General features: G+C 53.7%; 54 protein-coding genes and 1 pseudogene (2 of these 55 running past the window's edge). 24 read left to right on the top strand and 31 right to left on the bottom strand.

The annotated features are described in order from the left end of the window. The 3 genes in view from O1Q74_RS03510 to O1Q74_RS03500 are tightly spaced (at most 56 nt apart) and all read right to left on the bottom strand, a layout consistent with a single transcriptional unit that may run on beyond the window. Positions 1–758 carry the 5' portion of an AAA family ATPase gene (locus tag O1Q74_RS03510; protein ID WP_271876114.1) on the bottom strand. 136 nt of this gene lie to the left of the window's left edge, so the window shows 758 of its 894 coding nt (coding positions 1–758); it begins with the start codon at positions 756–758; its stop codon lies off the left edge, out of view. A gap of 16 nt (positions 759–774) precedes the next feature. Then, complete coding sequence (locus tag O1Q74_RS03505; protein WP_334311403.1) at positions 775–2,766, bottom strand: transposase; 1,992 nt, start codon at positions 2,764–2,766, stop codon at positions 775–777. 56 nt (positions 2,767–2,822) lie between these two features. After that, positions 2,823–3,086, bottom strand: coding sequence for a helix-turn-helix domain-containing protein (locus tag O1Q74_RS03500; protein WP_271876110.1), 264 nt, complete (start codon positions 3,084–3,086; stop codon positions 2,823–2,825). A gap of 195 nt (positions 3,087–3,281) precedes the next feature. Here O1Q74_RS03500 and O1Q74_RS03495 point away from each other — a divergent pair, with 195 nt between their 5' ends. After that, positions 3,282–3,995, top strand: a complete 714-nt coding sequence (locus tag O1Q74_RS03495) for an XRE family transcriptional regulator (RefSeq protein WP_271876109.1) — start codon at positions 3,282–3,284, stop codon at positions 3,993–3,995. A 171-nt stretch (positions 3,996–4,166) separates the two neighbouring features. On the opposite strand, the gene O1Q74_RS03490 is transcribed toward O1Q74_RS03495, so the two are convergent. Genes O1Q74_RS03490 through aas form a run of 3 tightly spaced genes read right to left on the bottom strand, consistent with a single transcriptional unit; the run spans position 4,167 to position 8,029 of the window. Beyond that, a complete protein-coding gene (locus tag O1Q74_RS03490) occupies positions 4,167–4,574 on the bottom strand; it encodes a GNAT family N-acetyltransferase (protein WP_271876108.1) in 408 nt (135 codons plus the stop codon). A gap of 57 nt (positions 4,575–4,631) precedes the next feature. Beyond that, positions 4,632–5,861, bottom strand: a complete 1,230-nt coding sequence (gene lplT, locus O1Q74_RS03485) for a lysophospholipid transporter LplT (RefSeq protein ID WP_271876106.1) — start codon at positions 5,859–5,861, stop codon at positions 4,632–4,634. Next, positions 5,858–8,029 (bottom strand): bifunctional acyl-ACP--phospholipid O-acyltransferase/long-chain-fatty-acid--ACP ligase, encoded by a 2,172-nt coding sequence (gene aas / locus O1Q74_RS03480; protein ID WP_271876104.1) that lies wholly within the window; start codon positions 8,027–8,029, stop codon positions 5,858–5,860. Before aas ends, lplT begins: the two co-directional genes overlap by 4 nt. A 634-nt stretch (positions 8,030–8,663) precedes the next feature. Between aas and O1Q74_RS03475 the strand changes: the two genes are divergently transcribed. Further along, the gene (locus O1Q74_RS03475) at positions 8,664–10,319 is read left to right on the top strand and encodes a methyl-accepting chemotaxis protein (RefSeq protein WP_271876103.1); all 1,656 of its coding nucleotides are present in this window, start codon (positions 8,664–8,666) and stop codon (positions 10,317–10,319) included. A 367-nt stretch (positions 10,320–10,686) separates the two neighbouring features. On the opposite strand, the gene O1Q74_RS03470 is transcribed toward O1Q74_RS03475, so the two are convergent. The 5 genes from O1Q74_RS03470 to O1Q74_RS03450 form a co-directional block, all read right to left on the bottom strand. Beyond that, positions 10,687–11,154, bottom strand: coding sequence for a GNAT family N-acetyltransferase (locus O1Q74_RS03470; protein WP_271876102.1), 468 nt, complete (start codon positions 11,152–11,154; stop codon positions 10,687–10,689). A gap of 2 nt (positions 11,155–11,156) precedes the next feature. Further along, complete coding sequence (locus O1Q74_RS03465) at positions 11,157–11,924, bottom strand: FCD domain-containing protein (protein WP_271876100.1); 768 nt, start codon at positions 11,922–11,924, stop codon at positions 11,157–11,159. 90 nt (positions 11,925–12,014) lie between these two features. Next, complete coding sequence (locus tag O1Q74_RS03460; RefSeq protein WP_271876098.1) at positions 12,015–12,332, bottom strand: PTS sugar transporter subunit IIB; 318 nt, start codon at positions 12,330–12,332, stop codon at positions 12,015–12,017. A 28-nt stretch (positions 12,333–12,360) separates the two neighbouring features. Further along, complete coding sequence (locus O1Q74_RS03455; protein ID WP_271876097.1) at positions 12,361–13,797, bottom strand: glycoside hydrolase family 1 protein; 1,437 nt, start codon at positions 13,795–13,797, stop codon at positions 12,361–12,363. A 24-nt stretch (positions 13,798–13,821) separates the two neighbouring features. After that, a complete protein-coding gene (locus O1Q74_RS03450; protein ID WP_271876095.1) occupies positions 13,822–15,159 on the bottom strand; it encodes a PTS sugar transporter subunit IIC in 1,338 nt (445 codons plus the stop codon). Between the two features lie 243 nt (positions 15,160–15,402). Between O1Q74_RS03450 and O1Q74_RS03445 the strand changes: the two genes are divergently transcribed. Together O1Q74_RS03445 and O1Q74_RS03440 are read left to right on the top strand one after the other, a co-directional pair. After that, positions 15,403–15,738, top strand: a complete 336-nt coding sequence (locus O1Q74_RS03445) for a PTS lactose/cellobiose transporter subunit IIA (protein ID WP_271876093.1) — start codon at positions 15,403–15,405, stop codon at positions 15,736–15,738. Positions 15,739–15,880: 142 nt separating this feature from the next. After that, entirely contained in the window at positions 15,881–16,924 is a 1,044-nt protein-coding gene (locus O1Q74_RS03440) for a LacI family DNA-binding transcriptional regulator (RefSeq protein ID WP_271876092.1), read from the top strand. An 87-nt stretch (positions 16,925–17,011) separates the two neighbouring features. On the opposite strand, the gene O1Q74_RS03435 is transcribed toward O1Q74_RS03440, so the two are convergent. The 13 genes from O1Q74_RS03435 to O1Q74_RS03375 all read right to left on the bottom strand — a co-directional run bounded on the left by O1Q74_RS03435 (position 17,012) and on the right by O1Q74_RS03375 (position 30,214). Next, a complete protein-coding gene (locus O1Q74_RS03435; RefSeq protein ID WP_271876091.1) occupies positions 17,012–18,187 on the bottom strand; it encodes an MFS transporter in 1,176 nt (391 codons plus the stop codon). A 24-nt stretch (positions 18,188–18,211) separates the two neighbouring features. After that, positions 18,212–18,817, bottom strand: coding sequence for an NUDIX domain-containing protein (locus O1Q74_RS03430; protein WP_271876090.1), 606 nt, complete (start codon positions 18,815–18,817; stop codon positions 18,212–18,214). Beyond that, positions 18,814–19,719 (bottom strand): substrate-binding domain-containing protein, encoded by a 906-nt coding sequence (locus tag O1Q74_RS03425; protein ID WP_271876089.1) that lies wholly within the window; start codon positions 19,717–19,719, stop codon positions 18,814–18,816. The genes O1Q74_RS03430 and O1Q74_RS03425 overlap by 4 nt, the downstream gene beginning before the upstream one ends. A gap of 15 nt (positions 19,720–19,734) precedes the next feature. Further along, complete coding sequence (locus O1Q74_RS03420; RefSeq protein ID WP_271876088.1) at positions 19,735–20,400, bottom strand: HAD family hydrolase; 666 nt, start codon at positions 20,398–20,400, stop codon at positions 19,735–19,737. A gap of 28 nt (positions 20,401–20,428) precedes the next feature. After that, positions 20,429–21,334 (bottom strand): S-methyl-5'-thioadenosine phosphorylase, encoded by a 906-nt coding sequence (gene mtnP, locus O1Q74_RS03415; RefSeq protein ID WP_271876086.1) that lies wholly within the window; start codon positions 21,332–21,334, stop codon positions 20,429–20,431. Beyond that, positions 21,327–22,460 (bottom strand): fatty acid desaturase family protein, encoded by a 1,134-nt coding sequence (locus O1Q74_RS03410; protein WP_271876085.1) that lies wholly within the window; start codon positions 22,458–22,460, stop codon positions 21,327–21,329. Before O1Q74_RS03410 ends, mtnP begins: the two co-directional genes overlap by 8 nt. Before the next feature lie 27 nt (positions 22,461–22,487). Next, a complete protein-coding gene (locus tag O1Q74_RS03405; protein WP_271876084.1) occupies positions 22,488–23,141 on the bottom strand; it encodes an HAD family hydrolase in 654 nt (217 codons plus the stop codon). Between the two features lie 11 nt (positions 23,142–23,152). Then, positions 23,153–24,493, bottom strand: a complete 1,341-nt coding sequence (locus O1Q74_RS03400) for an FAD-dependent oxidoreductase (RefSeq protein WP_271876083.1) — start codon at positions 24,491–24,493, stop codon at positions 23,153–23,155. Continuing rightward, entirely contained in the window at positions 24,490–26,430 is a 1,941-nt protein-coding gene (locus tag O1Q74_RS03395) for a DegT/DnrJ/EryC1/StrS family aminotransferase (protein ID WP_271876081.1), read from the bottom strand. The genes O1Q74_RS03400 and O1Q74_RS03395 overlap by 4 nt, the downstream gene beginning before the upstream one ends. 10 nt (positions 26,431–26,440) lie before the next feature. Next, positions 26,441–27,565, bottom strand: a complete 1,125-nt coding sequence (locus tag O1Q74_RS03390) for a DegT/DnrJ/EryC1/StrS family aminotransferase (protein WP_271876079.1) — start codon at positions 27,563–27,565, stop codon at positions 26,441–26,443. A 28-nt stretch (positions 27,566–27,593) separates the two neighbouring features. Beyond that, entirely contained in the window at positions 27,594–28,586 is a 993-nt protein-coding gene (locus O1Q74_RS03385) for a Gfo/Idh/MocA family oxidoreductase (protein ID WP_271876078.1), read from the bottom strand. Continuing rightward, a complete protein-coding gene (locus O1Q74_RS03380) occupies positions 28,583–29,143 on the bottom strand; it encodes an NUDIX hydrolase (RefSeq protein ID WP_271876076.1) in 561 nt (186 codons plus the stop codon). Before O1Q74_RS03380 ends, O1Q74_RS03385 begins: the two co-directional genes overlap by 4 nt. Before the next feature lie 477 nt (positions 29,144–29,620). After that, positions 29,621–30,214: a helix-turn-helix domain-containing protein gene (locus tag O1Q74_RS03375; RefSeq protein ID WP_442953116.1), complete on the bottom strand. Its 594-nt coding sequence runs from the start codon at positions 30,212–30,214 to the stop codon at positions 29,621–29,623. 121 nt (positions 30,215–30,335) lie between these two features. On the opposite strand from O1Q74_RS03375, the gene O1Q74_RS03370 reads away from it, so the two are divergent. After that, positions 30,336–31,292: a DMT family transporter gene (locus O1Q74_RS03370; RefSeq protein WP_271876074.1), complete on the top strand. Its 957-nt coding sequence runs from the start codon at positions 30,336–30,338 to the stop codon at positions 31,290–31,292. Here the strand turns inward: O1Q74_RS03370 and lysA are convergent. Further along, complete coding sequence (gene lysA / locus O1Q74_RS03365; RefSeq protein ID WP_271876073.1) at positions 31,289–32,551, bottom strand: diaminopimelate decarboxylase; 1,263 nt, start codon at positions 32,549–32,551, stop codon at positions 31,289–31,291. The genes O1Q74_RS03370 and lysA overlap by 4 nt on opposite strands. Before the next feature lie 146 nt (positions 32,552–32,697). On the opposite strand from lysA, the gene O1Q74_RS03360 reads away from it, so the two are divergent. Further along, positions 32,698–33,621: a LysR family transcriptional regulator gene (locus O1Q74_RS03360; protein ID WP_271876072.1), complete on the top strand. Its 924-nt coding sequence runs from the start codon at positions 32,698–32,700 to the stop codon at positions 33,619–33,621. A 40-nt stretch (positions 33,622–33,661) separates the two neighbouring features. On the opposite strand, the pseudogene O1Q74_RS03355 reads toward O1Q74_RS03360, so the two are convergent. After that, a pseudogene (locus O1Q74_RS03355) lies at positions 33,662–34,336 on the bottom strand (LysR substrate-binding domain-containing protein); the annotation flags it as partial. A 106-nt stretch (positions 34,337–34,442) separates the two neighbouring features. On the opposite strand from O1Q74_RS03355, the gene O1Q74_RS03350 reads away from it, so the two are divergent. The 5 genes from O1Q74_RS03350 (at position 34,443) to pspG (ending at position 38,124) form a co-directional block, all read left to right on the top strand. Continuing rightward, positions 34,443–35,324, top strand: coding sequence for an MBL fold metallo-hydrolase (locus tag O1Q74_RS03350; RefSeq protein WP_271876071.1), 882 nt, complete (start codon positions 34,443–34,445; stop codon positions 35,322–35,324). Next, a complete protein-coding gene (locus O1Q74_RS03345; protein WP_271876070.1) occupies positions 35,312–35,968 on the top strand; it encodes a DsbA family protein in 657 nt (218 codons plus the stop codon). Before O1Q74_RS03350 ends, O1Q74_RS03345 begins: the two co-directional genes overlap by 13 nt. 214 nt (positions 35,969–36,182) lie before the next feature. Next, positions 36,183–36,476, top strand: a complete 294-nt coding sequence (locus tag O1Q74_RS03340) for a DUF7677 family protein (RefSeq protein ID WP_039361404.1) — start codon at positions 36,183–36,185, stop codon at positions 36,474–36,476. 187 nt (positions 36,477–36,663) lie between these two features. After that, positions 36,664–37,686, top strand: a complete 1,023-nt coding sequence (gene dusA, locus O1Q74_RS03335; RefSeq protein ID WP_271876069.1) for a tRNA dihydrouridine(20/20a) synthase DusA — start codon at positions 36,664–36,666, stop codon at positions 37,684–37,686. A 165-nt stretch (positions 37,687–37,851) separates the two neighbouring features. Then, positions 37,852–38,124 carry an envelope stress response protein PspG gene (pspG, locus tag O1Q74_RS03330; protein ID WP_271876068.1) on the top strand — a complete coding sequence of 91 codons (273 nt, stop codon included), beginning with the start codon at positions 37,852–37,854 and terminating at the stop codon, positions 38,122–38,124. A gap of 368 nt (positions 38,125–38,492) precedes the next feature. Here the strand turns inward: pspG and O1Q74_RS03325 are convergent, their stop codons facing one another. Continuing rightward, positions 38,493–39,476 carry a quinone oxidoreductase gene (locus tag O1Q74_RS03325; RefSeq protein WP_271876067.1) on the bottom strand — a complete coding sequence of 328 codons (984 nt, stop codon included), beginning with the start codon at positions 39,474–39,476 and terminating at the stop codon, positions 38,493–38,495. A 118-nt stretch (positions 39,477–39,594) separates the two neighbouring features. Between O1Q74_RS03325 and dnaB the strand changes: the two genes are divergently transcribed. The 7 genes from dnaB (at position 39,595) to O1Q74_RS03290 (ending at position 46,073) form a co-directional block, all read left to right on the top strand. Continuing rightward, positions 39,595–41,001, top strand: a complete 1,407-nt coding sequence (gene dnaB, locus O1Q74_RS03320; RefSeq protein ID WP_271876066.1) for a replicative DNA helicase — start codon at positions 39,595–39,597, stop codon at positions 40,999–41,001. Positions 41,002–41,042: 41 nt separating this feature from the next. Then, the gene (gene alr, locus O1Q74_RS03315; RefSeq protein WP_271876065.1) at positions 41,043–42,125 is read left to right on the top strand and encodes an alanine racemase; all 1,083 of its coding nucleotides are present in this window, start codon (positions 41,043–41,045) and stop codon (positions 42,123–42,125) included. Continuing rightward, positions 42,118–42,756, top strand: coding sequence for a hypothetical protein (locus O1Q74_RS03310; protein WP_271876064.1), 639 nt, complete (start codon positions 42,118–42,120; stop codon positions 42,754–42,756). The genes alr and O1Q74_RS03310 overlap by 8 nt, the downstream gene beginning before the upstream one ends. Before the next feature lie 133 nt (positions 42,757–42,889). Then, positions 42,890–43,369 carry an Lrp/AsnC family transcriptional regulator gene (locus O1Q74_RS03305; RefSeq protein WP_180741597.1) on the top strand — a complete coding sequence of 160 codons (480 nt, stop codon included), beginning with the start codon at positions 42,890–42,892 and terminating at the stop codon, positions 43,367–43,369. A gap of 251 nt (positions 43,370–43,620) precedes the next feature. After that, on the top strand, positions 43,621–44,235 hold the full coding sequence (locus O1Q74_RS03300) for a YitT family protein (protein WP_271878720.1): 615 nt from the start codon (positions 43,621–43,623) through the stop codon (positions 44,233–44,235). A gap of 64 nt (positions 44,236–44,299) precedes the next feature. Next, positions 44,300–45,493, top strand: a complete 1,194-nt coding sequence (locus tag O1Q74_RS03295; protein ID WP_271876063.1) for an amino acid aminotransferase — start codon at positions 44,300–44,302, stop codon at positions 45,491–45,493. An 82-nt stretch (positions 45,494–45,575) separates the two neighbouring features. Then, entirely contained in the window at positions 45,576–46,073 is a 498-nt protein-coding gene (locus O1Q74_RS03290) for a M48 family metallopeptidase (RefSeq protein ID WP_271876062.1), read from the top strand. 264 nt (positions 46,074–46,337) lie between these two features. On the opposite strand, the gene O1Q74_RS03285 is transcribed toward O1Q74_RS03290, so the two are convergent. After that, positions 46,338–46,757, bottom strand: coding sequence for a secondary thiamine-phosphate synthase enzyme YjbQ (locus O1Q74_RS03285; RefSeq protein ID WP_271876061.1), 420 nt, complete (start codon positions 46,755–46,757; stop codon positions 46,338–46,340). Positions 46,758–46,773: 16 nt separating this feature from the next. Beyond that, positions 46,774–49,608: an excinuclease ABC subunit UvrA gene (gene uvrA, locus O1Q74_RS03280; RefSeq protein WP_271876060.1), complete on the bottom strand. Its 2,835-nt coding sequence runs from the start codon at positions 49,606–49,608 to the stop codon at positions 46,774–46,776. Positions 49,609–49,936: 328 nt separating this feature from the next. Between uvrA and ssb1 the strand changes: the two genes are divergently transcribed. The 6 genes from ssb1 to O1Q74_RS03250 all read left to right on the top strand — a co-directional run bounded on the left by ssb1 (position 49,937) and on the right by O1Q74_RS03250 (position 55,713). Further along, complete coding sequence (ssb1, locus tag O1Q74_RS03275; RefSeq protein WP_180778595.1) at positions 49,937–50,467, top strand: single-stranded DNA-binding protein SSB1; 531 nt, start codon at positions 49,937–49,939, stop codon at positions 50,465–50,467. A 234-nt stretch (positions 50,468–50,701) separates the two neighbouring features. Then, positions 50,702–52,528, top strand: coding sequence for an amidohydrolase (locus O1Q74_RS03270; protein WP_271876059.1), 1,827 nt, complete (start codon positions 50,702–50,704; stop codon positions 52,526–52,528). Positions 52,529–52,586: 58 nt separating this feature from the next. Continuing rightward, complete coding sequence (locus tag O1Q74_RS03265; protein WP_271876058.1) at positions 52,587–52,784, top strand: hypothetical protein; 198 nt, start codon at positions 52,587–52,589, stop codon at positions 52,782–52,784. Between the two features lie 448 nt (positions 52,785–53,232). Then, entirely contained in the window at positions 53,233–53,943 is a 711-nt protein-coding gene (locus O1Q74_RS03260; RefSeq protein WP_271878718.1) for a metal ABC transporter ATP-binding protein, read from the top strand. Beyond that, positions 53,940–54,794 (top strand): metal ABC transporter permease, encoded by an 855-nt coding sequence (locus O1Q74_RS03255; RefSeq protein WP_271876057.1) that lies wholly within the window; start codon positions 53,940–53,942, stop codon positions 54,792–54,794. Before O1Q74_RS03260 ends, O1Q74_RS03255 begins: the two co-directional genes overlap by 4 nt. A 40-nt stretch (positions 54,795–54,834) precedes the next feature. After that, positions 54,835–55,713 carry a metal ABC transporter substrate-binding protein gene (locus O1Q74_RS03250; RefSeq protein WP_271876056.1) on the top strand — a complete coding sequence of 293 codons (879 nt, stop codon included), beginning with the start codon at positions 54,835–54,837 and terminating at the stop codon, positions 55,711–55,713. A 68-nt stretch (positions 55,714–55,781) separates the two neighbouring features. Here O1Q74_RS03250 and O1Q74_RS03245 read toward each other — a convergent pair whose 3' ends face one another. Both O1Q74_RS03245 and O1Q74_RS03240 read right to left on the bottom strand, forming a co-directional pair. Continuing rightward, on the bottom strand, positions 55,782–56,597 hold the full coding sequence (locus tag O1Q74_RS03245; RefSeq protein ID WP_271876055.1) for a DeoR/GlpR family DNA-binding transcription regulator: 816 nt from the start codon (positions 56,595–56,597) through the stop codon (positions 55,782–55,784). 146 nt (positions 56,598–56,743) lie between these two features. Then, on the bottom strand, positions 56,744–57,671 hold the 3' portion of the coding sequence (locus O1Q74_RS03240; RefSeq protein ID WP_271876054.1) for a D-threonate 4-phosphate dehydrogenase. The gene runs 53 nt beyond the window's last position; only the last 928 of its 981 coding nucleotides appear in the window; its start codon lies off the right edge, out of view; it ends in the stop codon at positions 56,744–56,746.

Below are 57,671 nucleotides of genomic sequence, written 5' to 3'. Positions count from 1 at the left end.
GCCTCGGCTATGTCGCCGTTCTGCGCATCAGGCAGCATATGCGTAGCGATAATGTTGATATCGTCCTCGGGCAGTACATCACCGATGAACAGGGCAAACCCTACACGGCTGTATAACTGCCGGTATTCACCACGCTTTCCTTTCAGGTTGATAATCAGGCGCGGCATTCCGGCCAGCACCAGCCCGATCCCCGCTTTATCATGAATGCGACGCAGCGTTTCAAGGGCGCGATACGGCAGGTTTTCCGCCTCGTCGATCATCACAATACGACCTGATTCACGCAGTGCTGTGATGCACGCCTCGCTCAGTTCGTGCATATTGCCGCGCTTGCTGAGGCCGAGGCGGCTGCACAGCTCTTCCAGCACAACGCGGGCGGTATAGCCGGGGTCGGCTTCAATCAGGATCGCGTCACGATGACGTGCAGCGTATTCCCGCAACATCATTGTTTTACCCAGCCCGGCCTCGCCGTAAATCACATTGATATCACCGTCCAGATGCGCCATGCGAATCACTTCGATACCGCGTGCGGATGTCATCGTTTTGACGTACTCAGCAGTAATGCGCTGGCCTTTGTCCTTTTCACGCTCACGCGCAATGAATCCCTCGATCAGTTCATTAATGCCGTCTACATCACCGTTGTATTTGCCCTGCAAATACTGGTTAATGACCGCCGGACTTTTACCAATCGCACGCGCCGCTTGCGCCTGCGACCAGCCCTTACGGGCAATCAGTTCATTTAATTCAGCCTGTAAACTCATATCAGCCTCTCTGTATTTACCGCTGTGCGGCTTTCTTTCTTAAATATTCGTCACGGTCGGTTTGCAGGAAGAAATACGGCTCGTCTTCCGGTTCCGGTCGCTCTGCGGGGATGAAACTGCCAAAATCAAACCGTTCGCCAGGCAACGCCGGATTCAGCTCAGCATTGATTTCCTCGGCTTTCCGGTTATTCAGCGCCATGCGGCGAGAGTGTCTGTCCTTGCGAACCTTCTCGATGTAATCAACCGGGAATGCGGCGCGGGTGTTGCCGTTGACGATGGCCGTACAGACGAGTGAACCATCCAGCCGCCGCACCGTTACACTCGTCGCATCGTGAATATCGAACGCAACCAGCACTTCTTCGCCGTCAACCTGAATCAGTTCCTCGGCAAAATACTGATTGTTGAAAATAGATAGCCAGCCACGCTGCGCGGTGCGCTTAACCTGTGGCCGGAACATTTCGCGCAGCTCCGCCTCAGACAGGCGATCAATCTCAGCGTCGGCCAGCAGCGCGGCGCGGTACTCAGCTGGGGTGTAATGCCCACCCGCAGCACGCAGCGGTAACTCGCTATGCCGATATTGCGTGTTGTAGGCCGTGATTTCGTCTTCAATGGCATCAATCAACTGGTTCCAACTCGGCAATTTCGCAATCGCAGACTGTTGTACGGGGTTGAGCGCCTTATTCTGATTCAGGGCATTCACGGCAGAATCAATCGCACGACTGGTGATACGTGCGGTTTCTTTGTCCGCCGATTTACCGTTATAGGTGGCAAACTTACGGGCGATACGAGCCGGTATCTCACGGTTTAGACGTTCGATGATGCCGCGTGCTTGCGGGTTCCCCGGAATACCGGTCGGGTGTTCGATACCGAGGCGTGGCAGGATACCGGTGATATCCGCATCCAGCATTTTCCCGGTTTCACCTGCACCGTTATCGGAGTAGTACAGCAGCGGTACGCCGTGGCGTTCGATGCCGTGGCGCAGTGCATCCGCAACGGCCAGCGTGTTTTCTGACAGTGCGAGACTCCAGCCGACCACATAGCGGGTACGGCCATCGATAACCAGTGTTAACTCTGGCGTAAACGGGCGTCCGTGGTCTGGATGTGCAACCTTCATCTTCATGCTGTGACCGTCACCAATCCATACACCGTTAACCGGCATTACAGACCAGTCGCGTTTGACGTAAGTCTGCAAAGCAGTCATGGCAGAACCGGTAACACGGCCACGCTGACGCACAATGCGAGGCATTTTGTCTAACGCACGATAAACCGCATGGACAGAAGGAACCGCATCACGCATCGCAGGCTGATCGGCATAGCGTTGATGCCATTCGGCGCAGAACCCTTGATAAGCCTCGGCAACTGACGGGCCGTTAGGGTTACGATAGTGCGCCATAAACATCGGCACCCATGAAAGCTGCTCTGGTTTCTTCGCTTTTTTATGACCGGGCGCTAAAAGAGCAAGACGTTCAGCGCTGTTTTTCGCTTTCAGATAGTCAACAACCCACTGATTCAACGCTCGGACGCTGACACCGACACGCTGGCCTTTTCGCGCATTAGCGAGGTCAACATACTTTTGCAGATGCGCAGGCAGATCGCCGGAGCGTGACCGGTCACAGATAAAGTTAATCGCTTTGATACGCGATAAGCCGGTATCTTCCAGACGCAGCACTTCGACAACAAGAACCATGCGGGCGTCGGCAATATCGCGCTGCTTTTGCGTCAGCTCTGCTGTTTTCTGGTCGAGAACCGCAGGGCATTGACGCACGATTTCGAGCAACTGACTGGATGACGCCGTGGTTTTTGCTACAACCGGAGCCTTAACCGGCTGCTGTTGCAGTAGAGTGTTGTAGTAATTTTCACGGATCTTGTTTTGGATATCAGATGACATTGACTCCAATGAATACTCGTAACCACCACCTTGTCCGACTCGCGGACGGGATAGCCACCCTGATTTTTTTGCTCTAGCTGTGATACCAGGTCTGGTTCCAGGGATACCCGGTAAACGCATATCGGCAATTTCTTGAGCCGTATAGTGTGATTTCAGGTTAGTCCTACTCATATTTGCTAGTTCCATTGACCTGGAAATGATTTATGATACCGAGTCGGCCATATTTGATCTGGTGGGATTCCAATTGCATCAGCAATGATGCGCTCGGCTTTAGGCCAAGGGCGATCAAGGGCATTTTTTAAAGCGCCAGCGCTTTTATAGCCGTGATGTAGTGACAATTGACGTAGTGACCATCCTTGCTTATGCAACGCTGCGACGATGTCAGCTCGGTGCCAGTCAGAATTAGTCTGACTTTTTTTTGCGCCGTTTAATGTACTCATGGGATAACCTCTAAGACTGAACTCATAAGTACAATATGATCAAAATCGAGTCATGTAAACCTGAAAATGAGTCATTAAGTTTGTTTTCAGGTTTATAAATCATCTCAAAACCTGATTTTGAGTTATTTATTATTGTTTTCATTCACTTGTATAAAGGTGAAAAACTGGAAAACAGAAAGGCGGGATTTTCATGTTATGACAAATAAACCTGAAAATGAGTTATCTGAGGCGATTGGTACTCGAATCAAAGAGCGGCGGGGAGAACTAAAACTATCTCGCACAGCGTTAGCGGAAGATGTTGGGGTTGCACTATCAACAATGCAGGCATGGGAGAATGGAGAAAGGGAGCCAGCCGCAAGCAACATATTGCGCTTAGCTGAAAGCCTCTCAACAAGCGCCCACTGGTTGATCACTGGTGAAAATACGTTACGCATGGCTAGTAAATCTCACACAACTGCATCGGATGTGTTAGGTAACAGTGTTGATATCGACGAATTTGCATTTATACCGCGCTATGACGTGAGAGCTGCAGCGGGTCATGGCGCATTGAACGAAACAGAAACGCCAAAGTTTTCTATGGCATTTCGCAAGTATTGGATAAAGAACTTCCTCAATGCAGATCCACATCATCTATTCGTAATCACGGTGGACGGTTCGTCGCTTGAGGGAACGCTGAATGACGGTGATAACATCCTCGTGAATGGTGCTGACACAGACCCCAAAGAGGGGGTTTACGTGCTGCGTGTAGATGGCCATCTGCTGGTTAAATTGGTTCAGCGTGTTCCTGGTGGGCTGTTGAAGGTATCAAGCACAAATACAGCGTATGAGCCGTTTACAGTAGATATGAACAACCAGCCAGCAGATTTCGCAATCATTGGCCGCGTTGTGTGGTTTGGCAGGACAATTTAATAGTGGTTTAAATGCCGATTAAACATGATCAATCGGCGCTCGAAACTATGCAGTTTTAAATACAAAAAAGTCGACTTTTGCTCATTTTTCTCTGAGCTATGCAAAATCTCTGAAATCCCACGAAAGCCGCGTCATTAAAGGCGTCGCGCTATCCCAGACTCTCTCCCTTAGCTATGTAAAAATGAACACTCCCCCACACGCACCGTAGAACGCTTGCAGGTGAGCCTGCGCGGACAGGAAAAGATGCTTTTGCGGCCAGTGGCGTGCGCAGGCAATCAGCGAGTGCTCCATCAGTTGATGCCCCAGATGTTGCCCTCGGGCATGCGGCGCGACAATCACGCGCCCAATGGTCACCACATCGTTATTCGGATGGGGAGCGAGCAAGCGAGCATACGCAGCCAGCTTGCCGTCACGGTACGCCGCAATATGGCGATTGCCGTCCACCAGGTCTCGGCCATCAATATCTAAATAGGGGCAGGTTTGCTCAACCACAAATACCTGACTGCGCAGCGCCAATATGTCATGCAATGAATACACATTAAGGTCTGCCACATCCCAGTCATGCCATATCAGACTCATTCACCCTTCCCTCTTACACCATACGTTTATTACACAATACGTTTATTACACAGACGTTTATTCTTTACCTGCACCGAGGGAACGATCGCGGCGTTTAGCCAGAATCAACCATGCCCACAGTAGCGCAATCGCCAGCGCAAACAGGACGCCAAAGCCAATCCCGATAGCGATAACCGACACGCCCAGTTTCACCACCAGAGAATAGAGCCCAAGCATTAACAGCATAGCGCCGTTCTCACCCAAATTCTGTACGGCGATCGCATTCCCCGCGCCGACGCTGGCCTTCCCTCGTTCCTGCAACAGCGCATTCAGCGGAACAATGAAGAACCCACCCAGCGCCCCCAGCAGAATCAGCAGCGAGTAGGCGCTCATGAGGTTGTGCTGAAGCGTGAAAATCACCACCACCACGCCGATGAGGAAGCCCGCAGGCAGGCAGCGCCGTACGCTATCGAGCGTCACCAGCTTCGCAGCCGCGCCGGCTCCCACCACGATGCCCACCGCCACCATCGCGTTAAGCAGCGTCGGCGTCGCATTGTCAGTAATCCCAAGCGCATGGGGCACCCACAGTACCAGCAGAAAGCGCAGCGTCACGCCCGCGCCCCAGAACATGCTGGTGCCTATCAGCGAGAGCCGAGCGTCGCCATCGCGCCACAGTACTCGACAGGCGGAAAAGAAGCTGCTCGCCATCTGCACCGGATGCCACGGTTGCCCCGGCCGCGCCGCCTTAAGGCGAGGAATCAGCATATTCGCCCCCAGTGCCACGCCATACGCCACCGCGCAAATCGACAGCGCACCGTAAATGTTCCAGTCCGCCAGCACGCCACCCGCCACGGAGCCGGTCAGGATCGCCGCAATGGTTGAGGCTTCCATCAGCCCATTGGCCTTGACCAACTGGCCACCGCGTGTGATCTCGCCCAGAATGCCGTATTTCGCCGGTGAATACGCAGCCGCGCCAATCCCCACCAGCGTATACCCCAGAAACGGGTTCCCGCCCACGCAAATCAGCAGCGCACCCGCCAGCTTCAGGGTATTGGCGAACATCATCACCTGCCCTTTGGAGAAGCTATCCGCAATTTGTCCAACAAACGGTGCCAGAATGATGTACGCGGCGACAAACCCCATCTGCAAAAACGGCTGGCTCCAGTCGGGATACACCAGTTGTTTGATCAGCGCTAACGTGGCAAACAGCAGCGCGTTATCGCCAAACGCGGAGAAAAATTGCGCGATAATTACTGCGCTCATACTGCGCGACAGCAAAGGCGTCGCGGGTTCAGTCTGTTGGCTCATGCATTCTGCTCCGATGCGTTAGTGACAGGTTCTTCGGCCATCTGGCGCAGCGTGACAAAGTCAGGCTTGCCGCTGCCGAGTAGCGGTAAGGCTTTCACATAACGAATATCGCGCGGCACGCCCAGTTCCGGCACACCGCTACTGCGAGCCTGTGCAAGCAACACGTCACGCGTGATCTGGTTGTCCGTTGTAAACAGCACCAGCGCCTCGCCTTTACTGCTGTCGCTTTTCACACTGGCAGCATGTTGCGCTTCCGGCGACACCTTGGCCGCCAACTGTTCTACGCTTTCAAGCGAGACCATCTCCCCCGCCAGTTTGGCAAAGCGCTTCACGCGACCGATGATGGTGCAGAATCCTTTTTCATCCAGTTCGACGATATCCCCCGTGTCATACCAGCCCTGCTGCAACTCGCCCTGTGCGTTTTCTGCCGCTGGCGTTTCCAGTACGCCGGGGTTTTCCACCCGCAGATAGCCTTTCATGATATTCGGCCCGCGCAGTTGCAGACGGCCACCGCGCGTAATGCCCGGTACCGTGATCAAACGCGATTCAATTTCCGGCAACAACTTGCCGACGGAACGGATTTTCGTCGCCATCGGGACGTTGATCGCCACCACTGGCGCGCACTCGGTCACGCCGTACCCTTCCAGAATGCGAATACCAAATTTGTCCTGCCAGACCTGACGCGTGGTTTCAGACAGCTTTTCTGCCCCGGCAACCACGTAGCGCAGGCGAGCAAAATCATATGGATGGGCAAAGCGCGCATAGTTGCCTAAAAACGTAGACGTCCCGAACAGCACGGTGCAGTTCTGGTCGTAAACCAACTCCGGCACGATGCGATAATGCAGCGGGCTGGGATAAAGGAACACGCGAGCGCCCGTCATTAGCGGCGTTAACAGCCCCACCGTCAGGCCAAACGCATGGAACAGCGGCAGCGCGGACATAAAGCGGTCACGCGGCGTGAAGTCCGCCACGGTGCGAATCTGCTCAACGTTAGCCAGCAGGCTGTCATGAGAATGCACAACGCCTTTCGGATTTCCCTCGGAACCAGAGGTAAACAGCACGATGGCCGCATCATCGGGTTTCTGCGGCAGCATCGCGCGGGCAGGGAACAGCAGATGAAACAAGATCCACAGCTTATCCGCCAGCGTCACAGTGTCTTTCAAATCTTCCAGATAGACCCAGTTGGCCTCGCTGACCTGCTTCGGCAAATCTGTCAGCTTGCCCTTTTCAAGAAACTGGCGAGACGTGACGATGGTTTTGATCCCCGCCGCTTTCATCGCACTTTGTAGCCCTTTCGCGCCAGCGGTGTAGTTCAGCATGGCAGGAACGCGGTTACGCAGCGAGGCACCCAGAATGGATGCTGCGGTAATGGTCGCGTTGGGCAACAGCATACCGACATGTTCATCCGCACGGGTGAAACGCTGCAAAATGCGCGACACGCCCAACGATTTTTTCAATAAGCCCTGATAGCTATCTTCGTTGAACGAGATATCCGCAATACTGGGGGAGGAACGCCCGTAACGGGTTCTCGCCGCCAGAAAAGCCTGATACAGCGTGTGCTGCGGGCGCGTTTCCATCCGTGCCTTCATCATAATCTGGTGCAAGTGTTCACCGACGAGCGCACGGCGTTCTCTGGCACTGCTGGCTTCTGGCATCGGCAACGTGGTCGGGGGTAAGTACGTGATCGTGATCGGCGGAAAGCAGCGGCGTTTAAACACGCCCGCCAACCGGCCAAACGGTGTGAACTCAGCGCCATCAATACGCACGGGGATAATCGTCGCCCCGGATTTCGCCGCGACAAACGCCGCGCCGCTGTAAATCTTCATCAGCGATCCGGTGACGCTAATGCGCCCTTCTGGGAAAACCACGACGGGCTGACCACGCTCGATCACCTTGATCAGCCCTTTGATCGCCAGAGGCTTGGTGGGGTCTAACGGCACGAAATCGATATACGGCTTCAGCCAGCGCATAAACCAGCGATCGGAAATGGAAGAGTACACCGCAAAGACGGGTTTTATCGGTAAGAATAACGCCAGCAAAACACCATCAAGGAAAGAGACGTGGTTAGGGGTGATGAGCAATTTGGATTGCTGAAACTGGCTGCTGTCGCCCTCGATCCGGATGCGGTACAGACGCTGGAACACCCAACGTAACAGGGTATGAATCATGCCTTCTCCCAATAGACAGATAAACGGGCAGCTTGCCGAAGCGCAAAACCACCGGGCGATACGTCAAAATACTACATACATATCATACTTCAAGTGACGGGTACGCGGCTGCACGTGAAGATTGCCGTCGGCACAGCATTCACATAGCATGAAAATGGCTGGAGATAACAAAAACGGAAAATTCAGGCAAAAAAAAACCTACGCATCCGCGTAGGTTGGTGTAATCAAATGGTTTCAATGTACAGAGCACATCGATATATCACCAATCAATACCTCTGGGACTTGTTACTCTAAGGATCACCACTTATCTTCACCAGCGATGAATCGAAAGAGTTATTCTATAAGTGCAACCAACTGTAAAATTCTAGCGAATCATGTAAGGCAGCCCCCTTTTCACCCCACTTTCGCCGCATAAATACCGCTATTTTCCCCGAAAGGTTCCTTTTCCCTCGGATGACTGTTTTTCGCCCTTTTACCGTCCGATCACATTTCCTGACTTTTTATAGGGAAATAACTCCCCAAACACAGGGGCATTAGTCCACTTTTTCAGCAGAATCAATCAGAAAGTGAGGAGTAGGATCGCGGAGTCTGCATGGGGCAGACGCTGAATTTAACCAGGTGTGTGTAACGAATAATGAAGAACTACAAAATAGGTACCCGGCTGGCCGGCGGCTTTGGCCTGCTTATTGCCCTTTCTCTGGCCATGCTGACCAGCGGCATTTATCAACTCAACCAGGTGTCCCACAGTACGCAACAGATGATGCAAGAACCGCTGCGTAAGGAGCGGCTGGCATCCGACTGGCATGCCACGCTTGTCGCTGGCGTCCAACGCAGTATGGCGGTTGCCCGCAGCAATGACGATTCGCTGGTTGAGCTGTTTGCGGCGGAAAATACCCGCGCCAGTAAAGAAAGCGGTAAACGGCAGGAGCAATTTGCCAGCCTGATTTCCACCCCCGAAGAAAAAGCCTTATTCGACAAAGTCGGCGAATACCGTCAGGCCTACATCAAAAAGCGCGATGCGATTATCGCGGAAAAAGGCGCGGGTAACTTCGATCGCGCCAGATCGCTCTTCGACAACGAGTTCGTTCCGGCTGCCAACGGTTATCTGGCCAGCGTGGAAGCGCTGCGTGACCATCAGCGCGCCAGCATCGACCAAATGGGGCAAGACATTAACGCGGGTGCCAGCCGTGGCGACCTCATTCTCGCCGTCACGGGCGCGCTAAGCGCCATCATCGGTGTCCTGATCGCCTGGGTGCTCACCCGCAGTATCGTGCAACCGCTGGCGCGGGCGGTACGGGCAACACAAGCCGTTGCAGCGGGTGACCTGACGCATAACGTGCAGCCGGAAGGACGCGATGAAGCCGCCCAATTGCTGCACGCCCTGCAAGACATGACGGTGCGTCTGCGTTCTATCGTTGGTGAAGTTCGTCAGGGTTCGGAATCCATCGCCGGCGCGTCTTCACAGCTTGCCGCAGGCAACATTGACCTATCCAGCCGCACGGAAGAGCAGGCTAGCGCGCTACAGGAAACCGCCGCGTCCATTGAGCAATTGAGTTCTACGGTCAGGCAGAATGCCGATAACGCACGTCAGGCCAACCAGTTGGCGCAGTCGACCACGCAGCAAGCACAGTCGGGCGGACAGCTGGTCACAGAAGTGGTGGAAACCATGGGCGCAATTGACTCTTCGTCGAAGAAGATCGTCGATATCATCGGCGTGATCGACAGCATTGCGTTCCAAACCAACATTCTGGCGTTGAATGCCGCCGTAGAAGCGGCGCGGGCGGGTGAACAGGGCCGTGGTTTCGCCGTCGTCGCCAGTGAAGTACGTAGTCTGGCACAGCGCAGCGCCTCTGCCGCTAAAGAGATCAAAGAACTGATCGACCGTTCCGTTCAAACCGTGGAAGCGGGCAACCGACTAGTGGTGCAGGCGGGCGCGTCGATACAGGATATCGTCAACGGCGTGCGTAAGGTCAGCGATTTGGTCGGCGAAATTAGCTCTGCCAGCAATGAGCAGACGATGGGGATTGAGCAGGTGAACGTTGCGGTTAACCAGATGGAAGTGACGACCCAGCAGAATGCGTCGCTGGTGAATGAAGCGTCAGCCGCCACGCAGTCGCTCCAGCAGCAGGCCGCACAGCTGGCCGAGACGGTCAGCCAGTTCCGTCTGGGTAACGATCACCAGGTCGCCCGTGTGCCAGCGGTGACACCCACGTTAAGCCTTAAACCTGCGCTGGCAGCACCGGGTAAGAGCGCAGCCACAGCCAGTGAAGGTGACTGGACCTCGTTCTGATGCCATATTCTCTTCAGATCCCCTCTGCACAGTGCTGGAAGCGTTACGACTTATAATGGGTTTTGCAGTTATCTGGCGTAAAAATTATGCATCGGTGGGCTTGGCCGCCGAGTGAGCGGCATGGACGCCGCGAAAGCCAGTGCCGCGTCGGGAACGCGTCACTGGCGGCTCGGTTAGCGGTCAAGAACACCGATGGAACCGCGTAGCGGCATAATTTCCGCCAAAAGCCTTGGGGTCACGGGGCGAGCGGCGCTTGAGCCGCCCCGTGTCGGGCGCGTGCTACGAGGTAGCATGACAATAACGGTATTATCGCGCACGAAACTGTCTCTTAGACTGCATAGAAACATGACGAAGACTAAGAGGCAGCCTACAGCGGCTGGTGATACAGGCGTACGGCTTTGTCCGGGTAGTCCAGACCCTCACCGATGTAACGCCAGCCGTGTTTTTCGTAATAGCCGCTAAACGTGGCGTACAGATAGAGATCGTCAAAGCCCTGACGGCGGCAGAAGTCCAGTACGTGCTGTTGCAGCGCGAGGCCCAGCCCTTTGTCACGCTGGCTTTCTTCCACATACAGCGAGGCCAGCCAGGGCGTCAGATCCTGTCGGCTGATTAAATCACAGCGCCAGAGTCCTACCGTTCCAACTAAGCGCTCGCCCTCCAGCGCGATAAACGTCAGCGGCAACGCTGCTGGGTTAAGGCTATTGCGCACCACGCTGGCAAAGAAGTCACGGCTGTTCTGGCTGCCGAACGCCTGCCATATCCAGTCAATCACCTGCTCCTGATGTTGAGGGTGCTCCGCCAGATAACCAATGCTTACCCCAGAAATGTCCGCCATGATTACACCAGTTTTCCCTGAAAAATCGGTACAGAATCAAATAAATAGCCGTCAAACTCCGGCGCATCGGCGTCAGAAATTTCCATCAGCGTATTTTTGACATTTTCGAGGTGCTGCCACATCGCCTGATAAGAACCGGATACATCGCGACGCCGCAGCGCCGCCAGAATAGCCTGATGATCCGCCAGCCATTTCAGGCGATAGCCCTGCGTCCCGACGTGGGTATAAAGCTGCTGCCAGAGCGCGTTATCATCACGGCACGCCCAGATATTGCTGACCGTTTCCAGCAGCATCTGATTTTGTGTCGCCCCTGCAATTTGCAGGTGGAACAGGCGATCGAAATCGCCGCGGTAATCTTTTCCGGCAATCGCCGCCTGCTCTTGCTCCAGCGTCTTGCGTAGGTTTTCGATATCCGCTCGCGTTGCCATACGTGCCGCAAACGCGGCGATATTGCTTTCCAGCAGTTGACGAGCCTGTAGCATTTCAAACGCGCCGATATGGTTTTTAGCGCCGTCTGCCGCTTCGTTTTCATCGGGAATGCGCAGGACATAAACCCCGGATCCCTGACGAATATCGACCGTGCCTTCCAGTTCCAGCATCAGTAGCGCTTCGCGCACTATCGTCCGGCTAACGCCATAGGTTTCCGCAATATTCCGTTCAGGAGGAAGGCGCGATCCAACGGGGTAATCCCCTGACTGAATCTTCTGACGCAAATCACAACCGATTTCCTGATATTGCTTCTTCTCTTGCAGAACCACATCCTTCGCCACGCTTTCACCCTACATACACTGTCGCCCTGAGTGCGGGCGTCAGGCCCGCTCTGAATGTACCCAGCCACATACTGACGTCGCGGCGGTGCGCTAGTCTACCAAACTCAGCGCCTGATCCAGTACTTTTGCGCCATTTAATGTGCCGTAGGCGACAGGGTCGATCACCGCGATAGGAATCTGGTAGCTATCCGTCAGCTTTTTATTTTCATTGAGCTTGAAGCGCACCTGCGGCCCCAGCAAAACGGCAATAATCTCACTGCTGAACTCTTGCAATTCATCCCGCAGATTTTGTTCCGGGATGGCGTAGATCTTCAGCGCCATTCCCCGGTTTTCCGCTTCTTTCTCCATCTTGGTGACCACCAGTGAGGTCGACATGCCTGCTGAGCAGGCCAGTACGATTCTTTTCATATTCCGTTCCTCATTTTGGTTACTGCACCTACTTCTCTTCATCATCCAGCGTCAATTCAAGCCGACGCGTGTCGTGTAGCTGGCGAAACCAGGCGGCGGATTTTTTCGGCCGCCGCTGCCGATCCTGCTCCAGATCGATTTCGATCAATCCGTAGCGGTTTTTAAACGCATTCATCGGCGAAACATTGTCGGTAAACGCCCATAGCATGTAGCCCCGGCAGTTTGCGCCCTCTTCCTTCGCCTTCAGCGTCCAGTACAGGTGCTCGGCGATAAATGCAATACGGTAATCGTCCTGAATCACGCCAGTGCCATCTTTAAAGCGCGCTTCGTTCTCAATACCGATGCCGTTTTCCGCCACAAACCACGGCGCATTGCCGTAGTCACGCTCCATCCGTTTCGCCATGTCGTAAATGATTTTGGGATTGATCTCCCAGCCGCGCGAGGTGTTCATACGACGCCCCGGCAGCTCAAAATGCTCGTAGTAATAGGCCGGATGGAACGGCGTTTCTTTGTTCCACTCACGACTCGGCGCTTTGACCCGGTGCGGGTAATACAGGTTGATTCCCACCTCATCGACAGTGTTATCCCGAATGATCGCCAACTCGTCTTCCGTGTAATCCCACTTCACCTGATGCTGCGCCAGCAGCGCAACCAGCTCTGCCGGATACTCACCTTTCAGCGCCGGATCGAGAAACACCCGGTTATAAAACAGATCGTAAAGGTGCGCCGCTTTCACATCGTGCGCCGCGCGGGATCGTGGATACGTCACTTCAGGGTTGAGGATCACGCCGATCGAGCCGCCGTCCTGGTGATAGCCCTGCTGCCGAAACCGCTGCACCACTTTCGCCGTCGCCAGATTCTTATGATGATTCCACTGCATCCAGGTGTGCGTGTTCTGTTCATAAGGGTAGCGTAGCGCGTCCAGATAAACGCGCGTCTGCACCACAATTGGCTCATTGAAGGTAAACCAGCGCTTCACTTTTCCGGCATAGCGGGTGAAGACAGCATCGGCATACAGCACAAACCATTCCACCACCTGCTTGGATGACCAACCCTGATACTTCTCCAACAGGCAGGCGGGCAATTCGTAATGTTCAAGGCAGATCATCGGTTCTATCCCCTGCCGGTGCATTTCATCCAGCAGGTTATCGATATAGGCCGCATACTCTTCATCGACGATGCCTTTCTCATAGTCCAACATAAAGCGTGACCAGTTGATCGACGTACGATAATGCGTCAGCCCCGCCTGTTTCATCAGCGCCACATCTTCCCGATAGCGATTAAAGAAGTCCGTCGCTTTTGCCGGGCCATAGCCGTTGTGCCAGACCTGACGATCCTGCTTGTACCAGAGATCCAGATAAGAATCCTGCCCTCCCTTCTTGCCGCTCCATCCTTCCGTTTGCCATGCCGATGCCGCCGCGCCCAGAATAAAATCCGGTGGAATAGTCAGTGCAACCTTGCTCATGCCTTACTCCTCTTCTCGCCCGTTTCAGGCTTTTTCCGCTGCGGCCTGCTTTTCCGCTTCCAGTTGCGCCAGCTCGGCACGACGGGACGCGACTTTGACAAACGGTAGATAGATCAATGTTGCCACCATAATGCACACAATCTGCGTCGCGACCGCCCCCATTGAGCCTGCCGTCGACAGCCAAGCGTTAATGATCGGTGGCGTCGTCCACGGCACCATCACCACCGCTTTGCCCGCAAACCCCATGCTGGTCGCGAAATAGCCGATCGTCCCCGTCACTAACGGTGTGATAATGAAGGGAATCGCCAGAATCGGGTTGAGCATAATCGGCATACCAAAAATCACCGGCTCATTAATATTGAACACGCACGGACCGAAGGAGATTTTGGCGATCTCTTTCATCTCTTTACGCTTAGAGGCAATCATCACCGCCAGCAGCAGGCCAATCGTCAGGCCGGAACCGCCGATGCTCATGTACACATCCCAGAACGGCATGGTGATAATGTTCGGTATTTCCTGCCCTTGTTCGAACGCGGTCATGTTGACAGCAATCGCCCCCAGCAGCAGCGGTTCACGAATTGGCTTAATCATCTGGTTGCCGTGGATGCCGATCACCCAGAACAACTGGGCGACAAACATCAGCACCAGTAAACCGGGCAGGCTTTGCACCACAGATTCCAGCGGCTGTTGTACGACTTTATAAACGGCGTCATACAGATACATGCCCGTCACGCGGTGAAACAAAAATCCGAAGGTGGCGATAGTGACCACCGTGATGATGGAAGGAAACAGCGCAGAAAAAGAGGCCGCGACGTTGGGCGGTACGCTGTCCGGCATTTTAATCCGCAGCCGATCGACGCTTTCCAGCTTGGTATACATTTCAACTGACAGGATGGCGATGAACATCCCCAGAAACAGGCTCTTCGTATCGGAGAACTGCTTCGCCAGCATGTCTTTCACCACCATCATCTGCCCGTTGACGGCCATTTCGATCGTGGTTGGCGTTACGGCAATAAAGCAAATCACCGCCAGCAGGCCGGGAAACAGCCCGCGTGAACCGTTAATCTTCCCGAGTTCGATACCAATCAGGAAAACGGCACCGATAGTCAGAAAGCTGAGCGTGGCATAGTTAATGCCGCTCATAATCGGTTTGAGCTCCGCCAGAAACGCGAATAAGGAAAAACTGGCCAGACCGTTTTTCGGATCCAGCACCATGTTGGAAATCAGAACGGAAAACGCCCCCACGATAATGACCGGCATCAGCGTAATAAAGGATGCCTTAATCGCCATAATGTAACGCAGGCTATTAAATTTATTGGCAAAGGAGCCCAATGAATCAATCAGTTGGTCCTTAAATGACATAACACCACCTCTTTCATCATCATATTGTTATAACGCGGGATGCCCATTACGCGCAGGGTAAATGCAGGTACCGCGCTTTCGCATTTGGCATACCAAAAATCAACCATAATGAATTATTTTTCTGTGACAGAATTCTCACAAGGTAACATTGGAATTCCAATATGATGAAAATGTAACTTTTGGCATACCATAAGTATTCGGCGTACCTAAAAACCCCCACTGACTGCAATAAGGAAACCGACGATGAAAGACACAGAGAACGCCCCGGCATTCGATATGGAACAAACCGGGATAGCGCTATTGATCAACGCGGGTGAAGCATGCTCAAACGCGATGATGGCGATTCAGGCCGCGCGTCAACGGGAGTGGCAACAGGCCGACGATCTGCTTGCCGCATCACAAGAAGCGGCGCGTGCGGCCCACCGCGTTCAAACACGGCTGATCGGTCTGGACGAAGGGGAAGGCAAGGTGCCCGTCAATCTGATCATGGTGCATGCGCAGGATCATTTGATGATCGCCATGCTGTGCCGGGATTTAGCAGAAGAGATGGTTCTATTACGGCGAGAAATAGCAACATAACAAAACTAACAAAAATTTAATTGAGAAGCGGGCATCGGACGTTAAATCCAACAATATGCCTGTGGTAACATGTCACGTGATATTCGTAGCAGGGATGGATAAATGTTTTCAGCCCGTCATCATACTCAATTAAGGTGCAGCCATGAAGACTATGCTGGAAGTGGCGAAACGTGCAGGGGTGTCTAAAGCGACCGTCTCCCGAGTGCTAAACGGCACCGGTCAGGTCAAACAGGCAACACGCGATGCGGTATTTCGGGCAATGGACGAGCTAGGTTACCGTCCTAATTTTCTGGCCCGTTCGCTGGCTCGCCGCAGTTCAAACAGTATCGGTCTTGTTATCTCCAATTTCGACGGCCCTTACTTTGGCCGCCTGCTGCGCCGTGCTACGGATATCGCGGAAAACCACGGTAAACACCTCATCGTGACCGATGGGCACGATACGCCGGAAGAAGAGCAGCGAGCGGTGCAGCTTCTGTCTGACAGACAATGCGACGCCATCATTCTCTATACCCGCTATATGTCCGAGACAGACCTCATGTCGCTGCTCGACACGCTGACCATTCCGATGATCGTGATGAATCGCGATCTGCCGCAGGCACGGGAGCGCTGCATTTTCTTCCGCCAGCAGCAGGCCGCGTTTGACGTGGTGAATTACCTGATCGAACAGGGTCACCGCGAGATCGCCTGCATCACCGCGCCGATGCAAACGCCGACAGCGCGGGCACGGCTCGCGGGCTATCAGCAGGCATTAATCACCCACCAGATCGAGGTTGAGCCGCGTCGGGTGGCACACGGAAATAGCCTGATCTCCAGCGGCTATTATGCCGCACGTCGGTTGCTGGATAGCAACGTCAGCTTTAGCGCACTATTTGCCAGCAACGATGACATGGCAATCGGCGCAATGAAAGCGCTGTACGAGGCGGGGAAAACATTACCGCAGGATGTCTCCGTGTTTGGTTTTGACGATGACCCCTGCGCAGCCTACCTGCACCCTTCACTCTCCACTGTTTACATGCCGATTGAAGAGATGACCGCCACCGCGATTACCCAAGTGCTGGATCTGATTGCAGGCAAAGAGGTTAAACCGCTGCAACCTTTTACCGGTGAACTGAAACTGCGCGAATCAGTACAGAAAGGGCCGTACTATTATTCCCGTAGCGCCAGTCATCCTCGCCATTCCTGTTGATATCGGCCTGCTCCCCGAGCAGGCTCGGCAGCCTTGAAGCAAGCGACGCCACAGGAATACATCCAGCGTCGTGCGCCATTCGCCTCATTAAGACAGCTTACGTGATAGCAGGTAGGCCACCAGCATCACGGGCGGAATCACGGTCAATAGCCCGATAGCGCCAACCAACCCGATACTTTCACCGACATTGCCCAGTAACAGGGGCGCCAGTAAGAGCGCCAGCCCTACCGACTGGGTGGCTCCCGCCGCAATTTTTGACAGAAACTGCGGCGGTTGCTGCGTCGCAACCGATAATATTAACGGGAAAAAATTCCCCAGACAGGCTCCTAAAATCGCCAGACTCACCAGTGCGACGGTGACATGGGGAACCAACCACAGAATAACCAAGCCGATTCCACCAACGATGATTGCCCCGATCAGCAGCGTGTTGATTTCATAGCGCAGCAGCAGGCGGCTCACCGCAATCCGCCCGACAATCGTGCCGCCGAAGTAGGCAGACATCATCCCGACGCTGGTCGCAACCGTTACGGATAACTGCTCTTCCAGAAACTGTGCGCCCCAAAAACCGATGCCCCACTCGGCTGAAATACCGAGGAAAATCATGCCGAACATCAGGAACGCCACCAGCGGCAGACGAGGGGAACGCTCCGCAGGATTGCTGGTTGAAGTGGCGATATTGACAGGCACCCGCGATAGATTTTCGGGCGCAATAAAGAGAAGAGGCAGCAGCGCGATGATGGGCACAAACATTGCCATCCGCCATCCCCAACCTGATTCCACCGCGAGGCTGACAAAGACCGGTCCGGCAAAGACCCCGATGGCGGCAAAAATGCATCCTTCCGTGATGGCAACCCCGCTATTTTCACCGTGATGACGTGCCAGCGATTCCTGAATGGCTATTTGCATCGCGCCACCCGCCAGCCCCAACACCAGCGACATGCTTAGCGTTGCCGATGAGGGCATTGGCAGGGAAAAAATGGCAACCGCAATCGTCACCGCGAACGAGCTGGTGAGCAGGATACGTTTTGGCGATACCCTTTTCGAGCAGTAGGTAACGATAAAGCCTGTCGCAAACATACCAATGGCGTAGAGACTAAAGTGCCAGCCAATCACGATTCTGGACAGTTGTAATTCATCACGCAGGAAAGGGGTAATAGAGCCAGGTACGGCCTGATGAAAGCCGCACACCACCGACAACATATATAAATAGAACGTGTAATAGTCGCGCTTGAATTGGGGTTTAACCAGGCTCTGTTCCGTCATCTATTCATTTCCTTTAGGGGAGAATTAGGGCTTACAAATATTTTTAATCACCAGGTGCTGAAGCAAAATAATGGTTTTGGCATCAATAATCTGGCCGTCATCAATCATTTGCAGCGCATCTTTAATCGGGATTTCCATGACCTTGATATCTTCGCCTTCTTCAGCGATACCGCCGCCTTCATTGATGCGCATCTCGTGCGTAAACGGCGCAATAAAGAAGTGTAGACGCTCGGTAACAGAACCGGGACTCATGAATATTTCACCAATTTTGGTGACCTCATTGAGCTTATATCCGGTTTCCTCCTCTGCCTCTTTTCTGATGGCCTCTATCGGGTCGCGTTCATCCAACAGGCCAGCACACGCTTCGATCAGCTCATAATGGTGACCCAGCAGAAAAGCCGGTAGCCGAAACTGACTGGTGAGAATGACCGTACGTGCATCCGGGTTGTAGAGCACGATGGTCGCACCGTGACCACGGTCATAAGCTTCGCGGATCAGCCGCTGTTCCGTTCCGTTTGAGCGTGTGTAAGTGATGTCGTATTTAGTGAGCTTTCCCCAGTCATTGGCTAATACCCAACTGTCATTGACGACCGCCGTCGTGGCAGAGGGTGCATAAGTCGTGTTTTTCATAGGTGATTACCGTTTGCAATGGATTCAAGCTGGGACAACCAGCGGGTTCGATTTTTTACCGCGTTTTCGGCATCAATAACAAATAGCCGGCTATCCGGTTTTCCGAGAATAACTTTGTTATAACTTGCATAGAGGGCCGCGGCCTCTTCTGACCTGAGCCATTGAAGTGCCTGAGTGACCAGTGGACGGTGGCGGGTCGTGCTAAAGCCTGCAAAGACTTCAGATTCAATGCCGATCGCATCTTGCGGTTCAACGAGTTGCAGCGTAGGGCATTCCCGTTGCCGATTTGAGGCCGCTATTTTTACCGTCACGCCAGCCGCGATCTGCCCTTCTCCGGTCAACCGGGCGGGCTCCCACGCGGAAGGTGGCCTGATGCACGCATTGCGATAAATATCAGAGAGGATCGCCCAGCCTTCGGGCTCACCGTAGAATTGCAGAATCGTCGCCAGCGCCAGAAAACCCGCGCCCGATACGGTTGGGTCAGGAAACGCAACCTTCCCCAGAAGCGCCGGTTGGGCAAGATCGACCCAGGATACGATATCCACACCCGTTTCAGAGAGGACGGCGGTATCGACAACGATCGCGGTTGAAAATCCGGTGATGCGCATATATCCATCGGCGTCAGCGCCCGGCGCAAATAGCCCCTCGCGTAAATCGAGGGTTCGCGAGGCGGTATCTGCCCACCCCAGAATCATATCCACCTGAGGAGCATGCAGCTCCTGAGCCAGCCTTGCCGTCAGGGCTGCCGTAGGCATTCTTTCAATATGGATCGCCACATCAGGCATGTGATGCGCGAGCGCGCGCAGATAATCCGCAAGCTCATAAGGTTCAAAAGAGCTATAGGCTTTGAGTGTGGCCTTTGAGCCGTCGCCCGTTGGGGCATGAATGAGAGTGGAAGTCATGTTGGTTCCTTTACCTCACGCGCTAAGCTTGCTGAGCATGGCCGTCAGCTTGTCGTCGTTGAAATCTGGGATCGCCGCTGATGCGCCATACTTCAGCAACGCCGCTTCATCCAGTGCGCCCGTCATACCGAAGGTAAATACCCCCGCCGCCGCCGCAGACTGAATACCGGGGCCAGAATCCTCAAACGCTAAGGCGTTTTCAGGCCCAACGCCCAGCAGTCGCATCGCTTCCGCGTAGGGATAAGGATCGGGCTTGCTGCGCGGCAGCTCCGCGCCGATAAGCAGATGATCGACGGACTCCAATAAATGTAGCCCCTTCAACATCATGATGGCGCTTTCACGCGGCGCGTTGGTCACCACAGCGATTCCAATGTTTCTGTCCTGCGCCCACTCGAAGAGTCCAGTCACGCCAGGGCGGCCTTCCAGCGGCCCCGTAAGCTGCTTCCTGAACAGCGCTTCTTTACGCTCTCCCAGTTCATAACGGTGCTCGGGCGATAGATTGGGGAAAAGATCGCGCGTGATGTGGTCCATCGGCGCGCCCATGATTTTTTCGTTGTAATAGTCAATCGTAACGGACTGACCAAAGTCGGCCAGGAGTTCATTAAACGCGGCCAGATGCAGCCGGTCTGTGTCGAGCAATGTTCCATCCAGGTCAAACAACAATCCTGCGGTAGTTTTCATTCCAATCTCTCCCAGCTAAGCAACGATTTCAGGACGACATATCGTCCTGGATAACACGGTCAAGTAACGGTGAAAAACGGCTAATGACTTCGGACGTGATCAGGCTGAAATCCGTCATGATGGCACCATCTAATGCGTATTGGCAGCGATCACGGCATAGCGCCTCACGCTGTGCAAGTTTTGGCACGATGACGGATAACAGAGACTCGGCTTTCTTAATATTATCAGCCATCTGCTCACTGACCATGGCGGCATTCACCGCCTCATGGGAGGTATGCCAGCAATCGTAATCGGTCACCATCGCGACCATGTTGTAGCAAAGCTCCGCTTCACGGCAGAGCTTCGGCTCTGGCATGGCGGTCATGCCAATAACCGTGCCACCCATTTGGCGATGGAATGCGGATTCCGCTTTGGTTGAAAAGTGCGGCCCTTCCATCACGACATACAGCCCCTTTGCCAGATGTGGAATGGCGAGTTCGTCCAGTGCATCAACCAGCAGCGAGTGGTTATCCGTGCAAACCGGCTTCCCAAAAGGAACATGCGCCACCACCCCTGAACCGAAGAAGGTATTTACGCGGCGGTACGTCCGATCGATATATTGATCGATCGCGACAAACGTACCGGGAGGGGCTTCTTCGACCAGGCTGCCAACGGCGCTGAACGAGATCACCTGCGAAACCCCCAGCGCCTTGAGCGCGGCAATGTTGGCTCTGACGTTAATTTCCGAGGGCAGCAGCCGGTGGCCGATGCCATGACGATTCACGATCGCTACCGGAATCCCGGCTATCTCGCCAAGCGTGATGATGCCGGAAGGGTCGCCAAAGGAAGTCGTGACATTGATGCGCTCAGGCGTTTCGATGATCGACAGAGAATCCATCCCGCTGCCACAGATGATCCCAATACGGGGTGGCGTCGTCGTTCGTTGATCAGTCATTAATCGTTCCTCTTTCCCTGTTTAGTGGCGATTGAACAGCCGTATTGACGAGCCGGTGGTATAGCTCAGAGAGCGCAGCAGGTTGCCCTCCTGAACCGAAGATCATTCCCTTTGCGATGTACTGCGTGTATCGTGGTTCATTGACTTTCAGCGCCCAGTCCACGGCGGGCATATATTGATAGCGAACGGTGGGATAAATGTGGTGTGCCAGATGATAGGCGTCGGACATCGGAAATATCAGATACCGCTGAATCGCACCGAACACGCCGGAAAAATCCGTGGCACGGCCATGTTCATAGTCATGGGCAAGCCGGTAGCGGGTTGGGCTATAAGGCGTGTGCCAGCGGTGTTTAGAGAGCAGCGACCACCACGAAAACAGCGGATAAATGGAGAAAACAGGAATCACCCACCCGACAATCAGCGCCGCAATGCCGCCCACCCACAAATAAAGCGCCACCACACTTATCGTCACGACGGCGCGCAGCAGCGCGGTCTGCTTCGAGGTGTTTTCTCGGAATACATCGCGGAAGTTGCCCTTGATGTTATTAACCAGACCTTTAAGGCTGACCGGATAGAACAAGGCTTTGATAAACTGACCACGGCTGATGCCGGGCACCATGCCTGCGGCAATCACCCGCCGCAGATTCGGATCTTTACCCGGAACGTCCGCATTAGGGTGATGTTCAATGACATGCGTAATAAAGCGCGAATCCATATCCCTTTTCAGCGTCGGGAACTGGAAAAACGTGTTGGACAGGAACCACTGTAGCTTCTTCGAGGGGCACAGCGCCACGTGCAGCGCATTGTGACCCAGCTCTTGTAGCGCTCTCATCCGCCCCGAGGTCACCACCGCCAGCAGCGCACCGGACAGCACGTTATAGTCCGTCCAGCGGAAGAACAGCACGGCGGCAAAAATCTCCAGCCAACAGTAGATAAACGGCAGCGGCGCGAAGAGCGTATCGAATCGCTTGTAGTAACTGATCTCATCTCTGTTGCCGGGGCTAAGTTTGAATTTCGGCAGGATCCGCTCACCGTCGCGATAATAAAGCGTGATCGCCAGCCGGAGAAAAAGACTTAACGCGATCAGTACCACCATCACATCGAACACACGATCTTGGCTTAGCATGTGAAACCCTCCATGGCATTGGCGAAATTAGCGGAAATAGGCGCGGTATACCGATGACAGATCCCCGAAAACAAACGGGTGAATCGCGCTCAGCCGTTCGTGCGTCTGATGGCCGTGTGAGACAGAAGCCATCTGCCAGCCACAGGCGTGTGCGACGTCGATGTCATGATCGGTATCACCGATCATCAGAGCCGTCGTTCCCGGATTTCCCAGTACTGAGTCTAGCGTTTCAGCAATACCCTGCTTGCCTTTAGCCTGGGTATTCGTGAGGCCAAACACATGGTCGACAAGATGGTCAATGCCAGCGCTGGCTAGATTGTTCTGTAACGTCTCGTGCTGGCTGGCAGACAGCACGGAGATGCTCACGCCGGTACGTCGCAACATACTGATGATATCGATGGCCCCCTGATGGAGAGGACACTGGTTGATTTCGCTATTGAAAATACGCAGATACGCGTGGATCAAATCGTCGAATCGCCCGCTCTCGCAGTCGATCCCGACCGCCTGATAGAACGACTGGATCGGGAACCCGAAATGCTCGCGATATCTCTTTGCATCGAGAGGAGGCAGCGTTTGTAACTCCCTCACCGCGTTCACCCCCTTCACCGCCAGCGCCAGGTCATCGACCAGCGTGCCATTCCAGTCGAAAATAACGTGTTTAATCGCAGTGCTATCTTTCATCGTGATATTCCTTATCGTATGGCTCGGGCAATGACGCTGGATAATGAGGCTCTGACTATGGGGAAACGATAGAGCGTGCGCTGCGCTTCTAGCAGGTTAGCGATCTTGAGGGTGGCAATCGCCACGTCCCGATTGTGGAACGACGCGGCGTGAACCAGGCTGATATACGTCTCTTTCAGCTTATTTTTCAGAGCGGCTTTGGCGGCCTGCTGGCTCAGGCTTTCATCGCTTTTTTTGGCCTGCTGCCAGGAGATTTCCGTCGCCATCACTTGCACATTCAGCACCTGCTGGGCCGAGATCGTGCACCGGAGATACTCAGGCAGAGCGACGTCCAGCGCTTCGGCTTGCAGGGCCGAAACACTCATCCCCTGACTGTAAATAGGGTTGATGCTGCATAGCGCATCTCCCACGACCAGAAAACCATCCGGCCATGACGGCATCAGGTCATAACGGCGTCTCAGGCTGCATGGCATCTTGAACTGGTGAAACTCACTCAGCGGCTCCAGCTTGCTGACCTCATCATGGATGTCAGGCACCGGCAGCTCGGCAAGGAATCGCATAAAGTCATGTTCATTGGGCTTGGGCGATTCGCCGAACCAGCCTCCGGCGGTGACGATATACTTGTCTCCCTCAATGGGACTGATGACACCCATACTGCGTTTTGTCGGCAGATTGGGCGTCACGAGCAGCACTTTCCAGCCGGTCTGACGCGTTGTGTCTTTCTTATAGACGCGCGACACATAGCCGAGCTGATTCTCGACCTCTTCACGCTGAACCTCGCCGTAGCCTAGCTGCTTCAGCCATGCCGCAGCCTTTGAGTTTCTGCCAGAGGCATCCACCACCAGATCGGCTTCCAGCGTTTCCTCCACTTGCCCGACGCTCGCGACAAGCCCTCGCACGGTTCCGTCATCATGAAGAAGGTGTTTAACCCGATAGCCCTCTTTAATCTCGATATTCGGTACGCGTCTGGCCGATTGTCTCAGAACATGCTCAAGCAGCGTTCTTGAACAATAGTGCGCGGTAATACCGGTCGGCCAGCGCTGTTTCCAGCCCACGCCAGCATAGCATTTCACGCCATGAGACAGATCGATCTCTTCAGCCCCGAAGTGCAGCAGCTCGTTCTTAAAACCGGGATAGAAATTCTCGATAATCTGGACACCGCGATTTAATAGCAGATGCACATGATGTTCCTGCGGCACCGTCCGACGCGTGCAAGGTTCATCACTAAACGTATCCAAATCGAGCAGCACAACGTCCTTGAAGTGCCTGGCAAGCGAACGGGCGACCAGACAGCCAGCAATGCTGGCGCCAATGACGATAGCCTTGCCTGTAGCATTATTTAATGTCGTCATGACAGAACCTCCTCCGTATGTTCAGGCTGAAAGCGATTGAGTACCGCTGCGATCACCGCGATGTCAGCCTGTCGGATATCCGGATGAACAGGTAAGGTGGTGATGGTCGCCAGCATCCGCTCGGCATTCGGGCACGGCGTGGCTTTGTCACGCAAAACGGGATACTGGTACAGCGCCTTGCAGTTATACAGGGCGATATCCGAGGGGATGCCAGCATGAGACTGATGTTCAAGTAAAGCGGCATTGCTGCCCGTCAGCGAACGCACGAGCAGTTTGGTGCCAGCGGGTTCACCACCGGAAATGATCGGCAACGGTTCGAGATAGGGGTTGGTCAGTAGCGTGCTCACCGCCTGCATGGTAGACAAACGCTGTTGCACATCCTGTTCCAGCCGATGAAGCCGTGCCAGCCCCAGCGCAGCCTGTAAACCACTGAGAGAGAAATTCAACACCGGATTACGGGACGCGGTGAAATCACAGTGCGTAAACTGCTTCGCCTTCAGCGCCAGTTCATCGTTATCCGTCAGAACCGCCCCGCCCTCGCCGGTAACCAGCGTTTTGCTGTGGTGCGTGGAAAACGTCGCCATATCGGCGTATTTCCAGAGGAATTCGCCATCTAATCTGGCCTTGTGCGCCAGCGCGATATCAAGCAGGTAGTACAAACCGTGCGCACGCGCAAACGCGGCAACTCGCTTCGCATCAACCGGATATCCCCACATCGGGATATCGATAATCGCTTTGGTTTTGTCGTCGATCAGGCGCTCAGCCATAGCCAGATCGATGGTGAAATCATCCGGGCTGATATCGCAAAATACCGGTTCAAGTCGCATAAACATGAGGGCGTATACCGTGCACAGCGGACATGTCGGCGTTAACAGCACCTTGTCCCCCGGTTTGAGGCCAAAGGCAGACAGCGCGACAACGAGCGAACCATACCCCGATGACGTGGCAATAGCCTGCCCGGCATTAAAATGCGTTTTTAGCTGCTGTTCGTATTGGCGAACGGTCTCGGATCGTCCTCCGATACCGCTGTTCAACGCAGCCAGCACAAACGCTTCTTCGCGGGTGCCGACAGGATAAAAGCTGTCTTTGATGGCGTGGGCGCCAGCCCCTGCGACCACAGAGGGAGATAGCGGCGGATTGGCAGCGTGTTGGCTATCAGCACCCATTCGGTAGCCCGCCGCACGATGCGCCGCATTTCTTGCCATCAGCGCCTGTAAACGAAGCCGCCCGACAGCACATTGGATACCACTTATCTTGTGGTTAACACCGACATGTATCCCATCCAAATCGGAGAATTGAGAGTAGCTTTTCGCTCGGCGTCCCCATTCGCGATGGCGAAAAAACACGGCCCCCCCTTCGCCAGTGGAAATCGCGGAATCCCCTTCTCGCAAGGACAACAGCCCAATGTCGAATCCCTCAGCGATCTGCCGGTGGTCGAGCATCGTGTCGATGGACGCGGTTAACTCAACAATCGTGACAAGTTGCCTCGCGCGGCTCATCTCAATAACGTGGGCGATGTCCTGACGATACAGAAAAGAGGAGGAAACCAGCACCGCTCTGGTTCTCTCACTAAAATGCTGCTCGAACGCAGCCAGCTGTACACGCAGCGTGCCAGGCTCATAGTCTGCGGCCACGGGTATCAACCCCGCATGCACCAAAGGCGACGTGACCCATGCCGGGACATCCGGCCCCACGATAACCTCATCGCCGGGCCGGAAATCGAGAGCACCGAGCATCACGCTGACGCCCCCGGTATCAGACGACGTCCCGACACATGCCGCAAACCCAGCCCAGTCTGCCAACTCGGATTCGAAGCGCGCGACCGTGGCAAGGGAGGTCTCCATATCCCCCGCCGCCACGGCAATAACGGCATCCAGCTCACGCTTTCGGGCCTGTACAGGATCGTGGAGATCGTTTGCAAAGATCGCGTCGTCCATGACCTCTTCCTTAGGCATTAAAATTGTCGTTCACGACACTGACGATGTAATCGATATCGCTATCGTTGAGCCCTTCATGGCAGGGAACGGTGAAGATGGTTTCAATGATGTGTTCCGCATTGGGACAAGGTTCTGCGTATGGCGTAAAAGCCGGTTCACGATAAAGCGGTTTGTATTTGTATCGAGTGGTGTCGGACATCACCCCCTGAGAAAACATGCGGTTACCTTGATCAACGCTCGCGCCGTTGAGGTGGTGGTAGACCATGGAATAGCCATTGATCTCCGCGCCCTGATAGCGGGGGAATTCCTGTATTGTCGGGATAGCCGACAGCGCCTGTCGGACTTTCTGCACGCGCTCGCGGCGATCCGCAATTTTGCGATCGAGTTTCTTTAACTGATTGATACCCAGCGCAGCGCACAGCGGTGGCAATTTGAAGTTGGTGCCGATGTCTTCGCCCAAGATATAGCCGTTGTTCCTGCTGGATGCTTTGAGCCCGTGGTGCTGCCACCTGAGCATCCGCTCATAGACATCATCATCATTGGTCAGACAGAAGCCGCCCTCGCCCGTACTCATCAGCTTGCGCTCATGGGTAGAGAAACAGGAAACATCACCAAACGTCCCCAGATATTGCCCGTCAGAGGTGGTACCAAACGCGTGAGCACAGTCCTCAATCAGCCGAATGCCTTGCGTCTTGCAAAAATCCACCACGGCACGCATTTCGATCGGGTAACCCCACATAGGGACAACAATCAATGCCTTGATCGGCTGTTCCTGCACGAGTTTGCGCAAGTGATCGAGATCCGGTGAAAAAGACAGGGGGGCGACATCGCAGAAAACCGGGACACAGCCTGTGGTGATAATCGGCAGGATCGTCATAATCGGCGCGGTAGGCGGCAGCGCAATACGATCGCCCGGCTGCAAACCCAGACCCCGAATCGCCAATTCAATCGCCACGGTGCCATTGCAGCACGGTAACGCCTTGGTCGTGCCAAAATATCTGGCAAGCGCGTGTTCGTATTCCGTCAATATGGGGGATTTACCCGAAAAACTCGTGGTATTAAACGCGGAAAGTACCGCGTCATAATCGCTTTGGTCGAAATTGATATGAAGATTCTGATACGTTTTTTCGGTCATAAGATAATCCCTTAACGTTAACCTGAACTTAATAATTAACCGCTAACACGCGTTTGCACTGTTCTTCGATAGCATCCATGCAGCGATAGGTTTCAATCAGCGTTGACAGCGCCGTCTTAGAATCCCGGTCGCCTGACTGAATAGCATTGATAAAATCGAGAATCTCACCCGTATATCCCGCTCTCGAATATCCCGAGGACAGCGGGCTGACGGCCCAGGTGTCACACCAGCGTTTGCGTTCACCTTTCAGATATGTTTTGTCCATATCCGCAACGCTAATCGTACTCAGTGATGTGCTCTTAATATGAAGCCGGTCATCGGCTAATACGTCTAAATCAAAAGTGAAGTGTGGCGAGGTATTACTGGTAATGAGCGTGCCGTGAGCACCATTAACGAACTCCAGTAATACGCTAAATATAATATTTCCGTCGCTGCTATTATCCGCCACCGATAATTTCTTGACCGAGCCACAGAGATGTATCAGGAGATCGAGGCCGTGAATAGTCTGTGCATGCAAAAAGGATTTTAACACGCTGTTATAATCCCAGAGTACAGAGACCGGCTTATTCGCCATTTGCCGTAAACTGATCATCTGTATTTTATCGTTATAGATTTGTTTAATACGTTCAGTTACATCTGCAAAACGAAAGTTCATACCGGAGCCGGTAATCACGCCTTTTCGCTTCGCCATTTCAGCAAGGCGAATAACATCTTCAGAACTCGCCGCTACAGGTTTTTCTAATAAGACAGGGATACCACGTTCTATCGCATCATAGGCTATCCGATAATGTGCAGAAGGATAACACGCCACGATGACCGCATCGAGTTTGCATTTATCCATCATTTCACAATGATTACTGAATATCTTTTCTTCATCAAATTTAAACAGAGTCGCCGCTTCCAGACACTTTGCTGGGTCAGTATCGCAAATCGCCGCAATTTCCACGCCAAATAATGCATTACACGCGGGTATAAGATTTTCACGAGCTTGTGCACCAAATCCAACGAATCCGATTTTCATAATACCTCCATTTTTTCTCTCAGTATTAAAAGCGATGGGAGCTGCGTGTAATCTTCAAGCCTGTCAATGCTTATCCACTGTAAATTTGTCGCCTCTTGTTCATTGATGACCAGCGGTACATGCCTGTCAGCCTGTAGCAAAAAACGAATATCATAGTGGTAATGTTCAGGCTCTTTGGGGTTGGCGGGAATGAGGTGAATATCGATATCCAATATCTCGTTAGAGACAACATTAACGTCTGCGATGCCTGTCTCTTCCTGTGTTTCTCGTAATACGGTATCGATAATATCGGCATTACCGTCACAGTGACCACCGGGTGGTAACCACATATTCAGTTTTTTATGTCTTAAAAGAAGGGTGTGTTGTCTTTCTTTATCCACTATAAAAGCGGTTCCCGTAACATGGCCTTCTAATGTGGATCGTTCAAAGGGGTGGGACGTCGCATCAATAAAATATTGCAGACGTTTAGCATTCACATCATCTCTATCTGTTGTGATAGGAAACTTATAGCTGATGTCAGCATTAAGTTTCAGAATTACACTTCTGCCATCTTGCACGTTTATTCCCTCAAGCGTCTTATGACATAAAACATATTATTCACACAGCATAAGCCCCGCATCAGTCTTTCCATATCACTGACAACGTCGTTATTACATAAAAACCGCAAGGCACATCAGATAGATTTATTATAGTTAAAAAAATAATTAGACCGCTAATTTAAAACGTACCATGTTCTATAAAACCAATGACATCACAAAGGCTAAAACTTATCGTCTTAATTAAATAAATAGGATACATATTAAATATATAGACCTGTTATATGACAAATATAAGACAAGCTATACGCTCACTGTTACTCGCTTATTAATACGTGAGTAAAATATCAGAAAACAATCTATACACAATGGCTTTGCAACTTATTTTCACCATAATAAAACATAAAAAATACTAATTTAATGATTTTCATTAACATTTTTGCAAAAAAAATTTGTAACCGCTTACCCCGTACGAGCAGTACGCACGGGGTTACCGCTTTAGCCATGCTCAATCAACATCACCGCACTCGTATCCGCCTCCAGCGCGTCAAACAGATGCGGGACGTCGGCGGAGTAGCTGATGTAATCCCCCGCGCTCAGTTCAACGGGCTGTGCAACAGGCCCAATTCTGGCGCGACCGCGGCTCAGAATCACGTGTTCAATCGTCCCCGGTCTATGCGGTTGAGAGACTCTGGCTTCCCCCGGCTGTACATTAAGCCGATAAATATCACGCTGCGCGCCTACCGGACACACAGCCAGCAGCGTCGCGGCATAGTTTGCCTGCTCCGAATAGGTTGCTGCGCCTTCGTTAGCCCGAATCACCTGCACGTGTTGGCGAGATTGGCCAATCAGCTGGCTGACCTGTACATCAAGCGCCATCGCCAGCGCCCAGAGCGTTTCCAGACTCGGGTTGCCAATCCCAGTTTCCAACTGTGAAAGCGTTGATTTTGCCAGCCCCGCCCGCTTTGCCAGCTCGGTCACTGACAGATTTAGCCGCTCACGTTCCCGCCGAATAGCAACGGCCAGCCGCGCGATGGGCGTAATCGCCTGCGCACCATTTTCCTGATTATCGATTGTCATATTGTTCACCATAATGACTATTTGTTCGACTTGACGAACAAAGGCATTGTGTTCATTATTTTGTCCTGTTGTTCATTATAAAAAATTTTGTTCACTATAACAGCACACACTTTGCACAAATAGGCAGGAAAAAATGACATCTCAGACTCGCGGCACGATAGAAATGGCTATCGCGATGATCATTTCTGGTACGGTTGGCTGGTTCGTTTTGACGTCAGGACAGCCAGCCATGACGGTAGTCTTCTGGCGCTGCGCGTTCGGCGCATTGACGATGCTGATCGTCTGTGGGCTATTGGGCTTGTTGCGACGGGGCGTCATTAACCGGAAGCAGGCTGGTATTGCCCTACTCGGCGGCCTGGCGCTGGTGTTCAACTGGACGCTGCTATTTGGCGCTTATGCGCATGCGTCTATCGCCGTCGCCACCGTGGTGTATCACACGCAGCCCTTTATGTTGGTGGGGCTAGGCGCGATCTTTTTCAGGGAAACGCTGACCCTCAACAAACTCTGTTGGCTACTGCGCGCCTTTGGCGGCATCGTGCTGATCGTCAGCGCGCAAACGGGAATCGATAGCGCTGACAAAGGCTATCTGTCTGGCGTGCTGATGGCATTGGGTGCCGCGTTTTTCTACGCCGTGGCGGCCGCGATAACGAAAAAGCTGTCAGGGATCCCGCCGCACGTACTCGTACTCATACAGCTGCTCGTTGGCGTCGTAGTTCTTGCCCCCTTTGCGGCAATGCCTGTTGCACCAATGGCTTCACAGTGGGAAATTCTGGTGGCGATTGGCGTAATCCATACCGGGCTGATGTCGACGCTGTTGTACAGCGCGATCCAGAAAATCCCGACCGCGCTGGTTGGGGCACTGTCGTTCATCTATCCCGTTATCGCAGCGCTGGTTGACTGGGCCGCGTTTGGGCATCGGTTGGATGCCATGCAGCTTGCAGGGGCGGTGGCGATTCTGCTGTCCGCCACCGGAATGACGTTCGGCTGGCGCATCACATTCAGCAGGCAAGGGATTCGCCTGCGTCAGGCAGTACGTTCGGGGGAAAAACAGAATGTCTTTCCCCCGATACAACCGAATCATCCCGATTAAAGCGCTTCCAGCGCCAGGAGTTCTTCCAGCGTCTGGCGACGGCGAATCAGGCGCGGCTCGCCGTTTTCAAACAGCACTTCCGGCAGCAGCGGACGGCTGTTGTAGTTCGAAGACATGGATGCGCCGTACGCGCCGGTGTCGTGGAAGACCAGATAGTCGCCCACCTGCGCATCCGGGAGCGCGAACGTTTCCACACCGCCGCCAGCCTGTTGGGTAAACACATCACCGGATTCACACAGCGGCCCGGCAATCACGCTATCGCGCAGCGTGGACTGGCTGGTATCGCGGCCATCACCCGGCAGCAGAGAAACATGGTGATAGCTGCCGTACATCGCCGGACGCATCAGGTCGTTAAACCCGGCATCAACCAGCACAAAGTGACGGCTTCCCATGGATTTGACCGCCCGCACTTCCGCCACCAACACGCCAGATTCCGCGACCAGAAAACGTCCTGGCTCGATTTCCAGCGTCACCGGATGGCCGAGGTGCGCGGCAATTTTTTCACGTGCCGCGTTCCACAATCCGTAATAGTGTTCGGTATCAATCGCTTCTTCGCCGTGGCGATACGGAATCGACAGCCCGCCGCCCGCTGAAATCGCCTTGATGTCCTGCCCCAGCTCAACAACCTGACGCACCATCGCCTCGCACACCTGTTCCAGATGGCCGTAATCCACACCGGAACCAATGTGCATGTGGATGCCTACCAGCTTAAGTTGGTAGCGCTGAATATGCGCCAGCGCCAGCGGCAAATCACCGTACCAGATACCGTGCTTGCTGTTTTCACCGCCGGTGTTAGTTTTCTGACTGTGACCATGACCAAAGCCCGGATTCACGCGCAGCCATACCGGATGCCCCGGCGACTGCTGACCCAGTTGTTCCAGCATATCAACCGAACCGGCGTTCACTGGAATGTTCAGTTCAGCAACACGTTGCAGCGTCGGGCGATCCAGCAGATCGGCAGTAAACACAATCTCATGCGCATCGGTGCCCGGTACAAACCCAGCAAGCAGCGCACGCTCGATCTCACCCAACGATACCGAATCCACTTTCACACCCTGCTCACGCATCAGGCGCAAAATATGCGTGTTGGAACACGCCTTCTGCGCGAAGCGGATGGTGTCGAACTGGCGCAGTTGGGCAATGCGGTTAACGATGGTTTGCGAATCATAAGCCCAAACAGGGCAACCAAAGCGGGCAGGCAGTTCACGCAGGCTTTGCGCGTTCAGCGCATGGGTTACGTCATTCAGATCGTGAGGCATAAAAGTTACCGATTTACAGGGTTAAACGTGGTTGAGAAACACTATAAAAATCCCCTAACGGGTAAACAAATATCGTTTTAAGCAGACTCTATTCATTTCTGATATGGTTTATCACAACGGTAGTGATAAGAATGAAAGGGAGCGGCATGGCGGCAATATCTTTGCGGCACATCGAGATTTTCCATGCGGTCATGACGACCGGGAATCTGACAGAAGCGGCAGTACTACTGAATACCTCGCAGCCGACCGTCAGCCGCGAGCTGGCACGTTTTGAGAAACTGATTCAGATGACGCTGTTTGAGCGGCTGCGCGGCAGGCTTTACCCCACCGCGCAGGGGCTACAGCTGTTTGAAGAAGTGCAGCGCTCCTATTATGGTTTGGATCGCATTATCAACGCCGCCAGCGATATTCGCCGTTTTCAGCAGGCGCAGCTTTCCGTTGCCTGTCTGCCTGTGTTCTCACAGTCGCTGCTGCCGGATGTCTGTAAGCCACTGCTGGCACGCTATCCGCGGCTTAATTTGCACATCATTCCGCAGGAATCGCCGCTGCTGGAGGAGTGGCTATCCGCCCAGCGCCACGATTTAGGCTTAACGGAAAACAGCCTCACGCCAGCCGGTACAGAGCGGCAAACGCTGATGTTACTCAATGAAGTCTGCGTGCTGCCTGCCGGGCATCCGCTGGCGCAAAAAGCAGTGCTCACGCCGCAGGATTTTGCCGATGAACCCTTTATCAGCCTGTCGAGCGCCGACAGCTATCGTCAACTGCTGGACAAGCTGTTTCAGGAACAGGGCGTGTCGCGCCGGATGGTGTTGGAAACCCACAGCGCAGCGTCGGTGTGTGCGATGGTACGGGCAGGCGTCGGGCTGTCCATCGTCAACCCGCTCACCGCATTGGATTATGCCGCCTCTGGCGTGGTCGTGCGGCCTTTCAGCATCGACGTGCCCTTTACGGTCAGCCTGATTCGTCCGTTGCACCGCCCTGCGTCGGCACTGGTCGATACCGTCATTGAGCAACTCAGACGGTACGCTGCCGACGTGCCTTCACGTCTGGAGCAGGTCTTGCGGCGCTAACGTACCATTTGAGTCGTTAGCCCCATCACTGCGCTGATGGCAGCACCAGTGATTCATTGCCGCTCAGGTTGCCGCTGACCGGTATCGTAAACTTTTCATCGCCACGGGAAAAATGCCACAGGCTTTTGCCGAAATAGGTGTAGGTCAGGCAGTTGTGAATCGAGAGATCGGTCAGCTGTCGCGGAATACCGTGCTCATTCAAATAAGAAGGCGATGCACACAGCACCGACTCACAGCGTGCCAGCGGTCGGGCAATCAGATTGGGATCCAGTTCGTTGGTGATGCGCAGCGCCAGATCGATGCGCTCCTCGACCAGATGCACCGCGCGGTTATTCATTTGCAGATCGATAGCGACACGGGGATGGTGCCGCAGGAAAGCCGTGATCGCCATACCGAGCGCTCCCTGCGCCAGCGACTGCGAACAGCTAAGACGCAGCAAACCGCTTAACGTGGCATTGTCGGTCTCGGCCTCGACGCGCATATCCGCCGTCAGCGCCAGCATCTCCCGACAGCGCACCAGCGTTTTTTCCCCCGCATCCGTCAGGCTCAGCTTGCGCGTCGTTCGGTGCAGTAGCCTCGCCCCTGCCCACGTTTCCATCTCCGCCAGATAGCGCGTCACCATCGCCCGGGACATGTCCAGCGTCTCTGCCGCGGCGATCATGCTGCCGCGATCTATAATAGTCACGAACACTTCGGCTGCCGTAATACGATCCATTAATTAGTCCGTTTTATGCAACAAATAATTGCCTTATTTGCGGTTTTTCGTACGATTAATGCAACATAACATGACCCCACTTTCTGTCATACCTGTGAGTATCACCATGTCTAAATCTATCGCTTTTACCGTATCTTTACTCGCTGCCTCGCTGGGTCTGGCTTCTGCTGCTCACGCCGCAGAGTTAAAAATCGATGTGTTTAACCCTGGTGAAGCCAGCGTATTCCCAGTTTCCTCCGAAATTATCAGCGGTGATAAAGAAGTTGCTCTGATCGATGCGCAGTTCCAGCGTAATGATGCACAAACGCTGGTTGATCGCATCAAAGCCACTGGCAAAAAACTGACCACCGTTTATATCAGTCATTCCGATCCTGACTACTATTTCGGTCTGGACGTGATTAAAGCCGCCTTCCCAGACGCGAAAATTATTGCCACTCAAGCCACCATCGACGCAATCAACGCCAGCAAAGACGGCAAAGTGGCGCATTGGGGCCCCGTTCTGAAAGAAAACGCGCCGAAAGAGATCGTGGTTCCTCAACCGCTGGAAGGCGATAGCTTTACCGTTGACGGCAAAAAACTGGAAGTAAAAGGGCTGAAAGGGCCAACGCCAGATCGCACGTTCGTCTGGATCCCTTCGCTGAAAGCCGTTGTCGGTGGTATTCCGGTATCTGCCAACATCCACGTCTGGCTTGCCGATACCCAAACGCCGGCATCTCGCGTTCACTGGCGTGAAACGCTGAAATCCATCGAAGCGCTGAAACCGACCACCGTCGTACCGGGTCACTTTATCGCACCAACGGATTACACCTTGAAAAACGTGACCTTCACGCTGCAATATCTGGAGACGGTGGAAAAAGAGCTGGCAAAAACCAAAGATTCTGCCGAGCTGAACGCCGCAATGAAAAAACACTACCCAACACTGAAAGAAGAATCAGGTCTTGAACTGAGCGCGCAAGTTCTGAAAGGTGAGATGAAATGGCCACAGTAAGACTGCATTACATTTATGATCCCTTGTGCGGCTGGTGCTACGGTGCCGCTCCACTCGCTCTGGCCGCGCAGGAGATTGACGGGCTGGATCTGATCCTCCACGGCGGCGGTATGATGACGGGCAGCAATAGCCGCACCATCACCCCCGAGTGGCACGATTATGTGCTCCCTCACGATCGCCGCATTGCGCAAATGACCGGGCAAACCTTCGGAGAAAATTATTACGAAGGACTGCTACGCGACACCAGCGTCGTGCTGGATTCCGCGCCGCCGACAACTGCCGTACTCGCCGCGGAAGCGATGGCAGACAAAGGCATGGCGATGCTGTACCAGATCGAACAGGCACACTACGTTTCTGGGCTCAAGATCGCCGATGCTGCCGTGCTGCGTCAGTGTGCAGAAGAAATCGGCCTGGATGGCGACGCCTTCAGCACCGAGTTCGCCTTTATTCGGGTAAAAGCGCTGTCAAAACACATCAGCGCCAGCCGGGAATTACTGGCGAAAGTTCGTGGGCAAGGCTTCCCCACGTTTGCGCTGGAAGATGCTAACGGGACTTTCCAGCAAATTCCGTTGGCAAGCTACCTCGGTCAGGTAGACACGTGGCGCAAGGTGCTGACACAGATGGTCAGCCGCTCAGCAGCATAATCGTCCTCACCAACCTTCATGGGAGCAAGCCAATGCGGCATGCTCCCTTTTTCGTTCGCGATGCAGTTTGTATCTCATCCCCTTAAACCGCTACAGTATCGCCTTCGTGATCAATCAGCATGCTACCGCGCTTATTCATCATCCCGTTGAGAGGAAAGCAGCGTGAACGAACGAGTTACAGAGTCAACGCTAACAATAATGTGGGAGATTGGCGATGAAGTTAAGCCATAGCTTTAGCAGTGCATTAAGAACCTTCGCCTATTTCATGGCCAGCGGCACCCAAAATACGCTTAAAGGCATTGATTACCTTTCACTATATGGTGAAGAGCCCAGCGCGTTTGAACAGGTTTTTGCTATCTACGCCAATGTGTTAGAACTGGATGAAGACGGCAACGTATTGAACGCCAAATATGCCGAAAAACGCGCTACAGACTATTTACGACACTACTGCGACCCCAGCTTCACTGTCGAACCACCTTATGAAGACTGGGAAGTTGAGCTGCATTAATGATCTACAACGTGAATTAACGAACACCGAACAGTAGTGCAGTCGGTCAGCGTGCGGGCGCTTCTCTATGTTATAGTGAGCTATATCTCCCTGCGAAGAACCCGAGACAATAAGGGTGACAGGGATGCTGACAACGCTCAAACCAGGCCACACCACCAGACACACACGAAACGATAACTGACAAATCATGACCGACGTAAAATCAGGTACACACAATACGGTATCAGCCGACTCCCGCGCCTCTCGCCTTAACCGCTTCTCCATCGCGCCGATGCTCGACTGGACCGATCGTCATTGCCGTTACTTTCTTCGCCAGTTGACTAGCCAGACATTGATGTATACCGAGATGGTGACGACGGGCGCGATTCTTCATGGTAAAGGCGACTATCTGGCCTACAGCGTGGAAGAACATCCAATAGCGCTACAGCTCGGCGGGAGCGATCCGCAAGCGCTGGCGCACTGTGCCAAACTGGCTGAGCAACGCGGCTATGATGAAGTTAACCTGAACGTCGGCTGTCCGTCCGATCGCGTACAGAATGGCCGCTTCGGAGCCTGCCTGATGGGCGAAGCCGCACTGGTAGCGGACTGCATCAAAGCGATGAAAGACAGTACCTCAATCCCGATTTCGGTGAAAACCCGCATCGGCATTGACGATCAAGACAGCTATGAGTTCCTGTGTGAATTTATTCAAACCGTCGCCGAACGCGGCGAGTGCGATACCTTTATCGTACACGCGCGCAAAGCCTGGCTTTCGGGCCTGAGTCCGAAAGAGAATCGGGAAATTCCGCCGCTGGATTATCCGCGCGTTTATCAGCTCAAGCGCGATTTCCCCGCGCTCACCCTCGCTATCAACGGCGGCGTCAAAACGCTGGAAGAAGCCAAAATACACTTACAGCATCTGGATGGCGTGATGATGGGGCGCGAAGCCTACCAGAATCCCGGTATTCTGGCGCAGGTTGACCGCGAACTGTTTGGCATTGATGCCGCCACGCCGGATCTGGCTGGCGTGGTACGTGCCATGTACCCCTATATCGAACGCGAACTCTCGGGCGGCGCAGCATTAGGCCACATCACGCGTCACATGCTCGGCATGTTTCAGGGCATCCCCGGCGCGCGCCAGTGGCGGCGCTACCTGAGTGAAAACGCCCACAAACCCGGTGCCGACGCAACGATAGTCGAGCGTGCGCTGGCGCTGGTTAATTTGGTTTAAAAAACACTAACAGTTAGTATTTTTTATCAACCTTCTTTCATTTCTCTTCCCGACGTCGCTGATAAATCAACCACTTACCAGCGGCACATCTTGGCACGGTTCTTGTAATGGCTTGTGTAGCACGCAGAACTTTTCTCTGCGGTTTAACCGCTACAGGAGCGCAACATGTTGGAAATTTTCTTCGTTATTGGCTTTTTTATCATGCTGATGTTGACAGGCGTGTCACTGCTGGGCGTGATTGCGGCACTGTTTGTGGCGTCCCTTTTTATGCTGATTGGCGGGCTGTTTAGCATGGCGATAAAAGTGCTGCCGTGGCTGATTTTAGCCGTTGTGGCGGTGTGGCTGTGGCGCAAATTTAGCGGGCGTCCCGTCTACAATTCGCACCGCAATACCTATCGAAAATACACTTATCGCCAACGCAACGGGAATGAGTGGTAATGCCAGAAAGGGGAAAAATCTGAATTACGCGCAAAAATGACGGGCAAGGCCGTATTTAATACCAACTTGTTTTCATATGGCCTGTTTTAGTACAAAAGTGTGCGCCAGCAGATATTTTTTCCCTGAGGTGGCTGCTAGGATGACGCCACAGTTTGACACCTGATTGTCGTTTAAAAGGTGAAATTAAGCTGGGTAAATAAAATAGGGTGGCAAAAAGCCACACGATTTCATCGTCGTCAGGGAAATAATAGCCGCACAGCGGCACCTTCGTGACGATCGCTACGCTGTACCCTACATACAGTCTGATGAAATTAGCGTAATGGCCGAGGCCTCCCAATGGGAGGCCTTCTGCTTTTCAGAAACAGACATTAGGGAATCAGCAGGCATGAACCCTGCGTACTGCGGCTTTCCAGCGCCCGATGAGCCGCTTGCACATCCGACAGCGCAAATTTCTGGCTCTGCGGCACGTCCACCGTAATCGCTCCGCTGGCGATCAGTGAAAAGAGTTCATTGCTGGCCTGTTCCAGTTCGGCACGGTTGGTGACGTAACCAAACAGCGACGGGCGCGTGACGTACAGCGACCCCTTCTGGTTCAGAATCCCCAGATTGACGCCAGTGACCGGCCCAGATGCATTGCCGAAGCTGACCATCAATCCACGGCGACGCAGGCTATCGAGCGAGGCTTCCCAGGTGTCTTTCCCGACCGAGTCATACACGACGTCCACCTTCTGCCCCTCGGTCAACTCCGCAACGCGCTGTGCGATATTCTCGGTGCGGTAATTGATGGTCGCCCAGGCGCCAGCCTGCTTTGCCCGCTCCGCTTTCTCATCGGAGCCCACCGTTCCAATCAGCTTCGCCCCCAACGCCTTCGCCCACTGGCAGGCAATCAGCCCAACGCCACCTGCCGCCGCATGGAACAGGAAGACGTCATTGGGCTTGATCTCGTACGTCTGACGCAGCAGGTAGTAAACCGTCAGCCCTTTCAGGAAAGAGGCCGCCGCCTGCTCAAAGCTGATGGCATCCGGCAGCAGCGCAACGTTCTCCGCCACCACGTTGTGCGCCTCGCTATACGCGCCCAGCCCAGACTGCGCATACACGACGCGATCGCCGACTTTCAGCACGCTCACCCCTGCCCCGACTTTCGTCACGACACCTGCCGCTTCGGTTCCCAATCCAGACGGTAAATCAGGTACCGGATACAGACCACTGCGAATATAAGTATCGATAAAATTAATGCCGATAGCGCGGTTCTCAACTTGCACCTCTCCCGCAGCAGGTTCAGCAAGCGTGAAATCCACGTATTGCAGAACCTCTGGGCCACCATAAGCCCGGAACTGAACGCGTTTTGCCATGTTATCTCCTCGTTCACAAAATATTACCCCATAGAAACACATGAAACGTGTTATTAGGTAGTTTGGAATATACAATGCCTACTTAGAGCAGGCTAAATCAACCAGTAAGACAGGCGATATGGCAGAAAAACGACCGTTCAGCAAACCTAATCCCCTTCGCGACAAACAAGTGGAAGCACTGAAACTTCCCCCCCAATCAGTATCAGCAGAACAGTCAGTGTTAGGTGCTCTGATGCTTGATAATGAACGCTGGGATATAGTGGCCGAGCGTGTTACTGCTAATGACTTCTTCAACCGAGCCCACCAGCTAATTTTTGCTGAAATGCAGAATTTGCTGGACATGGGGAAACCGATCGATCTGATTACGCTGTCTGAATCACTCGAGCTGCAAGGTTCACTGGAATCCGCCGGTGGCTTCGCCTATCTGGCCGAACTGGCAAAAAACACCCCTAGTGTACTTAATATTAATGCCTACGCAGAGATAGTACGCGAGCGCGCTGTGGTGCGTGAAATGATCTCCGTCGCTAATAAAATTGCCGATGCAGGTTACGATCCACAAGGCCGCAGCAGTGAAGATTTGCTCGATATGGCGGAATCCCTTGTTTTTCAGATTGCTGAAAATCGCGCCAGCAAAGACGAAGGTCCTAAAAACATCGAACGTATTCTGGAAGACACCGTTTCCCGAATCGAACAGTTATATCAGCGCCCGCATGACGGCGTAACTGGCGTCTCTACCGGCTATCAGGATCTGGATAAAAAGACGGCGGGTTTGCAGAAATCGGATCTGATCATCGTTGCCGCGCGTCCATCGATGGGTAAAACCACCTTCGCCATGAACCTGTGTGAAAACGCTGCAATGATGCAGGACAAACCGGTATTGATCTTCAGTCTGGAGATGCCAGCAGAGCAGATCATGATGCGTATGTTAGCGTCTATATCTCGCGTGGATCAGACCCGCATTCGTACCGGTCAGTTGGACGACGAAGACTGGGCACGTATTTCCAGCAGTATGGGACTCTTACTTCAGAAAAAAAACATGTATATCGATGATTCCTCCGGCCTGACACCGACCGAAGTACGAGCACGTGCACGCCGCGTGTTCCGTGAACATGACGGACTAAGCCTGATCATGATCGACTACCTGCAATTGATGCGCGTGCCGTCGTTGTCCGACAACCGTACGCTGGAAATTGCGGAAATCTCCCGCTCGCTCAAAGCGCTGGCAAAAGAATTGCAGGTTCCGGTCGTCGCCTTGTCGCAGCTTAACCGCAGTCTGGAACAGCGTGCCGATAAGCGCCCGGTTAACTCGGATCTGCGTGAATCCGGCTCTATCGAGCAGGATGCCGACCTGATTATGTTTATCTATCGTGATGAGGTGTATCACGAAAACAGCGATCTGAAAGGCATCGCTGAAATCATTTTGGGGAAACAGCGTAACGGCCCGATTGGTACCGTGCGTTTGACCTTTAACGGGCAGTGGTCGCGCTTTGATAACTATGCCGGCCCACAATATGACGATGAATAACGCAGCGCTCAGCAATGACAACACTGCTCTAAGGAACAAGAATGAAAACGGCAACTGCCGTCATTAATCGACGTGCTTTGCGCCACAACCTGCAACGTATCCGCCAGCTCGCGCCTGGCAGCCAGGTCGTTGCCATCGTGAAAGCCAACGCTTACGGCCACGGCATGATCGAAGCTGCCCATACCTTTTGCGACGCTGACTGCTACGGCGTCGCGCGGCTCTCCGAAGCGCTGGCACTGCGCGCCGCGGGCATCACCAAACCCATCGTCCTGCTAGAGGGTTTCTTCTCCGCTGACGACCTTCCGCTTCTGGTAGAACACCAGCTAGAAACCGCCGTTCACAGCCCTGAACAGCTTGCCGCACTGGAGCAGGCCACGCTGCCACAACCGCTACGCGTGTGGATGAAGCTCGATACCGGCATGCACCGGCTTGGCGTTCTACCGGAACACGCCGACGCGTTTTGGCAGCGCCTGACTGCATGTCGCAATGTGGTTCAACCCGTCAATATCATGAGTCACTTTTGCCGCGCCGATGAGCCCGAAGCCGACACCACCGAACGCCAGTTGGCGTGCTTCAATGCCTTTACACAGGATAAGCCCGGCGCACAATCCATCGCAGCTTCCGGCGGCATTCTGCTGTGGCCTCAGTCGCATCGCGATCGCGTCCGCCCCGGCATTATTCTCTATGGCGTATCGCCGCTGGATAACGAAGACGCCGCGCATTTCGGCTTCCAGCCTGCAATGACCTTTACCTCCCATCTGATCGCCGTTCGCGAACACAGGGCAGGCGAAGCGGTCGGTTACGGCGGCACCTGGACCAGCCCACGCAATACCCGTCTGGGCGTAGTCGCCGTCGGCTACGGCGATGGCTACCCGCGCTGCGCGCCAGCCGGCACGCCCGTGCTTATCAACGGCCGTAAGGTACCGCTTTCCGGTCGCGTGTCGATGGATATGATCACGGTGGATTTAGGGCCGGATGCGCAAGACAAAGTCGGTGATGAAGTCATACTCTGGGGACCAACACTACCGGTTGAACGCATTGCCGCACATACAGGCACCAGCGCCTACGAACTGATCACGCGCTTAACACAGCGTACCGTATTGGAATACGTCGACAGTGAGTAAAAACGGACTGGCTGGTTTTTATCGGCAGGCTCATGGCTTGCTGGTTTTCAGACGGGTTATCTACTATGCGGCAAGCTGGCTTGCCGCAGCCGCTATCCTGACGCTGTTTGCCCTCATTAATTTCTATACTCTGGAACCGACGGATGTCGGCGGCACGCTGTTTGGCGGCATGTTTAGCGCGATATTCGATCTGATTTACTGGTCTTTTGCTGCGTCGGGATTCTGCTTTCTGGCGCTTTTTCAGCTCTCAGGATGGCGTGTTGCCTGGATACTCGCGGGACTGGTGCAAATCGGCATCAGCGCCCTGTGGCGCATTCAATATTGGCAAGAGTATGAAAACGACAATGTGATACTTTCACCCATGCCCGGTGAACTGTATGTTTCCATACTGGTGGGCGTAGGCATGGCCGCTATCGGCATCGTGAAATATCGACACGCCCGGCGCAACCCGGTCGCCCCGCGCCCAACGTATGCTAAAGCGGTCGCCGCGCTGCTGCTCATCGCGCTTTATCTGGCACTTCCGCTACATCTATACCTACGTGAACCCCTTCCCTACTGCGCCTTTAGTCCTAACGGGCAGCAGTTAAGTCTCTGTCTGGGAAACAATGACGAGCGGATTATTGTGGAGTGATGGATTCACTGCCGTGTAGGCAGTTAACAAAATTAAACGCGCCGAAAATCAGTAATAAAAAACTCATAGGCAACGCGCCCTAAAAAACTGGTAGTCTGTTTGGCTCACTGCCTGACACTGTTTAGGGAACGCGATGTACACCATTGATGATTTCGATCTGAAAATCCTGACGCTGCTACAAACTAACGGCCGCCTGACCAATCAGGAACTCAGCGAGCTGGTCGGGCTGTCCGCCTCACAATGCTCCCGCCGCCGCATCGCACTGGAACAGGCGCAGTTGATTCTCGGCTATCATGCCCGCCTGTCGCCGAACGCGGTCGGACTGGAGTGTCTGGGATTAATTGAAGTGCGGTTGATCAACCACACCAGCGAATACGTTGAGCGCTTTCACCAAATGCTGGGAGAGGTGGACGCCATTATCGACGCGTATAAAACCACAGGCGATGCCGATTATCTGTTAAAAGTCGCCGTGGCGGATCTGCCTGGGCTCAGCACGCTGATTAGCCAGATTCTGTCGCAGAACAAGAGCGTCGCGCACCTGAAAACCTCTGTGGTATTAAACCGCCTCAAAGAAAACGGTTTGATGATGCCGGAACTGCCTGCGTTGCCCTGAATGAGGGCAATCGCCTCTATTTGGTGCAAAAAAGGAATGATTCACGCAACAACCTCCAAATAAATGCACAAAAAAACTAAATAAAGAATAAAAATCGCATGAATCATGCATCATTTTCATTCATATAATTCAATGCTTTGCCCTTATCGCAGGCGGTATTACATACAGGGCAGTCGCTAAACGGTACTATCTGGTGCGATTCTTGCTTTGGTAAGCACATGTTTTTACGACAATCTGTTGAAGTGCTCACCATGGATAACGTTATTCCCACACAAAAAATATCACACACGCTGCTGGAAGATATTCTGGCAATACTGTTCGGCACACTGATGGTGTCGTTTGGCGTCATTCTGCTGCGTCAGGCTGGCGCACTCACTGGCGGCACCGCAGGCATGGCTTTCCTTATCCACTATCTGACCAATGTCTCCTTTGGCATCGCCTTTTTCCTGCTGAACCTGCCTTTCTATTATCTGGCTTTACGCCGTATGGGGTGGGCATTCACGGTGAAAACTTTCTGCGCCGTCGGGCTGGTTTCTCTGTTTTCCGACCTGCACCCGATGTTCGTTCATTTCGATCAGCTCAACCCGTTCTACGCCACGCTGTTTGGCAATATCATCACCGGAATAGGCTTCGTGGTGCTGTTCCGCCATAAGGCCAGCCTCGGCGGCGTGAATATTCTGGCGCTCTATCTTCAGGATAAATACGGCCTACGGGCGGGAAAGCTCCAGATGGGCGTTGATGTTGTGATTGTGCTGACTTCCCTGTTCGTGGTAAGCATACCGATGTTGATTGCTTCCATTCTGGGGGCAACCATTCTGAACCTGATTATCGCGATGAATCATCGCCCCGGCCGTTACGCGGCCTGATTGTCCCCCACCATCGTCGGGGTTGCGGTACCCATAAAAATGACACACTTAGGAGAGCTACACTGTGTTTCAAAACGTTGATACCTATGCCGGAGATCCTATCCTGTCTCTGATGGAAAAATTCAAACAGGATCCAAGAGCGGATAAGATCAATTTGAGTATCGGGCTCTACTACAACGAGCAAAATATTATCCCGCAGTTGCGCTCCGTCAGCGCGGCCGAAGGCAGCCTGAAACAGCCGGCACAAAGCGCAAGCTCTTATCTGCCGATGGAAGGGTTACAGCCTTACCGTACTGCGATCCAACACCTACTATTTGGTGAAAACCACGCGGCGCTGGAAGCCGGTCGCATCGCCACCATCCAAACGTTGGGCGGTTCAGGTGCGCTGAAAGTGGGTGCGGATTTCCTGAAACGTTACTTCCCTGATTCAGAAGTATGGGTCAGCGATCCAACATGGGAAAACCATATTGCGATCTTCGAGGGCGCGGGCTTTAACGTTCACACCTACCCGTATTTCGATGGCGAAAGCCTGGGTGTGAAATTTGACGCCATGCTTGCCACGCTGCAAACGCTGCCAGTACGCAGCATCGTGCTGCTGCACCCGTGCTGCCACAACCCAACTGGGTCAGATCTCACTACCGAGCAGTGGGATCGCGTCATTGAAGTTATCATCCAGCGTGAGCTGATTCCGTTTATGGACATCGCCTATCAGGGCTTTGGCCTCGGGATCGAGCAGGATGCCTATGCGATTCGCGCCGTTGCCAGCGCGGGCGTTCCGGCACTCATCGCCAACTCGTTCTCCAAAATTTTCTCACTGTATAGCGAGCGCGTTGGCGGCCTTTCCGTGGTGTGTGACGATGCCGACAGCGCACAACGCGTGCTGGGTCAGTTAAAAGCGACCGTCCGCCGCAACTACTCTTCCCCACCGAATTTCGGCGCACAGGTCGTTTCTAAGGTTCTGAATGACGCGCAGTTGAACGCCGACTGGAAAGCGGAAGTCGAAGGGATGCGCACCCGCATTCTGAGTATGCGTCAGGAACTGGTTTCGGCATTGAAAAACGCGCTGCCGAACCGCAACTTTGACTACCTGCTCACTCAGCGCGGCATGTTCAGCTATACCGGTTTCAGCCTGGAGCAGGTTGATCGTCTGCGTGAAGAATTCGGTGTCTACCTGATCGCCAGCGGCCGTATGTGTATGGCGGGACTGAACCATGGCAACGTCCAACGCGTCGCTGCGGCCTTCGCCGCGATTCAGTAAATCGTAAAATGACAACGCCACGGGGTTAACCGACTCACCGTTGTAACTCGCTTAATTCAGTGGCTTGTGTGATAAAAATTTCATGACCCAACTACGCTACCTGAACGGTTACCCTCCGGCGATTGTTGCCCAAGTTCAAACGCTCCTCGATCAAGGCAAACTCGGCACCTGGCTGGAAAAAAAATACCCTGATCGCCATCCGATCCAGAGTGACAAGTCGCTCTATCAGTTTGTCGCTGAGCTGAAACAGCGCTATCTGAAAAACGCCCCCGCAATATCAAAGGTGCTCTACGACAACAAACAGAATCCGATAAAAGGGACGCTGGGAACCAATACGTTTGTGGCACGCGTACAGGGCGGGAAATTAAAATCCAATAACGAAATCCGAATAGCGACGCTATTCCGTGACGGGCCGGAAGATTTCCTGCGGATGATCGTGATACACGAACTTGCCCACCTCAAAGAAAAAGACCACAACAAAGCCTTCTACCAACTTTGTTGCCATATGGATCCTGATTATCACCAGTTGGAGTTTGATATGCGAATCTGGCTCAACTGGCGAGAAATAAAATCAGGTTAGACCTAAACTCATCTTTTGTGATGGGTTCACTTTGCTTTGGGCTTTGTTGAATAAATAAATTTTGAGGTACAGCAAAGCCCGCTTAAAACTGTAGGTAAGCTTTTTGTACGGCAGCTTAGAAATTGCAGAAGACGAAGGGCGGCTTGATTGTGCTGTTCACTGCCGTATTAGGTAGCTTAGAAAGGCACCGTGTAAGGCTGGCTTGCAGGTTCAGAGTAAACTGCCGTACAGGCAGTTCGATATTTATCGACATGCGTCGCTGGACTATTCCCCGTTGAGTGTGACAACCAGCGAGCGGCTGCCGGCGTGGTTGCGGTGCTCGCACAGGTAGATGCCCTGCCAGGTGCCAATGTTCAGGCGTCCATTGGTGACGGGGATTATCAGGCTGTTTCCGAGCAGGCTGCCCTTCAGGTGCGCCGGCATGTCGTCGCTCCCTTCATACGTATGGCGGTAGTACGGTTCACCCTCCGGCACTAAGCGATTAAAGAAGCTCTCGAAATCCTGCCGTACCGTGGAGTCCGCATTCTCGTTAATCGTTAGCGCCGCCGAGGTGTGCTTGATGAACACCTGCATCAGCCCGACGTTTATCTGGCGCAGCGCCGTGACCTGCGCCAGTATCTCATCGGTCACCAGATGGAAACCTCTGGCTTTCGGTTTCAGGCGGATGTCATATTGCATCCACATCGCCACCTCCCTGCTATCAGGCTTCGCGTGCCAGAATCGGTCGCAGGAAGCGTGCAGTGTGAGACTGTTCGCACTCTGCCACCGTCTCCGGCGTGCCGGAAACCAGAATTTCTCCGCCGCCGCTGCCGCCTTCCGGCCCCAAATCGACAATCCAGTCAGCCGTCTTAATCACGTCCAGATTGTGTTCAATCACCACAATGGTATTGCCCTGATCGCGCAACTGATGCAACACAGCCAAAAGCTGCTGAATATCGGCAAAGTGCAGGCCGGTCGTGGGTTCGTCGAGAATATACAACGTCTGCCCGGTTCCGCGTTTTGACAGCTCGCGAGACAGTTTCACACGCTGCGCTTCCCCGCCGGACAGTGTGGTGGCCGACTGCCCAAGACGAATGTAGGACAGGCCAACGTCAATCAGCGTTTGTAGCTTCCGCGCCAGTGCCGGAATGGCATCAAAGAACTCTCGCGCTTCTTCGATAGTCATATCCAGCACTTCATGAATGCCTTTGCCTTTGTATTGAATTTCCAGCGTTTCGCGGTTATAGCGCTTGCCTTTGCACTGGTCGCACGGCACATAAACATCCGGCAGGAAGTGCATTTCGACCTTAATTACGCCATCGCCCTGACAGGCTTCACAGCGTCCACCGCGCACGTTAAAGCTGAAACGGCCAGGGTTATAGCCGCGGGTACGCGCTTCCGGCACGCCGGCAAACAGCTCACGAATTGGTGTGAAAATACCGGTGTAGGTTGCCGGGTTGGAACGCGGCGTGCGGCCAATCGGGCTTTGATCGATATCGATCACCTTATCGAAATGCTCCAGCCCCTGAATCTCGCGGTGAGCAGCGGGTTCCGCCAGCGTCGCGCCGTTCAACTGACGCTGCGCCAGTGGGAACAAGGTATCGTTGATCAGGGTCGATTTGCCCGATCCCGATACGCCGGTGATACAGGTAAACAACCCAACCGGTAGCGTCAGCGTCACGTCTTTCAGGTTATTGCCCTTCGCACCAATCAGCTTCAACACGTTGGTCGGATCCGCAGGTACGCGCTGCTTCGGGATTTCAATCTTGCGTTTGCCGCTGAGGAACTGCCCCGTCAACGAATCCGGCACCGCCATGATCTCTTTCATCGTGCCCTCTGCGACAATCTGGCCGCCGTGCACGCCCGCGCCGGGACCGATATCAATCACATGGTCAGCAGCGCGAATCGCGTCTTCATCGTGTTCTACCACAATGACGGTATTGCCCAGATTACGCAGATGAATCAGGGTTTCCAGCAGGCGCTCGTTGTCGCGCTGGTGCAAGCCGATGGACGGTTCATCCAGCACGTACATCACGCCAACCAGCCCGGCGCCGATCTGGCTCGCCAGACGAATACGCTGCGCCTCACCGCCGGACAGCGTTTCCGCCGAGCGGGAGAGCGACAAATAGTTCAGCCCGACGTTCACCAGAAACTTCAGCCGATCGCCAATCTCTTTCAGCACTTTCTCGGCGATTTGAGCACGCTGCCCGCTGAGCTTCATATTCTGGAAGAACGTCATCGCATGGCCGATACTCATATCAGAAATCTGCGGCAGCGTCGTCTGCTCGACAAACACGTTACGTGCCTCTTCACGCAGACGTGTACCGCCGCAACTGGCGCAGGAACGGTTGCTGATAAATTTCGCCAGCTCTTCGCGTACCGCCGTGGATTCCGTCTCTTTATAACGGCGCTCCATGTTGTGCAGCACGCCTTCGAACGGATGGCGGCGTACCGAGGTGTCCCCGCGATCGTTGATATATTTAAATTCGATATTCTCTTTACCAGAGCCGTACAGAATCACTTTCTGCACCGCGGCGCTCAGGCTTTCAAACGGCACATCGACGTCAAATTTGTAGTGCTCCGCCAGTGAGCGCAGCATTTGGAAATAGTAGAAGTTGCGGCGATCCCAGCCGCGAATCGCGCCGCCAGCCAGAGACAGCTCCGCGTTTTGCACCACGCGAGCCGGATCGAAGAATTGCTGCACCCCCAGACCATCACAGCTTGGGCAAGCGCCCGCCGGGTTGTTGAACGAGAACATGCGCGGTTCCAGCTCATGCATGCTGTAGCCACACACCGGGCAGGCAAAGTTCGCTGAGAACAGCAGTTCAGGCTGGGTAGGGTCGTCCATATCGGCCACCACCACGCTACCACCAGAGAGATCCAGCGCAGTTTCAAACGATTCCGCCAGCCGCTGTGCCAGATCGTCACGTACTTTGAACCGGTCAACGACGACCTCAATGGTGTGCTTTTTCTGTAATTCCAGCTTTGGCGGATCGGACAGATCGCACACTTCGCCGTCGATACGGGCGCGGATATAGCCTTGTGAAGCCAGATTTTCCAGCGTTTTGCTGTGTTCGCCTTTGCGATCTTTCACAATCGGCGCCAGCAGCATCAGGCGTTTGCCTTCCGGCTGCGCCAGCACGTTATCCACCATCTGGCTGACTGTCTGCGCGTCCAGCGGCACATCGTGCTCCGGACAGCGAGGCTCACCCACGCGTGCAAACAGCAGACGCAGGTAGTCATGAATTTCGGTAATCGTCCCGACCGTGGATCGCGGGTTATGCGAGGTGGATTTCTGTTCGATAGAAATGGCGGGCGACAGCCCTTCGATATGATCGACGTCCGGTTTTTCCATCAGCGACAAAAACTGACGGGCGTAAGCGGAGAGGGATTCCACATAGCGCCGCTGCCCTTCGGCGTACAGCGTGTCAAACGCCAGCGATGACTTACCCGAACCCGACAAGCCGGTGATGACGATCAGCTTGTCACGGGGGATTATCAGGTTGATATTTTTGAGATTATGGGTACGAGCACCACGAACTTCGATCTTATCCATTCACACACTTCCCGGAATAAAAACGGTTTGTCATCGCCTCTCGAAGAGAGAGAACCGGTACGAAACGAGCAATTATGGCATAAAAAAAACGCCGGACGCGTTTTTTAACGTCGCTTGCGACGGCCCGATAGGGTGGCAAGCAGGGATAGCTTGCCATAAAAAAAACTGAATGGATATCCAGTATTAACCCCCTTTACCTTGCAAACGCTGCAAATTTTACTTTCATTTCTGAAGCTATTTCGCAGGTATGACAGAGAGTTTTCCACATGGTAAGATTGATCGTTTAGACTTAGAAAATAAATCTACCGATTCATCAGGAGAGACGAGCATGGCCAGCAGAGGCGTTAATAAAGTGATTCTTGTCGGGAATCTGGGTCAAGACCCGGAAGTCCGCTATATGCCGAATGGTGGTGCAGTTGCCAACATCACACTGGCAACTTCCGAATCCTGGCGTGATAAACAGACCGGCGAACAGAAAGAGAAGACCGAGTGGCACCGCGTGGTGCTGTTCGGCAAACTGGCTGAAGTCGCGGGCGAATATCTGCGCAAAGGCTCTCAGGTTTACATCGAAGGCGCACTGCAAACCCGTAAATGGGCCGATCAGGCTGGCGTAGAGCGCTACACCACCGAAGTCGTCGTTAACGTCGGCGGCACCATGCAGATGTTAGGTGGACGTCAGGGCGGCGGCGCGCCAGCAGGCGGAGGCCAACAGCAAGGCGGTTGGGGACAACCTCAACAGCCGCAAGGCGGCAACCAGTTCAGTGGTGGCGCGCAAGCTCAACAGCGTCCAGCGCAAAATAGCGCTCCAGCGCAAAGCAACGAACCGCCAATGGATTTCGACGACGACATTCCGTTCTGAGTGCGCCGTTTATCAAAACATCCTATTGAAACCCCGATTTATCGGGGTTTTTCATTTTGTGATGAATGGGAAAAACCGAAAATAAACAATCAACCAAAGAAATCATCACATCATGTACGTTTCGTGCTCAACGGTATAATCAGGGCACAATCAGTACAGTTATTTCTCCATCGCTACTAAAAAATAGCAACGCCCCATCAACGGGTATAAACGCTATATATGGAGATATAACGTATGGAAAAAAATAGTGCGCTTCGCGCCGATAACAAAAAGCTATCCCACATCCTCGTCAGCAAGACATCCTCACCCCATTCTGGCAACGCATCTTTCAGGCTCGCAGCACTTGCTATAACCGTCTCTGGTTTGCTTTTTGCCTCACCGACACTCATCGCAGCAGAAACAGCAACGGCTGCCGATTTAGTGTTACGTAACGGCAATATCTACACCGTTAATCAAGGCCAGCCGTGGGCAGAAGCCGTCGCGGTACGCGATGGTCGTTACGTTTTCATCGGTTCAAATGCACAGGCCGCGGAATTTATCGGTCCGAAAACACAGGTGGTTGATCTTGAGGGCAGCATGGCAATGCCGGGGATTAATGACGTCCATGCTCACCCATTAGACGGCGGCTATGAAGATATTTACTCCTGTAACTTCGCGCAAACAAGCTCACTGGATGAAATCCTAAACCAGGTGAGTGAATGCGTGCAGAAAGCAGGACCAGGCGAATGGGTGGTCGGCTCAGCCTGGGGTAGCCCACATATGGCGGAGCTTTCTACTGCTAAAGCACTAGCAAAGCTGGATAAAATCAGTAACGGACATCCGGTAATTCTGCGCGATGATTCCTACCACAACCGCTGGGTTAACAGCAAAGCGATGAGTCTGGCCACTATCACCGCCCAGTCAGTTAGTCCAGCCGGAGGCGTCATTGTTAAAGATGCAAAAACAGGCGAGCCTACAGGTCTGTTGCAAGAATTCCCCGCGTTCCAGCATGTACAAAGTCTGGTTCCAGTACGCACGGAAGAACAACGGCTGACATCAGGACGCGGTGCCGCAAAAACGATGGTGTCGTTAGGTATCACGGGCGTACAGGAAGCGGTCAGTTCTGAAGTGAATCTGCGTATCTGGAGCAAGATTGACCGGGCAGAAGGCCTGCCTTTACGCATTATCGGCTCGATCGTTTCTACTCCGCTTCTGGATGAAGGTGCCGCGGGCATGGAGCTGGTTGCCCGACGCGACGTCTACCGCACCACCAACTTCTTTCCCGATCGTTTTAAATTTGTTTTGGATGGCGTTCCGCCAGCCCATACCGCGAAACTGCTTGCCCCCTATTTGCCCACTCAGGCACATGGCGATCACTACCACGGAGATACACACTACACCACCGAGCAGGTTGTAGAAATTTTATCCAAGCTGGATAAACAAGGCATATCAACCAAGCTTCATGCTGCGGGAGATGGCTCGCTGCGTCTGGCGCTGGATGCCGTTGAACAGGTACGAAAAATCAATGGACCAAATGGTCCTATGCATCAAATCGCGCATACGCATCTGATATCACCGCAAGATATTCCGCGCTTTTCCCAGTTACGCGTTGCCGCCGATCTATCGCCGATGTTGTGGTTTCCTTCTGATATGACACAGGCCAGCGTCGTCACCATTGGCGCAGAACGCATGAAAGATTTTGTCCCCACAGTTAAACTACTCCGCTCTGGCGCAGTAGTTGCCGGCGGTTCCGACTGGCCTGCGGGTGGCCCTACGCCATCCCCTTGGGTCGGAATTGAAGGGCTGGTGACGCGACAGAATCCTTTGGGAGACATGCCTGGAACACTGGCATCCGAAGAAGCTGTTGATCTGTCTGAAGCTATTCGTATCTATACCATCAACAGTGCGAAAGCGATGGGGATAGAAGAAGAGACAGGATCGATCGAGCTGGGTAAATCCGCCGATCTTATCGTTTTAGATCGCCACTTGTTCAACGTACCCATCAAACAAGTGCACCAGACCAACGTAGTAAAAACGTATTTCAAAGGTCAATTGGTTCATGCTGTGCCTGAGAAATCTTGATTCGCGAAACTAAATCACCACCAAAGTAACAACACGTCGTCAGCATCAGGGGACGTTCATGAACGCCCCCCTGAAAGATTCGGTGAATTCGGCCCGTATCTTCAACGAACCTTACTTTGCGCTGCAGGCCACACTGCCACGGGACAGCCTGCAATACCGCTTCGGCCTGATGCTGAAAATCCTCGCCGGTTATATCAACGACGAGCCTGCGACTCGCTTTGTGGTGGATATGCAGGGGAATTTCGTCATGGTGTGATGTGTTCTTTTAGCCATATTGGTTATGTAGAACTGGATATGGTTTCGTGCGCTTCAAACATTGTTCTTTTCATGCTACGTCGTAGCACGCGCCCGACATAGGGGGCTACGCCAGCCCCCTATGAACCCCGGCTTTTGGCGGAAATTATGCCGTGAAAAGAAAAACCATCGCGATATGAGTTGGCAGGGTTTTGTCAGCAGTGTGGCGCACGAAACATCGCTCCCCAGCCTCATCAATCACACCAAATCCCCCTAATCGGCTTACATACTTTCTTACCTATTCCCTCTATCGTCATCGACAAAAATCGGTATGTTATAATATAACAAATTAATTTTTTATCGATGATCATGACAAGTTTTTACTCCTTCTCTGCGCCGAAGCGCGTGTTGCTGGTTTCCCTGCTGTTGGTGCTGCTGTGGCTCTTGGTGGGGTGGGCGGTGGTATTGCCATGATTGCCCTACAGGAACTGGCCTTTGGCTATCGTAGTCATCCACCGCTCGCGACACTCAGCGGATGTTTCCATCAGGGGTCGCTGACGGCGATTATTGGTGCGAACGGCAGCGGAAAATCCACATTGCTGAAAACGCTGGCGGGTCTGCTGCTGCCGCTTTCCGGTTCATTCAGCCTCGGCGATGGCAGCAAAGATAATACTATCGGCTATTTGCCGCAGCTCTCCGAATTCGATCGGCAATTCCCTATCAGCGTACGCGACCTGGTACTCATGGGATCGCTGCCCCATCGCGGCCTGCTGCGGAGTATCAATGCCAACTGGCACCGAAAAGCGGCAGACGCGCTCGACGCCGTCTCCATGGCGGACTTCGCTGACCGACATATTGGCGTCCTGTCCGGTGGGCAGCTACAGCGCGTACTCTTCGCGCGGCTACTGCTGACACAGGCTCCCATCATTCTGCTGGATGAGCCTTTTATCGGCATCGATAGCCACACCACGCAGGCGCTTTTACAGACAATCGAGCAGCTTCACGCCGAAGGCAGAACCATTCTGGCCGTTTTGCACGATCTGGAACTGGTCAGTCAGCACTTTCCGAACATCTTGCATCTCACCCCGGACGGCCATCGCTGGGGGGATGCTCAGCCCATACTACATAGCCTGCGCAAGGCCGACAGCGATACGCCAACGCTCAGGATCGTCACGTCATGATGTTATTTCACCTGATCACGTCTCCTTTTGCCGAATTCGGTTTTATGCGTCGTGCGCTGGTCGGCTGTCTGGTCATCACGCTGAGCGCCGCGCCGCTGGGCTGTTTCCTGCTGCTGCGGCGCATGAGCCTGATTGGCGATGCGCTGTCGCACGCGGTCTTACCCGGCGTCGCCATCGGCTATCTCATCTCCGGGATGTCGCTGCTGGCGATGGGAATCGGCGGCTTTATCGCCGGGTTATCCGTCGCCATCCTCTCCGGCTTCGTCACCCGCCACACGGAATTAAAAGAGGACGCCAGCTTCGCCGGATTTTACCTTGGCTCGCTGGCGCTCGGCGTCACGCTGGTTTCCCTCCGCGGATCAAGCGTCGACCTGCTGCATGTGCTGTTTGGATCGATTCTGGCGGTGGATCGCGCCGCGCTGTTCGACATTGCGCTGATCGGATCCGCCTCCTTGCTGGTGCTGGCCGTTATTTATCGGGCACTGGTGATTGAATCATTTGACATCACGTTCCTGCGCATCACGTCAGGCCGCTATCGGGCGCTGATCCACGGCCTGTTTTTGTCGCTGGTGGTACTGAATCTGGTCGCAGGATTCCAGTTGCTAGGCACGCTGATGACAGTCGGCATGATGATGCTGCCTGCCGCCAGCGCCCGCTTCTGGACGCAACGCCTGCCTATCATGCTCGGTATTGCAGTGCTGCAAGGAATCGCAGCCAGCCTGATCGGCCTGCTGTGGTCTTACTACGCCGAGCTGCCTGCTGGTCCCGCTATTATCCTGACGATTACGCTGTTTTTCTGTTTTTCGGTCTGTGTGGGTCACCACGGTGGGCTGTTACGCCAGCGTGGTTGACCGATGAATCTCGTTGTTTGTAACTTTCTGTGAGGGAAAAATGAAACGTTCACTGTTAGCTATCGCGTTATCCGGCCTGTTGCTTAGCCCGATGGCGATGGCAAAGAATCTTGATGTGGTTGCCAGCTTTTCTGTACTTGGCGATATGGTCAGCCACATCGGTGGCGATCATGTGACCGTGACCGATCTGGTGAAACCCAATGGCGATCCACATGAATTTGAACCTTCGCCAAAAGACAGCAAAACGCTGGCTCACGCCGATCTGGTTTTCGTTAACGGGCTGGGGCTGGAAGGCTGGCTCGATCGGCTGGTCACTGCCTCCGGCTATCATGCCGACGTCGTGACGGCCTCAAACGGGATTGAAACCCGCACCATGGTGGAAGATGGCAAAACGGAAACTGACCCCCACGCCTGGAACAGCATGAGCAACGGTGTGGTCTACGCGCACAACATCGTCAACGCGCTGGTGAAAGCCGACCCGGCGAATGCCGATTACTATCGTCAGCAGGGCGAAACCTACATCAAGCAGCTACAGGAGCTGGATAGCTACGCGAAGAAAACCTTTGCCGTTATTCCACCGGAAAAACGCAAGGTGCTGACCAGCCATGACGCGTTCGGCTATTTCAGCCAGGCTTACGGCGTGAAGTTCCTGTCGCCGGTGGGCTACTCTACCGAATCTGAAACCAGCAGTAAGAAAGTGGCCTCGCTGATTAAGCAAATAAAACAAGAGAAAGTGAAAAGCTACTTCATTGAAAACCAGACCGATGCACGTCTGGTGAAACAAATCGCTGATGCCAGCGGCGCGCAGCCCGGCGGTGAACTGTACCCGGAAGCCCTGACCGACGCCTCCGGCCCCGCCGCAACCTATACGGCGGCGTTTAAGCACAACGTCGATACCATTGCCGCCAGCATGAAGTAGATACGTAAGATTTAGTCAGCACATAGGGGAGTAGGAAAGACAGCGCCACGGATGGCACCTCGCCTCGCTTACACCAGCGTCAGATTGAACGTTTTACCTTTCAGTTGCGCCTGCACCTCAGGTGCCAGCGCGCTATCGGTGATGATATCGGTCAGCTCCGACAGCGGCGTCACGCAGAACAGCGAATACGCGCCATATTTGCTGCTGTCGGCCAGCAGTATCCGGCGGCTGGCATTCACGCCGAGATCTTGCTTCACGCCCGCTTTTTCTTCCGTCGGCGTGGTGATCCCTTTATCCAGACTCCACGAGTTGCAACTGATAAACGCGATATCGGGATAGATGCTGCGTAACAGACGACGACCGTGCTCACCAATACAGGACTGGCTACTGTCATCAATACGCCCACCGATAATCGTCACTTCAATCTGTTTGAACTCAGACAGGAACAGCGCAATTTGCAAATCGGCAGTAATCACGCGCAGCGGCAAATGCGTCAGGTGACGCGCCAGCTCCAGCATGGTCGTTCCCGCATCCAGCACCACCGCACTGCCCGGTTTGACCAGCGTTGCGGCATAGCGAGCTATCGCCTGCTTTTCCTGAAGACTGCGCTGTAATTTTTCATTCGTGGTCGGCTGGGAAGGAATAAAACGATTGAGCGTCACACCGCCATGACTGCGGCTAATCACCCCCTGTTCGTCCAGTTTGATTAAATCACGACGGATCGTCGCCGGGGAGGCATCGATCACGGATACCAGTTCATCGACTGTCACCAGATTATGGCTTTTCAGATAATCCATAATCTGATCAAGACGGCTCTGCCCTCTTACTTTATCCCCGCTCATGCGGAAAGCATCGGTTAATGTAGGATCCACGGCGATATCCATCTTGCTGTTGTTAAACTATCTATTCTTGATTGCAGGATACCAGAAACCTTCCCAAACGCGGGAAGGAAGATATCCTGCAATGCGCACTGTATCGCGTTTTATTCGCTGACAAAACCATGCCATCAATGGTGATGAGTTAGCCTGAATCAGGCCAACTGCATCGCGAGCTGAATAGAGATCGCCATGCTTTCAGACTTCGCTTTACCCGTCCAGGCAATGTCAAACGCCGTGCCATGATCGGCTGAGGTGCGGATAAACGGCAAACCTGCGGTGATGTTTACCCCATCATAGAAGCCCAGCAGCTTGAGCGGAATGTGCCCCTGATCGTGATACATCGCCACCACCATGTCGTACAGGCCTTCATACGCCTGCAAATAGACGGTATCCGGCGGGCACGGGCCATAAACATCAATGCCTTTGGCCTTCATGGCTTCAACCGATGGCGACACAATTTTGATCTCTTCGTCACCAAACAGGCCATTCTCGCCTGCATGCGGGTTAACCCCAGCCACGGCGATACGCGGGTGGGTAAAACCGACGCGCTTGAGGAACACATCCGCCATGTCGATCACCGTTTCCACACGATCGCGGTTCAGCGTATCCAGGAATTTACGCAGCGCGATGTGCGTTGAAACATGGATAACCTTCAACTTATCGGTATACAGCACCATCGCATAGTCGCGGCTGTTGGTCAGTTTCGCCAGCAGTTCGGTGTGGCCAGGGTAGAGATGCCCCGCAGAGTGCAACGCTTCTTTATTTAGCGGCGCAGTCGCAATCGCGTGGACTTCACCCGCCATCGCCAGCGCCGTTGCTTTCTTGATGCAGCGATAAGCCAAATCGCCCGCCTGTGCCTGAACGACGCCAGGCTCCAACGCCTGAGGATCTTCCAGCGGCTCATCAATGATGTTGATGACACCCGGCGCGAAGAGCGCGTCAGCCGGCTTATCAATGATTTTCAGCTCGACGGCTGGCACCACATTCAGCGCCAGAATACGTCGCATCGTCTGTACGCAGCCCACCACCACGGCAGACGCGCCGGAAAGCTCGCCTTCGGCCAGAGACTTGATAATAATT

The sequence above is a fragment of the Pectobacterium sp. A5351 genome (assembly GCF_028335745.1).
Taxonomy (GTDB): Bacteria; Pseudomonadota; Gammaproteobacteria; order Enterobacterales; family Enterobacteriaceae; genus Pectobacterium.
Note: the sequence above shows the minus strand (reverse complement) of the source record. Positions and strands in the feature narration are given on the sequence as shown.

Excerpts from the sequence above, each read along its gene's own strand:
- O1Q74_RS03505 (WP_334311403.1), bottom strand. The coding sequence starts at position 2,766 with ATGCGTTTACCGGGTATCCCTGGAACCAGACCTGGTATCACAGCTAGA.
- O1Q74_RS03500 (WP_271876110.1), bottom strand. The coding sequence starts at position 3,086 with ATGAGTACATTAAACGGCGCAAAAAAAAGTCAGACTAATTCTGACTGG.
- O1Q74_RS03495 (WP_271876109.1), top strand. The coding sequence starts at position 3,282 with ATGACAAATAAACCTGAAAATGAGTTATCTGAGGCGATTGGTACTCGA.
- O1Q74_RS03490 (WP_271876108.1), bottom strand. The coding sequence starts at position 4,574 with ATGAGTCTGATATGGCATGACTGGGATGTGGCAGACCTTAATGTGTAT.
- lplT (WP_271876106.1), bottom strand. The coding sequence starts at position 5,861 with ATGAGCCAACAGACTGAACCCGCGACGCCTTTGCTGTCGCGCAGTATG.
- aas (WP_271876104.1), bottom strand. The coding sequence starts at position 8,029 with ATGATTCATACCCTGTTACGTTGGGTGTTCCAGCGTCTGTACCGCATC.
- O1Q74_RS03475 (WP_271876103.1), top strand. The coding sequence starts at position 8,664 with ATGAAGAACTACAAAATAGGTACCCGGCTGGCCGGCGGCTTTGGCCTG.
- O1Q74_RS03470 (WP_271876102.1), bottom strand. The coding sequence starts at position 11,154 with ATGGCGGACATTTCTGGGGTAAGCATTGGTTATCTGGCGGAGCACCCT.
- O1Q74_RS03460 (WP_271876098.1), bottom strand. The coding sequence starts at position 12,332 with ATGAAAAGAATCGTACTGGCCTGCTCAGCAGGCATGTCGACCTCACTG.
- O1Q74_RS03455 (WP_271876097.1), bottom strand. The coding sequence starts at position 13,797 with ATGAGCAAGGTTGCACTGACTATTCCACCGGATTTTATTCTGGGCGCG.
- O1Q74_RS03450 (WP_271876095.1), bottom strand. The coding sequence starts at position 15,159 with ATGTCATTTAAGGACCAACTGATTGATTCATTGGGCTCCTTTGCCAAT.
- O1Q74_RS03445 (WP_271876093.1), top strand. The coding sequence starts at position 15,403 with ATGAAAGACACAGAGAACGCCCCGGCATTCGATATGGAACAAACCGGG.
- O1Q74_RS03440 (WP_271876092.1), top strand. The coding sequence starts at position 15,881 with ATGAAGACTATGCTGGAAGTGGCGAAACGTGCAGGGGTGTCTAAAGCG.
- O1Q74_RS03435 (WP_271876091.1), bottom strand. The coding sequence starts at position 18,187 with ATGACGGAACAGAGCCTGGTTAAACCCCAATTCAAGCGCGACTATTAC.
- O1Q74_RS03430 (WP_271876090.1), bottom strand. The coding sequence starts at position 18,817 with ATGAAAAACACGACTTATGCACCCTCTGCCACGACGGCGGTCGTCAAT.
- O1Q74_RS03425 (WP_271876089.1), bottom strand. The coding sequence starts at position 19,719 with ATGACTTCCACTCTCATTCATGCCCCAACGGGCGACGGCTCAAAGGCC.
- O1Q74_RS03420 (WP_271876088.1), bottom strand. The coding sequence starts at position 20,400 with ATGAAAACTACCGCAGGATTGTTGTTTGACCTGGATGGAACATTGCTC.
- mtnP (WP_271876086.1), bottom strand. The coding sequence starts at position 21,334 with ATGACTGATCAACGAACGACGACGCCACCCCGTATTGGGATCATCTGT.
- O1Q74_RS03410 (WP_271876085.1), bottom strand. The coding sequence starts at position 22,460 with ATGCTAAGCCAAGATCGTGTGTTCGATGTGATGGTGGTACTGATCGCG.
- O1Q74_RS03405 (WP_271876084.1), bottom strand. The coding sequence starts at position 23,141 with ATGAAAGATAGCACTGCGATTAAACACGTTATTTTCGACTGGAATGGC.
- O1Q74_RS03400 (WP_271876083.1), bottom strand. The coding sequence starts at position 24,493 with ATGACGACATTAAATAATGCTACAGGCAAGGCTATCGTCATTGGCGCC.
- O1Q74_RS03395 (WP_271876081.1), bottom strand. The coding sequence starts at position 26,430 with ATGGACGACGCGATCTTTGCAAACGATCTCCACGATCCTGTACAGGCC.
- O1Q74_RS03390 (WP_271876079.1), bottom strand. The coding sequence starts at position 27,565 with ATGACCGAAAAAACGTATCAGAATCTTCATATCAATTTCGACCAAAGC.
- O1Q74_RS03385 (WP_271876078.1), bottom strand. The coding sequence starts at position 28,586 with ATGAAAATCGGATTCGTTGGATTTGGTGCACAAGCTCGTGAAAATCTT.
- O1Q74_RS03375 (WP_442953116.1), bottom strand. The coding sequence starts at position 30,214 with ATGGTGAACAATATGACAATCGATAATCAGGAAAATGGTGCGCAGGCG.
- O1Q74_RS03370 (WP_271876074.1), top strand. The coding sequence starts at position 30,336 with ATGACATCTCAGACTCGCGGCACGATAGAAATGGCTATCGCGATGATC.
- lysA (WP_271876073.1), bottom strand. The coding sequence starts at position 32,551 with ATGCCTCACGATCTGAATGACGTAACCCATGCGCTGAACGCGCAAAGC.
- O1Q74_RS03360 (WP_271876072.1), top strand. The coding sequence starts at position 32,698 with ATGGCGGCAATATCTTTGCGGCACATCGAGATTTTCCATGCGGTCATG.
- O1Q74_RS03350 (WP_271876071.1), top strand. The coding sequence starts at position 34,443 with ATGTCTAAATCTATCGCTTTTACCGTATCTTTACTCGCTGCCTCGCTG.
- O1Q74_RS03345 (WP_271876070.1), top strand. The coding sequence starts at position 35,312 with ATGGCCACAGTAAGACTGCATTACATTTATGATCCCTTGTGCGGCTGG.
- O1Q74_RS03340 (WP_039361404.1), top strand. The coding sequence starts at position 36,183 with ATGAAGTTAAGCCATAGCTTTAGCAGTGCATTAAGAACCTTCGCCTAT.
- dusA (WP_271876069.1), top strand. The coding sequence starts at position 36,664 with ATGACCGACGTAAAATCAGGTACACACAATACGGTATCAGCCGACTCC.
- pspG (WP_271876068.1), top strand. The coding sequence starts at position 37,852 with ATGTTGGAAATTTTCTTCGTTATTGGCTTTTTTATCATGCTGATGTTG.
- O1Q74_RS03325 (WP_271876067.1), bottom strand. The coding sequence starts at position 39,476 with ATGGCAAAACGCGTTCAGTTCCGGGCTTATGGTGGCCCAGAGGTTCTG.
- dnaB (WP_271876066.1), top strand. The coding sequence starts at position 39,595 with ATGGCAGAAAAACGACCGTTCAGCAAACCTAATCCCCTTCGCGACAAA.
- alr (WP_271876065.1), top strand. The coding sequence starts at position 41,043 with ATGAAAACGGCAACTGCCGTCATTAATCGACGTGCTTTGCGCCACAAC.
- O1Q74_RS03305 (WP_180741597.1), top strand. The coding sequence starts at position 42,890 with ATGTACACCATTGATGATTTCGATCTGAAAATCCTGACGCTGCTACAA.
- O1Q74_RS03300 (WP_271878720.1), top strand. The coding sequence starts at position 43,621 with ATGGATAACGTTATTCCCACACAAAAAATATCACACACGCTGCTGGAA.
- O1Q74_RS03290 (WP_271876062.1), top strand. The coding sequence starts at position 45,576 with ATGACCCAACTACGCTACCTGAACGGTTACCCTCCGGCGATTGTTGCC.
- O1Q74_RS03285 (WP_271876061.1), bottom strand. The coding sequence starts at position 46,757 with ATGTGGATGCAATATGACATCCGCCTGAAACCGAAAGCCAGAGGTTTC.
- uvrA (WP_271876060.1), bottom strand. The coding sequence starts at position 49,608 with ATGGATAAGATCGAAGTTCGTGGTGCTCGTACCCATAATCTCAAAAAT.
- ssb1 (WP_180778595.1), top strand. The coding sequence starts at position 49,937 with ATGGCCAGCAGAGGCGTTAATAAAGTGATTCTTGTCGGGAATCTGGGT.
- O1Q74_RS03270 (WP_271876059.1), top strand. The coding sequence starts at position 50,702 with ATGGAAAAAAATAGTGCGCTTCGCGCCGATAACAAAAAGCTATCCCAC.
- O1Q74_RS03265 (WP_271876058.1), top strand. The coding sequence starts at position 52,587 with ATGAACGCCCCCCTGAAAGATTCGGTGAATTCGGCCCGTATCTTCAAC.
- O1Q74_RS03260 (WP_271878718.1), top strand. The coding sequence starts at position 53,233 with ATGATTGCCCTACAGGAACTGGCCTTTGGCTATCGTAGTCATCCACCG.
- O1Q74_RS03255 (WP_271876057.1), top strand. The coding sequence starts at position 53,940 with ATGATGTTATTTCACCTGATCACGTCTCCTTTTGCCGAATTCGGTTTT.
- O1Q74_RS03250 (WP_271876056.1), top strand. The coding sequence starts at position 54,835 with ATGAAACGTTCACTGTTAGCTATCGCGTTATCCGGCCTGTTGCTTAGC.
- O1Q74_RS03245 (WP_271876055.1), bottom strand. The coding sequence starts at position 56,597 with ATGGATATCGCCGTGGATCCTACATTAACCGATGCTTTCCGCATGAGC.